The sequence below is a fragment of the Paraburkholderia sp. MM5482-R2 genome, from assembly GCF_050436125.1.
Taxonomy (GTDB): Bacteria; Pseudomonadota; Gammaproteobacteria; order Burkholderiales; family Burkholderiaceae; genus Paraburkholderia; species Paraburkholderia tuberum.
In genome coordinates this window covers 803,597-859,658 of the sequence record NZ_JBNDLP010000004.1, presented here as the reverse complement: position 1 = coordinate 859,658, position 56,062 = coordinate 803,597, and the positions used below count along the sequence as shown (strand labels likewise).

At 62.9% G+C, this 56,062-nt stretch carries 51 protein-coding genes and 2 pseudogenes (2 of these 53 cut by a window edge); 32 read left to right on the top strand and 21 right to left on the bottom strand.

What is annotated here, in order from left to right; all coding sequences use genetic code 11:
- Both OKW37_RS40015 and OKW37_RS40010 read right to left on the bottom strand, forming a co-directional pair.
- A pseudogene (locus OKW37_RS40015) lies at positions 1-39 on the bottom strand (S1C family serine protease) (it extends 868 nt beyond the left edge of the window).
- Positions 40-280: 241 nt separating this feature from the next.
- Positions 281-490 (bottom strand): hypothetical protein, encoded by a 210-nt coding sequence (locus OKW37_RS40010; protein ID WP_084754273.1) that lies wholly within the window; start codon positions 488-490, stop codon positions 281-283.
- 163 nt (positions 491-653) lie between these two features.
- On the opposite strand from OKW37_RS40010, the gene OKW37_RS40005 reads away from it, so the two are divergent.
- Positions 654-1,076, top strand: a complete 423-nt coding sequence (locus OKW37_RS40005; RefSeq protein ID WP_184068433.1) for an ACT domain-containing protein — start codon at positions 654-656, stop codon at positions 1,074-1,076.
- A gap of 251 nt (positions 1,077-1,327) precedes the next feature.
- On the top strand, positions 1,328-1,723 hold the full coding sequence (locus tag OKW37_RS40000; RefSeq protein WP_429510123.1) for a hypothetical protein: 396 nt from the start codon (positions 1,328-1,330) through the stop codon (positions 1,721-1,723).
- Positions 1,724-1,735: 12 nt separating this feature from the next.
- On the opposite strand, the gene OKW37_RS39995 is transcribed toward OKW37_RS40000, so the two are convergent.
- Complete coding sequence (locus tag OKW37_RS39995; RefSeq protein WP_429401756.1) at positions 1,736-4,489, bottom strand: UPF0182 family protein; 2,754 nt, start codon at positions 4,487-4,489, stop codon at positions 1,736-1,738.
- 296 nt (positions 4,490-4,785) lie between these two features.
- Between OKW37_RS39995 and OKW37_RS39990 the strand changes: the two genes are divergently transcribed.
- The gene (locus OKW37_RS39990) at positions 4,786-5,370 is read left to right on the top strand and encodes a glutathione binding-like protein (RefSeq protein WP_090811025.1); all 585 of its coding nucleotides are present in this window, start codon (positions 4,786-4,788) and stop codon (positions 5,368-5,370) included.
- A gap of 62 nt (positions 5,371-5,432) precedes the next feature.
- Here the strand turns inward: OKW37_RS39990 and OKW37_RS39985 are convergent, their stop codons facing one another.
- Together OKW37_RS39985 and OKW37_RS39980 are read right to left on the bottom strand one after the other, a co-directional pair.
- Entirely contained in the window at positions 5,433-6,365 is a 933-nt protein-coding gene (locus tag OKW37_RS39985; RefSeq protein WP_429401758.1) for a hypothetical protein, read from the bottom strand.
- Between the two features lie 228 nt (positions 6,366-6,593).
- Entirely contained in the window at positions 6,594-7,631 is a 1,038-nt protein-coding gene (locus OKW37_RS39980; RefSeq protein WP_429401760.1) for an AraC family transcriptional regulator, read from the bottom strand.
- A 488-nt stretch (positions 7,632-8,119) separates the two neighbouring features.
- Between OKW37_RS39980 and OKW37_RS39975 the strand changes: the two genes are divergently transcribed.
- Positions 8,120-8,284, top strand: coding sequence for a hypothetical protein (locus OKW37_RS39975; RefSeq protein ID WP_167368794.1), 165 nt, complete (start codon positions 8,120-8,122; stop codon positions 8,282-8,284).
- A gap of 236 nt (positions 8,285-8,520) precedes the next feature.
- A complete protein-coding gene (locus OKW37_RS39970) occupies positions 8,521-9,237 on the top strand; it encodes a transposase (protein WP_184068447.1) in 717 nt (238 codons plus the stop codon).
- Positions 9,238-9,308: 71 nt separating this feature from the next.
- On the opposite strand, the gene OKW37_RS39965 is transcribed toward OKW37_RS39970, so the two are convergent.
- The 4 genes from OKW37_RS39965 to OKW37_RS39950 all read right to left on the bottom strand — a co-directional run bounded on the left by OKW37_RS39965 (position 9,309) and on the right by OKW37_RS39950 (position 12,718).
- On the bottom strand, positions 9,309-10,532 hold the full coding sequence (locus tag OKW37_RS39965; RefSeq protein ID WP_429401763.1) for a polysaccharide pyruvyl transferase family protein: 1,224 nt from the start codon (positions 10,530-10,532) through the stop codon (positions 9,309-9,311).
- Complete coding sequence (locus OKW37_RS39960) at positions 10,507-11,532, bottom strand: lysylphosphatidylglycerol synthase domain-containing protein (RefSeq protein ID WP_429401765.1); 1,026 nt, start codon at positions 11,530-11,532, stop codon at positions 10,507-10,509. The genes OKW37_RS39965 and OKW37_RS39960 overlap by 26 nt, the downstream gene beginning before the upstream one ends.
- 337 nt (positions 11,533-11,869) lie before the next feature.
- On the bottom strand, positions 11,870-12,067 hold the full coding sequence (locus OKW37_RS39955; RefSeq protein WP_184068456.1) for a hypothetical protein: 198 nt from the start codon (positions 12,065-12,067) through the stop codon (positions 11,870-11,872).
- A 108-nt stretch (positions 12,068-12,175) separates the two neighbouring features.
- Positions 12,176-12,718, bottom strand: coding sequence for a phasin family protein (locus OKW37_RS39950; protein WP_429401767.1), 543 nt, complete (start codon positions 12,716-12,718; stop codon positions 12,176-12,178).
- Positions 12,719-13,122: 404 nt separating this feature from the next.
- Here OKW37_RS39950 and OKW37_RS39945 point away from each other — a divergent pair, with 404 nt between their 5' ends.
- On the top strand, positions 13,123-13,893 hold the full coding sequence (locus OKW37_RS39945; protein ID WP_429401769.1) for a DUF3047 domain-containing protein: 771 nt from the start codon (positions 13,123-13,125) through the stop codon (positions 13,891-13,893).
- 67 nt (positions 13,894-13,960) lie between these two features.
- Here the strand turns inward: OKW37_RS39945 and OKW37_RS39940 are convergent, their stop codons facing one another.
- Entirely contained in the window at positions 13,961-14,290 is a 330-nt protein-coding gene (locus OKW37_RS39940) for a hypothetical protein (protein ID WP_429401771.1), read from the bottom strand.
- On the opposite strand from OKW37_RS39940, the gene OKW37_RS39935 reads away from it, so the two are divergent.
- On the top strand, positions 14,289-14,756 hold the full coding sequence (locus OKW37_RS39935) for a hypothetical protein (RefSeq protein WP_429401773.1): 468 nt from the start codon (positions 14,289-14,291) through the stop codon (positions 14,754-14,756). The genes OKW37_RS39940 and OKW37_RS39935 overlap by 2 nt on opposite strands.
- A gap of 685 nt (positions 14,757-15,441) precedes the next feature.
- A complete protein-coding gene (locus OKW37_RS39930; protein WP_429401775.1) occupies positions 15,442-17,160 on the top strand; it encodes an alpha/beta hydrolase in 1,719 nt (572 codons plus the stop codon).
- A gap of 71 nt (positions 17,161-17,231) precedes the next feature.
- On the opposite strand, the gene OKW37_RS39925 is transcribed toward OKW37_RS39930, so the two are convergent.
- Positions 17,232-17,960 (bottom strand): FadR/GntR family transcriptional regulator, encoded by a 729-nt coding sequence (locus tag OKW37_RS39925; protein WP_429354377.1) that lies wholly within the window; start codon positions 17,958-17,960, stop codon positions 17,232-17,234.
- A 415-nt stretch (positions 17,961-18,375) separates the two neighbouring features.
- On the opposite strand from OKW37_RS39925, the gene OKW37_RS39920 reads away from it, so the two are divergent.
- From OKW37_RS39920 to OKW37_RS39905, 4 genes are read left to right on the top strand one after another with little or no spacing between them, the layout of a single operon-like run.
- Positions 18,376-19,503 (top strand): sugar ABC transporter substrate-binding protein, encoded by a 1,128-nt coding sequence (locus OKW37_RS39920; RefSeq protein WP_184024175.1) that lies wholly within the window; start codon positions 18,376-18,378, stop codon positions 19,501-19,503.
- Positions 19,504-19,538: 35 nt separating this feature from the next.
- Positions 19,539-21,089, top strand: a complete 1,551-nt coding sequence (locus OKW37_RS39915; protein WP_429401777.1) for a sugar ABC transporter ATP-binding protein — start codon at positions 19,539-19,541, stop codon at positions 21,087-21,089.
- Positions 21,086-22,066, top strand: a complete 981-nt coding sequence (locus tag OKW37_RS39910; RefSeq protein ID WP_184044775.1) for an ABC transporter permease — start codon at positions 21,086-21,088, stop codon at positions 22,064-22,066. The genes OKW37_RS39915 and OKW37_RS39910 overlap by 4 nt, the downstream gene beginning before the upstream one ends.
- Positions 22,063-23,049, top strand: coding sequence for an ABC transporter permease (locus OKW37_RS39905; RefSeq protein WP_184068473.1), 987 nt, complete (start codon positions 22,063-22,065; stop codon positions 23,047-23,049). Before OKW37_RS39910 ends, OKW37_RS39905 begins: the two co-directional genes overlap by 4 nt.
- 84 nt (positions 23,050-23,133) lie before the next feature.
- Here the strand turns inward: OKW37_RS39905 and OKW37_RS39900 are convergent, their stop codons facing one another.
- The gene (locus tag OKW37_RS39900; protein ID WP_018422453.1) at positions 23,134-23,358 is read right to left on the bottom strand and encodes a hypothetical protein; all 225 of its coding nucleotides are present in this window, start codon (positions 23,356-23,358) and stop codon (positions 23,134-23,136) included.
- 587 nt (positions 23,359-23,945) lie between these two features.
- Between OKW37_RS39900 and OKW37_RS39895 the strand changes: the two genes are divergently transcribed.
- A complete protein-coding gene (locus OKW37_RS39895) occupies positions 23,946-25,277 on the top strand; it encodes an NRAMP family divalent metal transporter (protein ID WP_429401780.1) in 1,332 nt (443 codons plus the stop codon).
- Positions 25,278-25,363: 86 nt separating this feature from the next.
- Here OKW37_RS39895 and OKW37_RS39890 read toward each other — a convergent pair.
- The 4 genes and pseudogenes from OKW37_RS39890 to OKW37_RS39875 form a co-directional block, all read right to left on the bottom strand.
- Positions 25,364-25,591: pseudogene (locus OKW37_RS39890) on the bottom strand (acetylornithine deacetylase); the annotation flags it as partial.
- On the bottom strand, positions 25,584-26,261 hold the full coding sequence (locus OKW37_RS39885; protein ID WP_429401782.1) for a DUF1028 domain-containing protein: 678 nt from the start codon (positions 26,259-26,261) through the stop codon (positions 25,584-25,586). The gene OKW37_RS39885 and the pseudogene OKW37_RS39890, both read right to left, overlap by 8 nt.
- 10 nt (positions 26,262-26,271) lie before the next feature.
- Positions 26,272-26,703: a RidA family protein gene (locus OKW37_RS39880; protein WP_184068482.1), complete on the bottom strand. Its 432-nt coding sequence runs from the start codon at positions 26,701-26,703 to the stop codon at positions 26,272-26,274.
- On the bottom strand, positions 26,703-28,061 hold the full coding sequence (locus OKW37_RS39875) for a flavin-containing monooxygenase (RefSeq protein ID WP_429401784.1): 1,359 nt from the start codon (positions 28,059-28,061) through the stop codon (positions 26,703-26,705). Before OKW37_RS39875 ends, OKW37_RS39880 begins: the two co-directional genes overlap by 1 nt.
- A gap of 178 nt (positions 28,062-28,239) precedes the next feature.
- Here OKW37_RS39875 and OKW37_RS39870 point away from each other — a divergent pair, with 178 nt between their 5' ends.
- From OKW37_RS39870 to OKW37_RS39840, 7 genes are all read left to right on the top strand, one after another.
- Positions 28,240-29,163 carry a LysR substrate-binding domain-containing protein gene (locus OKW37_RS39870; RefSeq protein ID WP_429401786.1) on the top strand — a complete coding sequence of 308 codons (924 nt, stop codon included), beginning with the start codon at positions 28,240-28,242 and terminating at the stop codon, positions 29,161-29,163.
- A gap of 124 nt (positions 29,164-29,287) precedes the next feature.
- Positions 29,288-30,439 carry an SRPBCC family protein gene (locus OKW37_RS39865; RefSeq protein ID WP_429401788.1) on the top strand — a complete coding sequence of 384 codons (1,152 nt, stop codon included), beginning with the start codon at positions 29,288-29,290 and terminating at the stop codon, positions 30,437-30,439.
- A gap of 43 nt (positions 30,440-30,482) precedes the next feature.
- The gene (locus OKW37_RS39860) at positions 30,483-31,688 is read left to right on the top strand and encodes an ABC transporter ATP-binding protein (RefSeq protein WP_429401790.1); all 1,206 of its coding nucleotides are present in this window, start codon (positions 30,483-30,485) and stop codon (positions 31,686-31,688) included.
- 2 nt (positions 31,689-31,690) lie between these two features.
- On the top strand, positions 31,691-32,746 hold the full coding sequence (locus OKW37_RS39855; protein ID WP_429401792.1) for an ABC transporter substrate-binding protein: 1,056 nt from the start codon (positions 31,691-31,693) through the stop codon (positions 32,744-32,746).
- Positions 32,747-32,785: 39 nt separating this feature from the next.
- A complete protein-coding gene (locus tag OKW37_RS39850) occupies positions 32,786-34,042 on the top strand; it encodes an ABC transporter permease (RefSeq protein WP_429401794.1) in 1,257 nt (418 codons plus the stop codon).
- Between the two features lie 66 nt (positions 34,043-34,108).
- Positions 34,109-34,936: an ABC transporter permease gene (locus OKW37_RS39845; RefSeq protein ID WP_429401796.1), complete on the top strand. Its 828-nt coding sequence runs from the start codon at positions 34,109-34,111 to the stop codon at positions 34,934-34,936.
- Positions 34,937-35,169: 233 nt separating this feature from the next.
- Complete coding sequence (locus OKW37_RS39840) at positions 35,170-35,619, top strand: SET domain-containing protein (RefSeq protein WP_090811862.1); 450 nt, start codon at positions 35,170-35,172, stop codon at positions 35,617-35,619.
- A gap of 158 nt (positions 35,620-35,777) precedes the next feature.
- Here OKW37_RS39840 and OKW37_RS39835 read toward each other — a convergent pair whose 3' ends face one another.
- Positions 35,778-36,554, bottom strand: a complete 777-nt coding sequence (locus OKW37_RS39835; RefSeq protein ID WP_429401798.1) for a maleate cis-trans isomerase family protein — start codon at positions 36,552-36,554, stop codon at positions 35,778-35,780.
- A 377-nt stretch (positions 36,555-36,931) separates the two neighbouring features.
- Here OKW37_RS39835 and OKW37_RS39830 point away from each other — a divergent pair, with 377 nt between their 5' ends.
- The 9 genes from OKW37_RS39830 to OKW37_RS39790 all read left to right on the top strand — a co-directional run bounded on the left by OKW37_RS39830 (position 36,932) and on the right by OKW37_RS39790 (position 47,527).
- Positions 36,932-38,068 carry a branched-chain amino acid ABC transporter substrate-binding protein gene (locus OKW37_RS39830; protein WP_244144732.1) on the top strand — a complete coding sequence of 379 codons (1,137 nt, stop codon included), beginning with the start codon at positions 36,932-36,934 and terminating at the stop codon, positions 38,066-38,068.
- Between the two features lie 25 nt (positions 38,069-38,093).
- The gene (locus tag OKW37_RS39825) at positions 38,094-38,993 is read left to right on the top strand and encodes a branched-chain amino acid ABC transporter permease (protein ID WP_018422469.1); all 900 of its coding nucleotides are present in this window, start codon (positions 38,094-38,096) and stop codon (positions 38,991-38,993) included.
- Between the two features lie 3 nt (positions 38,994-38,996).
- Positions 38,997-40,805 (top strand): ABC transporter permease subunit, encoded by a 1,809-nt coding sequence (locus OKW37_RS39820; RefSeq protein ID WP_429401800.1) that lies wholly within the window; start codon positions 38,997-38,999, stop codon positions 40,803-40,805.
- Entirely contained in the window at positions 40,793-41,524 is a 732-nt protein-coding gene (locus OKW37_RS39815) for an ABC transporter ATP-binding protein (protein WP_429401802.1), read from the top strand. Before OKW37_RS39820 ends, OKW37_RS39815 begins: the two co-directional genes overlap by 13 nt.
- A gap of 168 nt (positions 41,525-41,692) precedes the next feature.
- Positions 41,693-42,538 (top strand): urea carboxylase-associated family protein, encoded by an 846-nt coding sequence (locus OKW37_RS39810; protein ID WP_429401804.1) that lies wholly within the window; start codon positions 41,693-41,695, stop codon positions 42,536-42,538.
- Positions 42,539-42,645: 107 nt separating this feature from the next.
- Positions 42,646-43,890, top strand: coding sequence for a D-amino acid dehydrogenase (locus OKW37_RS39805; protein ID WP_429401806.1), 1,245 nt, complete (start codon positions 42,646-42,648; stop codon positions 43,888-43,890).
- Between the two features lie 486 nt (positions 43,891-44,376).
- The gene (locus OKW37_RS39800) at positions 44,377-45,903 is read left to right on the top strand and encodes a glycosyltransferase family 39 protein (RefSeq protein WP_429401808.1); all 1,527 of its coding nucleotides are present in this window, start codon (positions 44,377-44,379) and stop codon (positions 45,901-45,903) included.
- A 183-nt stretch (positions 45,904-46,086) separates the two neighbouring features.
- Entirely contained in the window at positions 46,087-46,443 is a 357-nt protein-coding gene (locus OKW37_RS39795; RefSeq protein ID WP_184024102.1) for an STAS/SEC14 domain-containing protein, read from the top strand.
- Positions 46,444-46,624: 181 nt separating this feature from the next.
- Positions 46,625-47,527, top strand: a complete 903-nt coding sequence (locus OKW37_RS39790) for an NAD-dependent epimerase/dehydratase family protein (protein WP_184024092.1) — start codon at positions 46,625-46,627, stop codon at positions 47,525-47,527.
- Positions 47,528-47,819: 292 nt separating this feature from the next.
- Here the strand turns inward: OKW37_RS39790 and flgM are convergent, their stop codons facing one another.
- Positions 47,820-48,131, bottom strand: coding sequence for a flagellar biosynthesis anti-sigma factor FlgM (gene flgM, locus OKW37_RS39785; protein WP_429401811.1), 312 nt, complete (start codon positions 48,129-48,131; stop codon positions 47,820-47,822).
- An 850-nt stretch (positions 48,132-48,981) separates the two neighbouring features.
- On the opposite strand from flgM, the gene OKW37_RS39780 reads away from it, so the two are divergent.
- Positions 48,982-49,449 (top strand): CBS domain-containing protein, encoded by a 468-nt coding sequence (locus OKW37_RS39780; RefSeq protein WP_184068525.1) that lies wholly within the window; start codon positions 48,982-48,984, stop codon positions 49,447-49,449.
- A gap of 31 nt (positions 49,450-49,480) precedes the next feature.
- A complete protein-coding gene (locus OKW37_RS39775; protein ID WP_429401813.1) occupies positions 49,481-51,496 on the top strand; it encodes an acyl CoA:acetate/3-ketoacid CoA transferase in 2,016 nt (671 codons plus the stop codon).
- A 74-nt stretch (positions 51,497-51,570) separates the two neighbouring features.
- Here the strand turns inward: OKW37_RS39775 and OKW37_RS39770 are convergent, their stop codons facing one another.
- Entirely contained in the window at positions 51,571-53,013 is a 1,443-nt protein-coding gene (locus tag OKW37_RS39770) for a hypothetical protein (protein ID WP_429510121.1), read from the bottom strand.
- A 28-nt stretch (positions 53,014-53,041) separates the two neighbouring features.
- The gene (locus OKW37_RS39765; protein WP_429510120.1) at positions 53,042-53,857 is read right to left on the bottom strand and encodes a filamentous hemagglutinin N-terminal domain-containing protein; all 816 of its coding nucleotides are present in this window, start codon (positions 53,855-53,857) and stop codon (positions 53,042-53,044) included.
- A 600-nt stretch (positions 53,858-54,457) separates the two neighbouring features.
- Between OKW37_RS39765 and OKW37_RS39760 the strand changes: the two genes are divergently transcribed.
- On the top strand, positions 54,458-55,681 hold the full coding sequence (locus tag OKW37_RS39760) for a YeeE/YedE family protein (RefSeq protein WP_429401817.1): 1,224 nt from the start codon (positions 54,458-54,460) through the stop codon (positions 55,679-55,681).
- A gap of 18 nt (positions 55,682-55,699) precedes the next feature.
- On the opposite strand, the gene OKW37_RS39755 is transcribed toward OKW37_RS39760, so the two are convergent.
- Positions 55,700-56,062, bottom strand: partial view of a DUF4410 domain-containing protein gene (locus OKW37_RS39755; protein ID WP_429401819.1) — the 3' portion only. It continues 561 nt past the right edge of the window; 363 of the gene's 924 nt are visible here — the last part of the coding sequence; the start codon falls outside the window, past its right edge — the gene reads right to left on this strand; its stop codon occupies positions 55,700-55,702.

Here is a 56,062-nt window from a genome sequence, read left to right as displayed (position 1 = left end):
TCGCGCGACGATGTCTGCCAGATTGTCCGAGAGATCCATCAAAGGATTTCCGCTCGAGGATGTGGTTTCCATTTCAAGCCCCCTGTCAATTGCGTGCGACCTGCCAGTGCTTCGCGTCGACGTTTGCTCGCCTGTCCAGCTAGCGTTATGACGACGGGTTCACAATGACAGAACGACGGGGGGCGCACACCACCCAAATGGGTAGCCGGGTGGATGCAGCGCGGACTTCACGATGCAACGAGTCTGGTCTGCGACCAGCACGTCCCTGATCACACTGCGGTTAGCGCCGCCCGCTACGGCCCCATACATAGCGAACCCACCGCTGCCAGCGGCTTTGCGGTGGAGCGGGCGCGTGGCGCGCAGTCTGCGCTTCGCAGTCGCGCTGGACGGACTTCTGAACCTGTTCGTGGATCTGCCTCAAACTCATGCCGCCTGGGCCTTTCAGTTTGTCGGGATCGGTAGCAGGATCGCCATCGGGATCGTCTGTCATGAGAGTCGCCTGTTTGTGATGAGGCGACTTGATCTTGATACAGATGCTCGGTAGCAGCAAGTTGGACGCGGCTCGCCGACCGGCGCGTACTCCGACAGTCCTTGCCCGCGTGCCGTTCGTGAAGTAGATTTTTCTAATGAGGTTGGAGCCGGGAGGGACGGCCATGGAACTGAGCGTGGAACGGGTCGAGGTTTGGGCAGCTACCATCGACGATAAACCGGGAGGCCTTGCGAAGGTCTTAAGCGTCTTGCGGGATGCTGGTGTCGACTTGCAGTTCGTCGTGGCACGTCGAACGCCAGAGGCAGCGGGTAAGGGAGTCGTGTTTGTCGCTCCGCTAGAGGGAGAAAGTGTGATCCGTGCCGCCACACAGGCGGGGTTCAGCGTCAGCCCGAGCCTTCACTCCGTCCGTGTAATGGGTCTGGACCAGTTGGGCATCATCGCGCAATTGACCCAGACGTTGGCGGATGGGGGGATCAACCTTCGCGGCGTTTCGGCCGCTGTACTTGGCTCGCAGTTCATTGCGTATCTCGCGGTCGACTCGTTGGACGATGCCGAAAAGGCGATTGACCTTCTACAAAGGGCGTGAAGTACCCGTACCGGACTGCAAACACCGGCCTGGCTCTTGCTGACGAGGCAAGGGGGCCACTCTGTCTGACACGACTGCCGTCGACCATCTCAAATCCGTTGCGACAAAGCCGAGCGGCCATTTGAATGGCGAACGAAGCGCCGGGCATGGCGGCGAATCCCGTTGCCGGTAGGAGGTCGACAGTGATGAAGACACCGACGACCCGAAGGCGGGTGCTTTGGGCGCTCTCGCTTTGCATTATCGCGACTTGCATGGCAGTTGGCGGGGCATTGCTGTTCGAGCTGTCGGTGGTCGGCCGTGCCGTGAGCGATTTCCGCCGGGACGCGGCCCTGGCGCAAGCGGGCATCGCACGTGGCGAGCCGGCTACGTCCGAGGAGCGCATCAACCCGCCCTATCTGAAGCGATACGGGTTGGACCGTAACCTGTACAAGGACATTCACGGAAACTTTTCGCCAACGGGTGCTGACTGGCGCCAATGGGGGCTGCGAACCAAGGTCGCAGCCACTGTGTTGTGGCTGGGTCACGATCCACCGGGAACGTGGTGGACCTACGTTCAGATCAAGTGCGTCGATCGGTTTCCTCAAGCTCACGCCGACAGCGAGCCGATCGTCGATGTTGCCGACGCTTGCCTCGGCGAGCCGCATTGATCGTCCCGTTGGTCACTTCCGGTCATCGGAACGGCCAGCGCCGAGTGCCTCGAGCAACGGCCGGAGGGCATCCAGTTCCGCGCCGAAGCCGCTCCAGTCTCCCGCCTTCAGTCTCTCGATGGCGCGGTCATAGTGGACAAGTGCCTCTCTCGCGCGAGCGTCCACGGTGCCTCGGGCTGGCGATGCCGCTCGTGCGGTCTCACTGAAAAGCGCCGCCAGCGCCTCATCCAGAGTGTTCTCCATCACCACACGGTCCCCATACGCGGCAATCACCCGCTTCAACTCCGGCAACTGACCGGACGCCGCGCGCAAATAGAGCGGCGAAACGTAGAGGATCGAGTTCTCGATCGGCACGACCACGAGATGACCGCGAATGACGCGTGAGCCCATCTGGTTCCACAACGAGATCTGCTGCGAGATCTCGGTATTCTGCTGAATCCGCGCTTCGATCTGAAACGGCCCATAGATCAGCTTGTCCTTGGGAAAGGTGTACACGATGAGCTTGCCGTACCCGGGCGCATCGCATCGCGCCGCCAGCCAGGCAATCATGTTCTCGCGCTGGCTCGGCACCATCGGCAGCATGAGGATGAACTCGGCGCGTGCGTCGCCGGGGAGTCGCATGATCGTGTAATACGGCGGCATCGTGCTGGCGGTGCTTCCGCCATCCATTCCGACCAGCTCCTGGGGAAACTGCCACAGATCCTCGCGGTTGTAGAAGATCTCCGGCGCATCCATGTGATAGGCGCGGTAGAGCTGCGCCTGGATCAGGAACAGATCTTCCGGATAGCGGATATGCTTTCGCAGCTCCGGTGGCATCACGTCCAAAGGCTTGAACAAACCGGGGAAGATGCGCTCGTATGTGCGCAGGAGCGGATCGGCGGGATCGCTGACGTAGAAATCGACCGTGCCGTTATACGCATCGACCACGACCTTGACGGCGTTTCGGATGTAATTGGCGCCGTCGCCGAAACCCGGCCGGGAGTAAGGAAACCACCGGCTGACGGTGTAGGCGTCCTGGATCCAGAACAGGCGCCCATTGCTTGCGACGACATAGGGGTCATGGTCGAGAGTCAGGAATGGCGCGATCGTACGCACGCGGTCCTGAATGTTGCGATGAAGCAGGATCCGGCTCTTGTCTGTGATATAGCCGCTCAGCAGGATGTTCGGATCGTCGAGCTGCCAGGCGAACAGACTCCGGCGTGCCACACTGCCGATGCTGACGCCATCGCGCCCGCTATACGTCGTGTAGGCGTTAGTCGGCCGTTGGGGAAAGTCGAACTCCGCTACGTTGCCGTTCACGATGACGTAGTCTTGGCGGCCTTCGCTGAAATAAAGACGTGGTTCGCGAATGGCCGGGCCGCCGCTGGAGACTGGCGGAATATCGTGCAGATAGAAAAACGGTAAGCCTTCGGTGGATTTCTCGGTGACTGGCGACATCACGACGCCGATGCCGTGAGTAAAGATAAGGTGCAGGTTCACCCAGGTTTGGGCGTTGGTCGGAAGCATCGCCGGTTCCAGTTCACGCGCCGACAGCATTACCTGTCTGTATCCGGCGTCAAGCTGATAGCGGTCGATGTCCACCGAAATAAATTTGTAATAAGTCCTGATCTCCTGCAACTGTGCATAGGTATCCATCAGCGGTTGCACATCCCATAGCCGGATGTTGTCGATGGTCGCCCGATTGGCCTGCAGCGAGTCGAGAGTCAGTCCCTGCTCGGCCTCAAACGGTTTAACCTCGATCTTGGCGAGGCCGTAAGCCTGTCGCGTTAGCGCGATAGCGTGCTCGATATAGGGTGTTTCCAGTTTCAGCTCGCTCGGTTTGACATAGAAGCGCTGAAACAGCGACGGATAGATCACAGCGAATACAAACGAACTGCCGAATACGAGCAGCGCGAGAACGACGGGTTGCAGATGGCTCCGCCGGCGCATGTTGATCCAAAGGGCAACGGATGAGGCCGCGGCAAGGCCGACAAGCATCCACAGGACCGGCAACTCGACGTGGACATCGGTATAGCTGGCGCCGACCACGACGCCGTTGTCGCCATAGAGCAGCAGAAAGCGGTCGAGCCACCACGACCAGGCCTTCACCGCAAAGAACAAACCGAGCAGTGCCGAACCATGAGTGAGGGGGGCGGCCGAGAGCGTGCGTGGTGGCCGCTCCAGCGCGATGTCACCGCGCACCCCGTAGACAACGCCTGCCACGATCGCGCTCCAGAAGATTAGCTGCAGCAGCCAGTTCTTGAGTGCGACATACGCGGGGAGCGAGAACAGATAAAAGCCGATATCCCTGTCAAAGATCGGATCGCGTTCGCCAACAGGGACCTGATAAATGAAGCGAAGCGCGAGGTCCCAGCTCGAGACTTCGCTAGCGGCAATAACCAACCCCAGGACGACCGCGGCGCAGGCAATACTGGAGCGCCAGGGAATGTGCGGCGCGATCAGTTCAGACAATTCAACGGCAACTTCCGTCGGACCCGATGGATCAGCTGTTTGCGCTCGCAAGATATCGATGCGCCTCGCGTAACGATGCGCCAAAATCCCAGACAGCCATATCGCGCACGCCGAGACTGCGAACACCGCGGCAAACAGCAGCGCTCTCGCGCAGAGGATGGTCCAGAAAACGCCACCATAGCCGATCGAAGAGAACCACAGCCAGTTGACCAGGATGCCGGTGATGCGTCCGACGACAAGCAGGCCAACGATGACGGCCGTCACCGTGATTGCATAATGTCTCAGGCGCACGCCGGACTTCACTTCCGACCGCATGGTCTCTCCTGTGCTGGCCGTCGCCCTGCCCTGCTGCGATTGCGATCCGGGTTCGGATGGCTACATTAATTCAAGCTATCTGAAGCCGCTTCACGAACCATGACGAAAGACCCTTGTGGACGTGGCGCGAGTCAAAACGGACAGTGCCCGGCGCAGCGATGCGGCAATTATGCCAAAGTTCATCCATCGCAATCGACGCTCGACGTCGAACTCTCGTTCCAGGTGTCGACGGGCGGCGGCACGCCCTTTGCTGCGTTGAAACGGTTCAGTTCGTCTCACGTAAAGGGGCCCCTATCATGAAGCTCTATTATTCGCCTGGTGCCTGCAGCCTCGCCGACCATATCGCAATGCATGAGGCCGATCTCACTTTCGAAAGGATTCGCGTCGACTTGAAGTCCAAGGAGACCGAGACTGGGGAGCAGTTCAATCGGATCAATCCAAAGAGTTACGTCCCAACCCTCGAAATGGATGATGGTCAACGGCTTACCGAGAATATCGCGATTCTTTCGTGGGTCGCACAGCGCAAGCCTGCCCTTGCGCCGAATAGCGAACCCGGCAGCCTGCGCCTGCTCGAGATGCTCGCGTTCATTTCGACGGAAATCCACAAACAGTTCAGCCGTGTTTTCAAGCCCACTTCGGATGCTGAAGCAACGGCAGCGCGCGAGAAGCTCGGTCAACGCTTCCAGTTGATCGCCACCATGTTCAAGGGCGAATACCTGTTCGGCAGCGAAGCGAGTGTGGCGGACGCCTATCTGTTCACGATGCTGCTCTGGGCCAAAAAGGTAGGCATCGAAGTGCCGGAGAAATTGCGAAACTTTGCCGAACTGATGCGCGCGCGTCCGGCCGTCCAGCTTGCCATGAAGCACGAGGGACTCGACTGATGAAACACCGATCCTCGCCGCGCGCACCTTTAGCTGGATGATTCGTGTGTGTTCGGGCTCGCTCAATGCAGTGTGGCGAGTGCGGCCCGGATACGCATCCCCTGCTCTTCGGAGACCAGCCGATCGAGCACTTCCGCGAAATGGGGGTGATGCATACCGGAATGGAGGTACTGCCACCGGTAGGCATGATGGAAATTCGCTTCGATCGACATGGCTTCTGCCTCGACGACGGCACGCCCGCAGTTCGCGATGAAATACCGCGAGTCCGCTGTCGCCTGCCCGCCCAAAATGCCATCGACCGCAATCATCAGGTCGATGAACTCGTTGACTGCGTTGTCGCGCGCCGCATCTGTCAGCGTAGCGTCGTGCCGCTTCCATTCCAGCTCATCGAGAATGGCGTGCTGACTTTCTTCCTTCCAGTGGTACAGAAATACATCCTTGAACAGCTCGGATAACTGATCGTCAGGATGAATGCTCTGGCGGTAGTGAATTTGCGAGAACAGTTCAATATGCAGCGTCATGGCCAGCACCGCCCAGGTGCTCTTGCCGAGGACCACGGCGGCAAGCGCATCGGGATCGACGTCGAAGCGATAACCCACTGGCAGCGTTTCGCCGATCATTTTTTCGATGCGGCGAAACAGCGCCTGGTGTTTAAGCTCTTCGTCGCTGAAACGCACGAGCGCTTCGAGCGCCACCTGATCGCCGAGCCAGTAGTCCCGGCTCACTTCCAGCACCTTGGCGTTAATGAAGCGCTCGACGAGCCCGAACACGTTCGCGTATGTGCGCCCCTGAATCTGGCTGACGAACCGCTTCTCAGCCTCCGAGAGCATGATGAAATCCGGCACCAGCGACAGCCCGTCCGGCAAATACTTCTGGGACATGTCGAAGGTACGGCCTCCAATCACGTCACGGTCGATGTCCCAACTGACCATCTTCGAAGCGCGAATGCATCGGGCGTAGCGATCGCGATCGGACAGCCGCAATATTGCGTTCATTGAAGTTCTCCCAATATGGACCGCGATGCGGTCTAGCGTTGAGTGTCGATTCACCGGGCAGAGCCAGTCGAAGGATCTGGCTTTCCGGCACGCTCAATTTACGATTGGGAGTCTTGAAGTTCTATGATCGAGTCGCCGGACGATATGACTGAAACGCCGTTTCGTCACGTTGGTCGCACAGGTCGACAATTGAGTGGGTAGAAACAGCACGGCGCGTCGCGGCAGGCATCACTGATCCTCCAGTGCGGCAACGCCACGCGTAGGTTGCGCGTGCTGCGCGGCCACGCCGTTCGACTTTCCCTTGCTCTTGCGCCAGCCGGCCGGCGGCATGCCGAATTCGCGTCTGAACGCGCGACTGAATGCGGCTTCCGACTCATAGCCAATCTGTTCCGCAACGGCGTTGAGCGGCTTGCTACCGATCAGAAGTTCGTGCGCCGCAATCTGCATGCGCCATCTCGCGAGGTATTGCATGGGCGGCTGCCCCAGAAGATCGGTAAAGCGTTGCGCCAACGCGGAACGCGACAGGCCCACTTTGCGCGCAAGTTCCTCGACGGTCCACGCATGCGCCGCCTGCGCATGAAGCAGCGACAGCGCGCGTCCAACGTAGCGGTCACGCACGCCGGCGAGCCACCCGGTCTGGTTATCAGGTAGCGCTTCAATACAGCTACGGATTGCTTCGACAAACAGCAGTTCCGATAGCCTGGCAAGCACAATCGTGCCGCCCGCGCGCGAGTCGGCCGCTTCCGCGGCAGCAAGTTTGAGAGACGACTCGAGCCATGCCGCACGCGGATCCTGGCGCATGTCGATCTTGAACAGTCGCGGCAGCGATGAGAGCAGCGGATTGCTCAAAGTATCGTCGCAGGCCAGAAAGCCGCACACGATGCGCGTCACAGCGCCCCCGCCGCCATAGGACAGCGTCATCACTTCACCGGGTGCTGTCGCCATCTGCCCGGCCAGTAGCGAGTCCGACGGCACAGGGGAGATATCGATCGCGCTGCCGATGATGTGCGTTTCACCCTGAGGCACCACGATCAGTTCGCCGGCATTGACGTGAATCGCCGAACCGGGATCGTCGGCCAGCGTCGCCCAGCAACTCCCCTCTATGATCAGATGATAAGAAACGACGCGCTCGGAAGGCGGCAAGTAAGCGCCGCAGAGCGATGCATCGGTGCGACCGATCAGACACCACGGCGCGGTGAGTGTCCCGTTCAGAAACACGGCGCCGCTCAGACGAACAGCGCGCAGAACCTCAGAGACTGCATCCATGGATAGCTCGCGTGAAATGCGATTTCCCGGGCGAGAAACCTGGCCGCCGTTCATTCTTCAGGATGGCCAAGGGCTCCATGTTATACCCGCAACCTCACTTGATGACAATTCCCTTACTGGCGTTTTGCGCGAGGCTTATGAAGCGCTTTGCGGGTCCGTTGAAGACTCGTGCCTGGCAAAAAGCGCACCGCGGAACGTGCGCTTCGCCAGGATGACAGGACGATCTTTGTGGACGCCCGCACTGCGCACGCGATGCATCGGCAAGAAGTGGACGATCGGTCAAGAAAGATCGACGCACGGGCAGGACGGCAATGGCTTGCCGCGGGCAGAGTTCATGACAGGAAGGAACATCACGGATCGGCGTCATCCGTACTTCGCCAACAAGCCTTCCCCGGACTCTGGAAACCTGGCGCGTCACCCAACTTGCACGAATCGGTTCAAGCACAGCAACTGACCGCTTCGCGCAAACACAGTAGCGTGAGACACCGATGAAACGCCTGATAAGCCGTGCGATGTACCACCCAATCATTGCGCTATCCGTTTTTTATCTGGCCGACGTTATGCATCACGTCGATTACAGCATCGCTGGTGCATTGCTGGTTCTGACCGCGAAAACGATCTCGCGGGTTTCAAGTCTGTTCGACAAGGGATAGAGCTGCGATGCGAAGCGTTCGTCGATCAACGTCCGAGCGCGGCGCTGCAATTCAGCATTGGCATAAGAGACACTGGTGCGATCGGCAAATCAACGAACAGAGGCCATAAAAAAGGCCTGTTCGTGATGCAAATGCACGAACATGATCGCTAGAATTTCCTCTAGCACCTTACACACGGTCCCGCGTCCGATATCTGTCGGACCGCTTTCTCACATCGGATCTCCGGTTAATTCAGCATGGCACGGCTTGCACGGCACTACGTCCCCGATCAACCGCAGCACGTTATCTTGCAGGGACTCGCGGGGCCCGCTTTCATGGACGAAGGAGACTACCTGTACTTCCTCGCCTGCGTGGCAGACGCAGCGCGCGTCGCCGATCTGGCGGTCCATGCGTGGGTGCTCATGCCTGATGCGGTACAGTTCCTCGTCACGCCTTCGTACGAGTCGAGCGTCGCCATGGCAATGCAAGCGGTTGGCCGTCGCTATGCCGAGACCTTCAACCGCCGCCATGGACGCCGCGGTGCGGTATGGCGCGGCGAGTACCGGTCGACAGTGATTGAGCCCGACCGGTATTTCCTGCTCGCGAGCCAGGTCATCGATCAGGCGCCGGTGCGCAATGGCCTGGCGGCCGAGCCGGGAAACTACCCGTGGTCGAGCTGCGCGCACCACATCGGGCTGCGTGTCGATAGGTTCATCAAGGACCATCCACTGTACCGGGCGCTCGGCAATACGCCGTTCGAGCGCCACCAAGCTTATCGCGATCTGGGCGCACAGCCTGTTGACGAACGCGAGATCAATAACCTGATGCAGTCGACGCTCAACGGCTGGGTGCTCGGCAGCCCCGCGTATTGCGAATGGGCGGCGCAGACAGCCAATCGGCGCTTGATGCCACTGCTGCTGCGCGACCGGCCGTCCACGGTTCGCACCACACGCTCGCTCGTACACGTGGGCTAAGCAAAGAACGATCGAGCTTCGCGAGATTACACGACCGCGCCGACACCGCTCGTCGCGCGAGGCCCTGCATTTCAAGCAGAACACATTGCCGCTCGCGTCTGCGAGAATCCCTCGCGATAGCGAGCGGCAAGGTGTGTGGCCGTGCGCCGCAGCAACGTCCGGTCGATCGTCAGGGCATGGAGCATTGCTTGCGAAAGTGCCTCGATCCCGACGCTGCCCGGCACGCACGCTGGCTCCCACGTCGCGGCAAACGCGGACTGTTTGGTCGTGTGGTTCGCGCGCGCCGGATGGAAGAAGTTCACCCGCGGCAAGCCGAACGCCAGCGCGACGATCCGTCCGTGCAGGCTGCTTCCCGCGTAGGCCGTGGCGTCCGCGATCAGTGCGCAGATGTCCCATATCTCCAGCGAACGGAAGAGTTGCGTACGTGAGACCTTCATCCGTGCCGCAATCCGCTCGTAGCAGGCCATATCGTCATGCCAGGGCGCCGCACCCGCTCGAAAGAACACAATACCAAGCCCGCTCTCGTTCGACACGCGATCGAGCTCGCGCGCAAGCACACCGAGCGTTCCGTCGTCGCCGAAATCCGCACTGAACTGCACGGCGACATACCCCTCGGGAAACGCCCTTTGCAAATCCGCCACGCCGCTTCGTTCCTTGCACGCGCGAATGTTCGCGCCGAACAGCTCCGTCACCATCACCGCCGGATCCGGCACGAGCCGCGCGAGAATGCCTGCTGCGGCGAGCCCGTTCTGGGTGTGGATGTCACGCACGCTGACGTCGTCGGCTTGCGCGAGCTTCGACAGGACTTCTGCTCGCATCCCGGGATCGAGTCGCTCCACATCGACGCCGCCGGCCGCTTGATAAGTGACGCTCGACGCACAGGGAAACATCGCGCGAGACGTCATGTAGGGGGCAAGCGCATCGAGACCCGTCAGCGCACGTGCCCACGCGCGTCGCTCGTCGTTGTGCATTTCCAGTCGCGCGATGATCTTCTGTGCCTGGTCCCACGGCAGCAGCATCACCGCCGCCTCCCAGTCGCCGCAAGTCAGGATCTCGCCGCCTGCGTGCACGATATGCACACGGTCCTTGCCGCGTTCGGCGGCCAGTTGCGCGAGCGCCTGAACAGCGTGGCCGCCGTGGACGCGCAGGTCGCGCTCCGCGAGCCCGGCGAAGATCACGTCGTCGCACGCAAGCAGTTTTGCGACGACGTGAGGGAACAGCAGGTCACCCAGATTGTGGCGATCGAAGGCGCCGAACACCACGACCGCATCATGTTTTCCTGTGTCTCGCATCATGATTCGGGCCCCGACCTCCCTCGGTACGAAGTCGCCGCTTGTCGCGCCACTCCTCCACCTGCCAGGCGATGAGTCCAGGCAGAAAGACGATGATGTCACGAATACGGCGCGCACCCGCGAGCGCGAGGCAAAGCTGCGGATGGAAACCAAGCACCGTGCCGATCAGCAGAAATCCACCTTCCTGAACGCCGAGTGCGCCAGGCACAAAGAACGCGACGCTGCTGAGCGCCTGGATGAGCGACTCGAGTACGACTGCCTGCAGGAAACCTGCTTTTGCCGACAGGAAATAGAGCGCGAGCCATAGCTCGAGCGCCGTCGCGATACATTGGAGTGATTGCCAGATGAGCAGGTAGCGGATGATGACGCCGGGCTGATGCCAGAGCTCACTGATCGATTGATCGATGCGCACCGACTCGCCGACGAGCGAGCGGAACTTGCCGCTCGTGATGCGATTGAAAAGTTTCGTGAGCCGCGCGAACGGACTCGCTCGCTGCACGAACGAAAACGCCAGGAGCAGAACCACCAGAATGGCGATGCCGCCCCCGAGCCTGGCTGCGAGGTGCAACGCCCGGGAGCCGGCATGGGCGATCAGATAGCCGATGGCCGCGATGGCGAACAGCATTTCGCTGATGAGCGTGAGTTGGAGGTCGACGACGAGGCTCGCCATGGCTGGGGCAGGCTCCATGCCCCATTTGCGCATCATGCGAAACGTCACGACTTCACCGCCCACTCGGGCAACGGGCAACATGCCGTTCACGGACTCCCGAATCCAGACGAGACGCAGTACGGCGAACAGCTTCGGGCGTGCCGCGCCGCGCATCAGCATTTGCCAATTCCTTGCGTTGGCGAGCATCGGCAGAATGTGGACCATCCCTGCAAGCGCGAGCCCGGCGCCGGCCGCGCGCATCAAACCGAGCACCTTCTGCGCGTCGGCGTGCCAGACGAGCCAGACCGCGATGGCCAGGCCAGCAAGTGCGGCAGCCCGGGCGAGATATTTCATAAGCTGGCGCGAGCGTAGTGTCAGTCGCTTTGAAGCGGCAGCAATAGACTTTTGCGTCCACTTCGGAGATCGAGGCGCAGCTGCGAACTCTCCCGATAACTTTTCACCGAGAATCTGGCAGATCGCACCTCGGGCCCCTATTCGAGCTATCGCATAACTCGTTCCCCGCGCGGGGAGAATGGTGGTGTGATTAGCGACCGTGACGAAGTCCCCGCTGCGCGCTGCGGTGCTCAGCGACAGTCACTGGCGAAGCTGTTCGTGCACACGATTGCCGAGCGGCGGCGCAGCCGGCCCACCCAACGTATGTAGGTCGTCAGATACGTTGTCTGCGCACCGGTCAGCGGACCCGTGCGAACGCTCGCAGCACGGCGTCGCCGCGCGGCGTCACGCGAGGTAACCGGAAGCCCGGCCCAGTTGGCTCATTCGCAATCAACTGCAGTTCGCGGAGCGCCCCAAGCTCTGCCCGATCCGAATCAATTCGTTCAGGCGCATCCTTCAACAGCAGCAACGTGGCCACTTCGTGCGGGCTCAACATGTCGTTTACCTCACGGCGGGAACGAAGGAACGGGTGACCAGATCCGGCCACGGCTGCATCGGCAGCACGCGAATACCGGACCCGGCAGGATTGGTGGAAGCTCGTCGCCTATCGGGTTGACGAGCGACGTGTGCGAGGCGGACCTCGTCGTTCCGCCGTGTCAGGCGTCGCCTTTTCGACGCGATCGAGAAAGGCGCGGACCATTTCCCCGACCTGTGCCTCGGCGACGGACACGCGGTCCGGCTGCACTTCCGGCGGCACGGCCGCGCGCATCATCGCGTCGACGCCCGTTGCGCAGGCCGGCGGGCCAGCGGGCCTGGTGTCCTCGTGGAGCTCACGCTCGTCGTCGTGATCGCCGCCGGCGTGGCACGGTCTGATTGTTTCAGACGCGATATCCATCCAGCCCCGGGTGTATCCGGCGAACTGCAGGGTAAGCCAAGGCATCACATCCGCTTGACGTCTGAGGAACTGTTCAGGCGTCTGGGCGCGCAATACGCTTTCCCAGTGCAGCGCGGCACCCGTGACCGCGGACCTGTATGTATCCACGTTCAGCCGTATCAGCGCGCAATAACCGGCGAGGAACTGGTTGGGCAGTTGCGACACGTCGGTCGGAACGGATAGGGTAAATGGCATCTGTTTTGGGCTGCTCACGGAATATCTCTCAGGTTCTCGCGGACACGGCGATCGCTGCCACTGCGATTCGTGAAGGTCGTTCCCATACCGGGCCGTTGGCCAGGCACACGGTCTGAAGCCGTCTTAGAGCAGCCATTCTAACTTTGTTAAGTCGAGTTACGATTTTTACGAGCCAGGGAGTTTCCCCAATATGTGGGAAATTGACGCCTGTGATGAGCGGCGGCGATCACGGTCATTGATAGCAAACCCCTCGCGCGCCGCACGACGCGACGGGAATACCGCGCGGCGCGTTGCGAGCCTCGTCATGCAGCCGCTACGACGCAGCAAACAGAACCTCAACCGCCGGCGTGAAAGCTCCGCTGAAACGTCGCCCGAGGAGCCCATTACAATGGACGCTATCCAACATACGAATGCGACCTGCCGTGCATCTTCCCACGCGCCGTCGAGCGCAAAAACGAACAGCCCCGTCAGCCTGGATCGCCGCATGCGTCGCGCTTCTTTTGTTGTCGCCACCCATCCTTGCCCAGGACGAAAAGCCCGGTATCGCCTTTTCCTTGATCGAGCCCGGCGCATCGCTGCCCGCGGGCTGGAAAAACCTGCCGGTCGTGCGCGGCAAGCCCATCACGCAATACACGCTCGTTCACGACGACCACACCACTGTGCTGCAGGCGGACGCGAACCGCTCTGCTTCCGCGCTGATGCACGACGGTGATATCGACCTCGCTCGCACTCCCGTCGTGGCATGGCGCTGGAAAGCGGATAGACCGATCGAAGGCGCCGATAACCGCGTGGCGTCGAAGGAAGACGCGCCAGCGCGGCTGGTGTTCATGTTTGCCGGAGACAAGAGCAAGCTGTCGCTTTTCGACCGGGCGAAGATGGGGCTGGCCAAGGAACTGAGTGGCGAAGATCTGCCCTATGCCACGTTGATGTACGTGTGGTCGACCACCGCCGCGCCGGGTACCGTCATTGCCAACCCTCACACGAACCGCGTACAGATGATCGTGGTCTCCGGTCTGCCTGGCGATGCGGGTCAGTGGCAAAGCCTGCGCCGCAATATCGTGCAAGACTATGAGCGGGTCTTTCACGAACCGCCAGGACGAATCACAGGCTACGGGCTGCTGACCGATACCGACAATACCGGTGCCACGACACGCGCCTGGTACGGAGACGTCCAGTTCCTTCCCGGGCCTTGATCACCGGGTGCCATCGAGTTGATCGAGCCCGTCGGCGCGGCGTGGCCGGCTGAGCGTCCCGCGCGCTTTACCCGTGCCGATGCGCGTCCGCAGGCCAATGTCGTTCATGCGTACCCCATCGTGGTTCCGCCGGCTGCATGCCCTCTTCCACGAACGCGTCGACGGACCACGTATCGACGAACTCGTTTCGCGCCTTGCGGCGTTTGGCGACCTGGAAGTCCCGTTCCACCACCTGAATCGCCTTGATGTTCAGCCGGTGCGCGAGCGCCGCGTCACGAAGATCGGGGGAATGGCCACGAGCGCAGCCGCGCTGCGGGCCGAGACGATGGTTGCCGCGCGGGAACGCGCGTTGCTCGATGTGCATCGCCAACACGGAATGCATAACGGAGACACCCATGGGCTGCGCGTTTTTCGCGGCCGAAGGCGCGACCAGCGGGGCGAGCGTCTATGTCCCGGTCGCGGACGAGATCGACTATCCCGCCGATCTGGAGGCCGCGCGCAACCGCCGGCAACGCAGACGTACGTGGCAAGCGTTCAGTTGTGGGAGAAAAGCGATGTCCATTCAGGAATATGCGCCGTATCGCGGCTGCAATATCGAGGTGAACGTTACGCTATCGAAGACGCATTGGCTCGGTGGCAAATATCGCCGTTATCGCGTGTCATGGACCGTGACGTTGCCCGGCAATCCGGAACAGGAACTGCTGAGCTTTCCGGAACAGTTCGATTTTCTGACCGAGCATGAAGCGTTCAAGTATGGAGAAAATCGGGCGCACACCTTTGTCGATTCGATGTTGTCGACGCCTTCTCAAAGGCGCAGGTTCCGAGACGCGGTCGCTCGGCCCGCAACGCGCCAGCAGGTTTAATGGCTCGCGCCGGCGCGCCCTTTCGGAGCGGTATGGCGCGTCGCCGCGTTTGCCTATGATCCCTTGAGCTTCGTGCGGCAGACAGAAGCGACCGGCGCTACCGGGTCTTCCTTGAAGTCTTGCGACAATCGCAACACCATCTCGCTATCTGGCCTGTTTGCCTTGCCGGTCAACTGCGCAGCGTCGGCAATGCTCCAGATATTCGGCTTGGTTTGCGACGGTCAATTCAACCAGCGGGTTTCGAACCGCTTGATCGTGCCACCGGGTAGCGACCAGCGCGACGGGCAAGCAGCGTGCGCGCAAGCTCCGTAAAGCCCTCGCTCGGGCGACGTCGCCACCGACAGTCCGGTTCATCGATGTTTGAACACGATGCGCGCAGAGCGACGATGTTGTTCGGGGGACAGAAAGGTAAATACAATGCGACGCATGGCCGGTTTATCGTTGACGTTTTTTCGACGTAGGAGAAACATCGCACGAGATCGGAGCAGCCCCGTCCGTCCCGCTGCCCCCATGTGTCGCGCTGCGCGCCGTAATCAGGAAAACATCGTCGTGGCTGATCATGCGGCGGCATCTTCCATTACTGCCCTCCTGGCGGAGTCTGAATCAAGGCTGGTCGCGTCATCAACTCCTTTGCGGGTGACCCGCGGAAACGAGGTGCGAGTTGTGCCAATCCGAGCGAGCACGCATGCGGGACTCCCATGAGCCGGTAGCCGCCGGGCTTCGAAGCACGTCCTGGACGCCGACGCTCAGCGGCTCGCTGCTCGCGCTCGTGTTCTGGTGGCAGTCACTGACGCCGACACTGATTCCGCGGTCGTGGGGAACGCAAACCGTGGTCGGCGCGTTCTGTCTGGCCATCGGCTATGGGATAGGCACATTGGTCGGCCGCGGCGTGCATCGGCTGCTGGAGCGATGGGGTCGCGTGCCCGGCAGCGAGATCCGACGGCGCAGCTGGATCGTTCTGACAGCGGCGTGGCTCATTGCACTATTCGTTGGCTCGAAGCTATGGCTCGGCTGGCAGAACGAACAGCGTAGTTTCATGGGGATGGCGCCGATCGCCTGGTTCGACGCCGTGCTGGTGATCGTCCTGTCGCCGTTGAGCGCGGTGTTGCTGGTAGTCATCGGGCGATTGACGGCGCGCGGTGTCGCCGCAGTCAAGCAGGTCATCCAGGGCCACGTGCCCCCGATCGTTTCGGTGCCGGCAACAGCGCTGCTCATCATCGTGATTGGCATGGCGCTCGGTCGCGGAGTGGCCTTTCCCGCCCTCACCACGGTCTCCAACTTCGTCCACGGGCGGGTGAACGAGAACACGACCAAAGGAATCGTGGCCCCGACGTCGCCGGCGGTGTCGGGCAGCAGCACGTCGTTCGTCGCATGGGACACCTTGGGCCGCATGGGGCGCGGCTTCGTGGCGACAGCGACAAACAAGCAAGAGCTCGCGAAGTTCCACGGGACTGATGCGAGACTGGTCGATCCGGTGAGGGTCTACGTGGGAGTGCGTTCCGCGGACTCCCTCGAGCAGCGTGCGCAGATTGCGGTCCGCGAGCTCGAGCGCGCGGGCGGGTTCGAGCGGAAAGTGCTGGTCGTGTGGATACCCACCGGCACGGGCTGGATAGTCCCCAAAGCCGCGGCTTCGCTGGAGCAACTGCACCGTGGCGACACAGCGATCGTGGCGATCCAATACTCTTTCCTGCCTAGCCGACTCGCCATTTTCATGGATGCGGGTCTCGCGAACGAGGCGGGTATCACGCTCTTCAACGCGGTTCGCGCCCGATGGTCGATGCTCCCGCCGAAACGACGGCCAAAGCTCGTTCTGTTCGGCAAGAGTCTTGGCGCCGCGGGGGTGGAAGCGCCTTTCGTCGGGAAAGACGCCTCTGCCTCGGTGGCCAACATGATGGCCCGAACGGATGGCGTGCTGATCGTCGGCGCCAAACAAAGCAACCCAATCCATTCGCAACTCACTCGTGAGCGCGATAGCGGGTCGCCCTTCTGGCAGCCGATCTTCAATGGGGGGCGTTCGGTGCGGTTCTTGAACCGCGATCCGCATCAGATGGCATTGGACACCGACTGGCCGGCCCCGCGAATCGTGTACCTTCAGCATCCGGCCGATCCGGCCGTGTTCTGGAGTGCCAGTGCGTTCTGGCGGCCGCCCGAATGGCTGGCTCGGCCACGTGGCTTCGACGTGCCTGACGCCATGCATTGGTTTCCCATCGTCTCGGGCGTGCAGGCGGTGGGCGATCTGATTCACCAACTCGGCGTGCCGGCGGGTTTTGGTCACAACTACTCGTCGGAGGACTACGTCAACGGTTGGGCCAGCGTGGTGCCTCCCGAGGGCTGGACGCACGCCGATACCGAACGACTGGCCCGGTTCCTCAACCACATTGCCGGCGATGAATCAGAGCCGTGACCGAGCGGAAGTCGAACGGACTGGGGCAGTGCCGTTGCAGCTTGCGGCGCGCACCGCAGAACATGGTTTGGCTAACGCCAGGCTCGTGTGAACTCGCCGACCACGCGCGCCAGATGCGCCTGCATCGCCGTGCGCGCGGCGGTCGCATCTCGCGCCATGATGGCCGCAAAGATGCGCTGATGGTCATCCTGTGAAGCCGCCCGCAATGCGGGAGTATGAAAGTGCTCCTCGATCTTTTTCCACAACGGGTCGGCACGGGAGTTGTCCCACATCGCTGTCACCACGAGCCGGAGCATTTCGTTTCCCGTCGCCCGCGCGATCGCCAGATGGAAATCACGGTCGGCGGCCTCGTTCGCAGCCTTGTCGTCCATGTTTTCGCGCATCGCGCGCAACGCGGCGAAGAGCCGGTCGAGGTCTGAATCTTTGCGCTCGGTAGCGGCTAAGGCCGCGATCCCGCTTTCGATGACCGCCCGCGCGCGCAGCGTCTCGATCGGGCCCAGTCCGCGCGGCAGTTTAAACATGGCGGAGCGCGCCTGCGGCGCTTCTGCCACATAGATACCCGAGCCGACACGGACCTCGACCACGCCCTGCACTTCCAGCGCGATGATCGCTTCCCTCACCTGCGTGCGGCTCACGCCAAAACGCTCGGCCAGCGTACGCTCGGAAGGCAGGCGCGCACGCGGCCCGACGTCGCCGGCGACGATCAGATCGTAGATCTGCTTCGCGAGCCCGACATAGGAACGGTCGGTCGCGTCCTCATCGGCGGCGCGGCCGGTTGGCATGTGCGAAAGATCGGCCATTCAGGATTCCCGAAAGCTTCGAAGCCGCCCAAGAATTGGCTCGAGTTCGCCAAAATGGTACACCAATTGCCGGCGTCAGCCTGCATCGGCCTGACGCCGCGCTTGCCGCCCATCGAACCGGTACAGCAGGAGTTTCAGACTACTCGAATCCTCCCGCGACGCCGTGGTAAACCACTATCGCGCGCGGATTGGTATGCCAGTACTGTCAGACGTGACTGCGTTCGCGCCGGCCCTTCGTTTTGCTTCGAGGCGGCGCCGTTGAAGAGGTCATCGCGCTGCTTCGGCGAGTCCGAGTCAGCCCCCGCTGCAGCACATTCCGCAAGATTCCCTGCTTCACGCACAGAATTCGGCGGCGATCCATGACCGCCATGTTCGCCGGCAATCGGCAAGTTCAATCCAACAAAAGGGAGACGACATGCTTTCAGGAATCCAGGTGCTTCGAGCGGCGGCGACCGCGGCATTCACGCTGTGTGCAAGCGCGGCTTTCGCGCAGGCATCGTTCGTTTCAGGACCGTCCAGCGATCCAACCTGCATGGTCCCCTGGAAGAGCGACACGAAGTTCATCAAGTATCCGAAGAAGAACGGGCCCTACCGGATCGCACTCGTGAACGGCTATATCGCGAACACCTGGCGTATCCAGATGATCAAGACAGCCAAGGCCTATACGGCGCAGCCGGCCGTCGCCGCCAAGCTCAAGGAATTCAAGGTCGTCTCGACCGGCGAGGATGTGCCGGCGCAAATCTCGGCCGTCAACAACTTCATCGATGCCGGCTATGACGCGGTCATCGTGGACGCGCAAAATCCCGCCTCATTCGGCCCCGCGATCCGCCGCGCGAAGAAGGCCGGCGTCGTGCTGATCGCGTTCGACAACATCCTCGACAGCGAAGACGCGATCAACGTCAACGTCGACCAGTACGGGCTCGGCGTGCTGTGGGCCAAGTGGCTCGCGAGCCATCTGTCGAACGGAGGCAAGGTGCTCGAGGTTCGCGGGGTGGCGGGCACGTCGGTCGACACGGACCGGCACAATGGTTTCCTGAAAACCTTGGACGACACCGGCAAGAAGTGGAACGTCGTCCAGGTCTACGGCAAGTGGGACGACGGGGTCGCGCAAAAGGCCACCGCCGACGCGATTGCCGTGCAGGGCCATTTCGATGGAATTTCGGCGCAAGGCGGCGACACGGGAGTCGTGCGCGCGATGATCGATGCGAAACATCCGTTCGTGCCTTTCGGCGGCGAGACGGAGAACGGCTTTCGCAAGTTCTGCGCGCAGTATGGGAGCCAGGGCCTGAAGTGTACGTCGGCGGGCACCGGTCCCGCGCAGGTGGCCGTGGCGATCAAGACGGCGCTCGCCGCGCTGGACGGCCAGACGATCCCGGTCTCGATCAAGCTGCCGCTCGACGTCACCGACGATTCGAAGCTGAAGGCGGGCGTCAACTATTTCCCGAACGACTCCGACAACTTTTTCGTCGGCAACTCGTTTCCGACTTGCGGCATCAATTTCTCTGCGCAGGAAATCATGAAGCAGAGCCAGGGCAACCAGTGATCGGATGATGGCCGGGATGTGACGGGAGACGAAGCATGCTGCAGGATGCAGAGCAGCCGTTCTTTCAGATGTCTGGCGTGTCGAAAAGCTACGGCGGCGCCGTCGCGCTGGATCACGCTGAGCTCACGGTGCGCAGGGGCCGCATTCACGCGATCCTCGGCGAGAACGGCGCGGGCAAGTCCACGTTGCTGAAGGTGATGTCCGGCGTCGTACAGCCGGACGAGGGCACGATGCACTTCGATGGCCGGCAGGTCTCGTTCGCGTCGCCGGCCGAGGCGAACGCGGCCGGCATCGTCTGCGTCTATCAGGAACTGTCGCTGATCCCCGACTTGAGCGTGGCGGACAACATCTTCGCTTCGCACCCGCCGCGACGTTTCGGCATGATCGACCGCCGGGCCCAGCGCCGCCAGGCCGAGGAGGCGCTCGCCCGGGCGGGCGCCGCCGACATCAATCCGCTTGCGAAGGTCCGTGACCTGCCGCTGTCGCGCCAGCAGATGGTCGAGCTCGCGAAGGGGCTGGCACACGCGCCGCGCATTCTGATCCTCGACGAAGCCACCTCGGCGCTGACCGCGGCCGACGTCGCGCGCGTGATCGAGGTGCTCAAGCGCCTGCGCGAAGAGGGGCTCGCGCTGCTGTTCATCTCGCACCGGATGCACGAGGTGAAGGCGCTCGCGGACGAATGCACGGTCTACCGGAACGGTCGTCATGTGATGAGCTTCGAGGCGGGCACGCGCTCCGACAACGAGGTCGTCGAAATGATGATCGGCCGCAAGTACCAGCATGCGTTTCCGGCCAAACCCGCCGGCGACCGCAGTGCCGCTCCGGTTCTCGCCTGCCGTGATCTCGCGTGGAACGACACGCTGCAAGGCATCAGCTTTTCATTGCAGCCCGGCGAAATCCTCGGACTGGGCGGCCTCGACGGACAAGGCCAGCGCGAACTGCTGCTGGCGCTGTTCGGCGTGTTGCGCGGGTGCGCCGGCAGGATCGAGATCGACGGCAAAGCCGTGTCGATCGGCAGTCCGTTGGCCGCGCGCGCCAACGGCATCGGTATGGCGCTGATACCGGAGGACCGCAAGACCGAAGGCCTGATGCTGCCGATGTCGGTACGCGAGAACCTGTCGTTTGCCGCGCTCGATCGCATGTCCACCGCCGGCGTAATCGATCGCGACCGCCAGCAGTCGCTCGTCGACCGGATGATGGAGCTGCTTGCGATCAAGTCGTTCAGCGTCGACGCGCCCGTGAGTTCGCTGTCGGGCGGCAACCAGCAGAAGGTGGTCATCGCGAAGTGGCTGATCCGGCAGCCGAGGATCCTGCTGCTCAGCGACCCGACGCGCGGTATCGACGTCGGCACCAAGCAGGAGCTCTATCAGCTGCTCAGGCGCCTCGCCGACGAAGGCGCCTCGATCTTGTTCTATTCGACCGACTACGACGAGCTGATCGGCTGCTGTGACCGCGTGCTCGTGCTGTACGAAGGCAGGATCAAGAAGGAACTCGTCGGCTCGGCGATCACCGAGCAGAACCTGATTGCCAGTGCACTGGACCTGCCCGTCGGACAGATTTCGCCTTCCACGGGAGTCGCGCTATGAGCGGGCTGCGTTACTGGTATGCGGAAAATCGCGGGGCCGTGTTCGCGTTCGGCCTGTTCGTGCTGATGTTCGCGATCTACCTGGTCAACTATCCGTCGGCGTTGTCGGCCAACGTGTTTCAGACGGCAGCGAACAAGGCGGTGCTGCTCGCGCTCGTCTCGATGGGCCAAGCGCTCGTCGTGCTGACGGCCGGCATCGACCTGTCGATCGGCATGACACTGGTGCTGACGAATTGCATCGGCTCGTGGATCGTCACGGGCGGCACGCTGCACAGCGCGCTCGGCATCGCCGGCGTGCTCGCGGCGGGCGCGCTGTGCGGCGCGCTGAATGCCGTGATCATCATTTTCGGCCGGCTGCAGCCGATCGTGACGACGATCGCGACGGGCGCCGTCTACTACGGCCTGGCGCTGCTGCTGCGCCCCGTGCCCGGCGGCTCGATCAACGAGGACCTCGCCGACGCACTGACCGGCAAGGTCGCCGGCGTCCTGCCGGCGAGCTTGCTGATTCTGCTCGCGGCGACGCTGATCGTCTGGATTCCTTTCAAACGCTCGGCGGTCGGGCGCGCGGCGTACGCGACCGGCTCGTCCGAACCTGCGGCTTTTCTGTCCGGCATGCCGATCCGCCGCGCGAAGTTCGCCAGCTATACGCTGGCCGGCCTGCTCACTGCGATCGGCGGCCTATTCCTGACGTTCTTCACCGACACCGGCGAAGCGAGCCTCGGCAGCGCCAACTCGTACACGCTGTTTTCGATCGCCGCGGTGGTGATAGGCGGCGTGTCGCTGCTCGGCGGCAAGGGCAGCGCGATTGGCGCGATCTTCGGCGCATTCGCGTTCCGCTCGATCGGCGACCTGCTGTTCGTGTTCAACGTCGATGCGCTGTGGCAGCCGCTATTCCAGGGTGTGATTCTTCTGCTCGCTGTCGCGATCGGCGCATGCGGGCTGTTCAGGGTACGCAACCGTCTGGAGTGGTTTCAATGAGCCACGTTTCAGCGACCAGCCGGACCACGTTCGTGTCGAGGCTCGCGCGCAGAATCGACAAACCGATCGTGATCGCGTTCGCGTGCATCGTCGCGCTGCTGCTCGTCGGCGGGATGTATTCGCGCAACTTCACGTCGCCGGAGTACATCCTGCTGCAACTGAAGGTCGGCGCGTTCCTCGGCATCATCGCGACCGGCCTGATGATGGTGATCCTGCTCGGCCACATCGACCTGTCGCTGCCGTGGACCATCACCGTCGGCGCAATGATGGCGTGCGCGGTAGCGGGGCACGGCGAACTCGGACGGATCCTCGCGATACCGGTTGGGATTGGTTGCGGCGTGCTGATCGGCGTCGTCAACGGCATCCTCGTTGCGCTGCTGCGCATTCCGTCGATGATCGCCACGCTCGCGACCAATGCGGTCGCACAGGGCATCATGATCGTCTATACCGGCGGATCGTCGCCGCAGGATTCCGCGCCACAGGTGATGCGATGGCTCGCGGCGGGCTGGCTCGTACCGGGCGTGCCGAATGCCGTCGCGCTATGGCTCGTGATCGGCGGCGCCACGGTGTTCCTGTTGTCGCGTACGACCTTCGGCCGCACGTTGTACGCGATCGGCAATACCGAACGCGCGGCGTATCTGTCCGGCATCAATACGCGGCTCGTGACCGTGGCCGCATTCGCCGTGTGCAGCGCCTTCGCGGCGTTCGGCGGCGTATTGCTCGCCGGTTATGCGTCGAAGGCAGCGCAGTCGATGGGCGATGCCTACCTGTTGCCGGCGATCGCGGCAGTCGTGCTCGGCGGCACATCGATTCTGGGTGGACGAGGTTCATACCTCGGCACCGTGGCTGGCGCGATCCTCATCACGCTGCTGCAGTCGATCCTTTCAGTCGCGCAGATGCCCGAGGCGGGACGTCAGATCATTTACGGCGCGGTGATAGCGGCAATGTTGCTGCTGTATGGGCGCAGCAAGCGGGAAGCGTAGGTTTGAGTCGATCCGCTGGCGCGTCCTCCCGGCCCACCAACGGCAACGGCTCCGAGCCTCTCGACTACCCTGCCAAGCGCAAGCTCATCCATGAGCATCCACCCACGCGCGCGCCCAATCCAGGCCTGCATGGTGGGCTTCCTCCTCGCTATCGAATAGTCCCAGAATGCCTGATGCTTCGATCAGCTTTCCGCCTCGCGTAATGGTTCCGCTCGCCGCATAGCGCTCCGGTTGCAGGATGCCTTCGCCTTCCTGCTGAAGGATGGCATGCCCCCACAACGTGTACCCGTCGTAGTCGATCGTTTCCATTAGCGCACGACCCTGATGGATGCGGCGCGAGTCGTCACTCGAAGCATGTTCGCGCGTGCCTCTGGTGGATTCCAGACCTCAGCGTAGTCCGATGCGTGCGCGCCCGTGCAAGGCGTCATGATCAGAACCGTGAATCCTGTCTTTTTCAAGATTTCTCCTTTCCAGCGATTTTCTTCAGCGGCTCGTCGCTACTCTCACTTTGTCCGGCACATCCGGCATCCCTGCCGAAGCAGGTCGGGAATTCAGGCAAACGCAGCGAGTCAGCTGCGGTGCAGTATGGCCGAGTGTGTCATTCACCGCCTTGAATCCGTTTCGATTGCCGCAGCGCGGAAAAGACGCCTGGGCATTGAGACCTCACTTGCGGGGAGCTATCGCGGAGACTGGTCGTTCGCTCGCCGCGGTCGACGAGCGTTTCGCGCTGGTCGGCGCGGGTTGAAGATGTGACATTGTATCGTCAGCCTGAGGGAGTCCTGATAGTCGCCCCCGATAGCGTCACATCCGCTGTATATGTAAGCCGCGAAACGAGTCGACGAAGGAACGTTTCGTGCGAGCGCTACAGCATCCCTGGTTTCCCGACGGTCAGGCGAATGCACTCTTCCCCCGACAGGGGCACCGCGCCCCGCGCCGCACAAGGTAGTACGCACGCTGCCTCGTCGCAGGCCGCCCGCTCGTGGGCCGCCGATCTGCGGCCGGGGCTGGCAAGTCTCGGCTGCGATAACGATCCCAGCGGGATCGCCACATATTCACTCGCGGGCGCGTGGTACGGCTACGACCTGCTGTGGACCTGCGTGCTGTCGTATCCGTCGATGGTCGCGTTGCAGCTGGTCTCGACGCGTGTCGCCGCCGTCACTGGACATGGCCTGACCGCGAACATGCGCGCGCACTATTCGCCGGTGTTCTTCTATTTGGCGGTGGCGCGGTTCGTGATTGCGAACACGCTGAATATCGCCGTCAATGTGATGGCGATGGCCGCGGTCGTGCAACGCTTCACTCATGGGCCGCTTTGGTTGCTTGCCCTCGCATGCGGTTGCACCTCGATTGCGTTGCAGTGGTTCATTCCCTATGCGCGCTATGCGCAGGTGCTCAAATGGTTGATGCTGCCGATGCTCGCGTATGCCGGCGTGCTGCTGATCGTCGATGTGCCGTGGCACACGGTCGTGCTGCGCTCGCTCGTGCCGCATGTCGAGTGGAAAGAAGATTTCGTCACGATGCTGATGGCCGTGCTCGGTACGACGATGAGTCCCTATCTGCTTTTTTCGCAGGCCGAGCAGGAAGCACAGGAAGAACATCGACAGCACGAACAGCACGCGGCGCGAGGCGATCGACGTTCGTCAGAGCAGCTTCGCCGGGCGCGCATGCAGACCTTGACGCGCACCGCGCTATCGAGCGTGGCCGCATTGTGCATCATGATTGCGGCTGCGGCGACGCTGCATGGTGCACAGACGCGGCCCGGCGAGCCCATGGAGCTTTCCAGGGTGCTCGAACCGCTAGTGGATGGCTACGCCGGCACACTGCTTGGGCTTGCACTGATAGGCTCAGCGCTGCTCGCCCTGCCTTCGCTTGGGGGTTCCGCTGCGCAAGCGGTCGCGAGTTCGTTCGACTGGCCCCACGGCCAACGGCGTGATCGGCGCATTGCTGTTCTGCTCGTTGCGCTCGCGGGGCTCGGGACGCTGCTTGGCGTTGCGCTCGGCCTATGGCACGTCGACCCTGTCAAGGCGCTGTACTGGAGCGCCATCGTCAACGGTATGACGATTACGCCCGTGCTGGTGCTTCTGGTGCTGCTGAGTGCGAAACGAGAAGCGGTCGGCGAAATCGTCGCGCACTGGTCGTTACGCGCGCTCTGCTGGCTCGCGACCCTGATCACCGGTGTGGTCGTGGTCGCGCACTTCGTGCTCGAAGTGGCGGAGCGCGTGTCCTGATGAACCCCTCACGCCCGATTTGCACCGCAGACGTGCAGGCTACCTCACGCTTTTGAGATGTTCAGCGAGGCGAGCGAACATCGCGTCACACCATCGGTATGCCCGGACAGCCCGATGCCACCACGCTCTCGCGGACCGATCGTGGCGAACAGGTTCGCCTTGGTACGCTCGGCGTTATGGAACAGCTCGCTGTCCACACCTGGATCCGCGAGGTATTGCTGCACGAAGCCGATCAGTTCCAGATTGGAGTCGCGGCTGACAGTCGCAAAACCGATCAGCCGTTCGAGCAGCGCACGGCTCGACAACTCACTCATCGCCGGGCACTCCGTAGCTCGGCGCCGCGGTTGGATTCAACGCGCGTGCGATGTAGTCCCGCATCTGCGGCCGATACGCTTGCCAAAGCGCGGCAAGCTTGCCGATCGGATCGTCGTCGGCCCAATCGACACGCAGATCGACGCTCGGCCAGACGTGTGTATCGACGATCTTCAGAGCCGCCGAATGCACGGGCCCTGCTTCTCCGCCAGCTTCGACGGCCGCATGCATCGCGTGCAGCAGGCGATCGGCGAGCGCGCCTTGTGCGCTCTCGAACGCTTTCACCATCGCGTCGATCACCGGCTTGCCGGCGAGCAGATTGCCCGCTGCCACACACTGATTTCCCGCGACGGCGTGATGCACGCCGAGTGCTTCCTTGCCGGTGAACATCGCGGTTCGCCCCTCACTGTCGACCACCGTCACCTGCCGGTATTCGCTCCATTCGCTCGCGCCTAGCGCCCGTTCGAGCGCCGTATCCGCCGCGATACGCCCACTTTCCAGCAGATCGAGAATCTGCGGCCCGAGCGCGGGCTGCGTCACGTTCTGCGTCGCCACCACACCGACGCCCGCGCGCGCCCACGGACACCTCGCACCCACCGCAATGCTCGACGAACTGATCGCGATACCGAGCTGACCGGTCTTGCCACAACGTCCGACGATCGAGAATGTCATGGGTAGCTCCTCACGCCTGAGATGGTTTCCAGTTGTCCGGAATCACGGCGATCACGTCGATTTCCATCAGCCATTGCGGCTGGCCGAGCGCGCTGACGCACAGCCCCGTCGAAATCGGATACACGCCCTTCAGCCACTTGCCGACTTCCTGGTACACCGGCTCGCGATAACGAGGATCAGTGATGTAAGTCGTCGTCTTGACGATATGCGACAGGTCGCTGCCGGCTTCCTCGAGAAGTTGCTTGACGTTCTTCATCGCCTGCTCGGCCTGCGCGCCCGGATCGCCGAGACCGACCAGGTTGCCGTCGAAATCCGTACCGACCTGGCCGCGCACATAGACCGTATTGCCCGCGCGAACCGCCTGGCAAAGATCGTTATCGAGCGACTGGTTCGGGTACGTATCCTTCGTATTGAACATGCGGATGCGGGTATGCGTAGGCATCAGTTCACTCCCACTTCTTTGGTGTTCGGCGCGTGCGATTCGTCGCACGCGGTATCGGTTGGATTCGCGCCGTGCACGCCGCGCGCGTCCTGCCGACGCTGCGACGCGTCGCGATACGCGAGGTATTTGCGCTGCGTGACGATGTGATCGGCGATGTGCTTTGCGTCGTGCCAGACGCCCCAGATAAACGACGACGCGCGCCGCGACAACCACGGCAAGCCGAGGAAATACACGCCCGGTTCCTTCGATACACCGCGCTGATGCTGCGGCTTGCCCTTATCGTCGAATGCGTTCACGTGCAGCCAGCTGAAATCGACGGCATAGCCGGTGGCCCAAATGATCGTGCTCACACCCGCCTTCTTCAGATCCAGTTCCGGGAGCGGATGCGTCACGCACTCCGGGTCGGGTGGAATCAGGCGTGCGTCGGGGTCTTGCGGCAGGTCCACGCCGTTGCGCTCGACGTAGTCGTCGGCCGCGTCCAGTAGCGACATCAGGTTTTCGTCGCCACGCTTCAGATTGGCGGCGAGGTCCTGTTCGAAGGTCGCAACGCCATTCGCGAACGATTTCGTCGTGCCGACCAGCGTCATGCCCTGATGAGCGAGCCTGCGAAAATCGATGGTCTGGCCGCCGTACGCGCCGCTGACGGCAATGGTCACATGCTCGCGTCCCGGCACGGCGACTTCCTTGTCCCATTCGCCGAGTACACCCAGCCACCAGCAGAAATCGCGACCGCGATAGGCGCGCGGCGGACGGTCATGCGCACCGACGGACAGATAAACCTTGCGGCCCGCGCGTTGCAGTTCGTCCGCGATCTGCACGCCGGACGAACCCGCGCCAACCACGAGCACCGCCCCTTCGGGCAGCTGCGCCGGGTTCCGATAGTGGGCCGAATGAAGCTGCGTGAGCTCGACGTCCTGTGGCGCGATGGGGGGAATGACGGGCCGCTGGAACGGCCCCGTCGCAACGACCACGCGACGGGCTTCGATCGTGCCATTGGACGTTGCGACCGTAAATCCTGCCCGGCCCTTCAGACGCTCGACGCTCGTGACTTCGACGCCCGTGCGGATCGGCGCATCGAACTTGCGCGCATAGGCCTCGAAGTAATCGGCGACCTGATCCTTGGCGGCGAACCCATCAGGATCGAGTCCTTCGAACTCCATGTTAGGGAAGCGGTCGTGCCAGGCGGGACCATTGGCGACCAGTGAATCCCAGCGGCAGGTACGCCAGCGTTCGGCAATGCGGTCGCGCTCCAGCACGAGATGGGGTACGCCGAGTTTGCTCAGGTGTTCGCTCATTGCCACGCCAGCCTGACCCGCGCCTATGACCAGCGTGTCGATCGACAATTGTTCAGCCGACATGGCCTTCTCCTTCTGAAAAGCGCTCTGGATTCAGGTCACACTCTCTCTTCGGTCGGACAGAATGTACGCCGCGCGGCGGGCAACAAAAACTATATTTTAAAAATGCTTTGCATCGTTTTTCGCTATGCAATCGACAATTGGCGAGCGACAATCGGTTCGACCGAACACGGAGCAACTGATGGACGGCAACTCGATACGCTACTCGTTGCGTCAGCTCAGGTATTTTGTCGTCACGGCCGAGACGCTTTCGTTCACCGCCGCGGCAAGGCGCCTGCACATTTCGCAGCCGTCTATCTCGACGTCGCTCGCGGATCTGGAGGAATCGTTCGGCGTCCAACTGTTCATCCGCCATCACGCCAGCGGGCTGTCGCTCACGCAACCGGGCCGCGATCTGCTCGGCCACGCTCGCAATCTGCTTCAGAACGCCGAAGAATTGCAGCTGACCGCGAAGGAAATCGACGGCGGCATGTCGGGCTCCATCTCGCTGGGCTGCATGGTGTCGCTGGCCCCGCCGCTGATGCCAGGCATCATCAGCCGCTTCGTGCAGGACTATCCGGCGGTCACCTTCCGTACGACGGAAGCGCATCAGGACACGCTTTTGAGCGGCCTGCGCGACGGCTCGCTCGATATCGCGCTGACCTACAGCCTCGATATCGCCGATGGAATCGCGTTTACCCCGCTGCTTTCGCTGCCACCGTATGTCATCCTGCCTAAAACACACAGGCTTGCACGGGCCCGCAAGGTGTCGCTGGCCGATCTGCTGCCCGAGCCCTATGTGATGCTGGACCTTCCGCATAGCCGCGAGTACTTCTCCGCGCTGTTCGACGCAGTCGGCAGCCGCCCGACCGCGGCTTTCCGGTCGTCACAGCCTGAAGTGGTGCGTGGCATGGTTGCCAACGGCTTGGGTTACAGCATACTCAACTTCCCGCTGAAGTCGACCCGAACAGTGGACGGCGAAGACTTCGTGATTAAACATTTCAAGGAAAGCGTCAATGCGACGACGCTTGGCATCGCACTATCGGGCGCCGTCAAGCCGCGCGAGGTTGTGAAGCGCTTCTCGGCATTCTGTGAAACGTATATTCGGCGCCTCCACATCGGTTAGCGGCCCGGAAAGCCTCTCGGCATAGGCTTGAGCTATGCACTGCATGCAAAAACAATATTTTACCTAGCAATTTGGATTGTTAGATTGGTGCTCATCGGATGCACACACTGATGGGGGGCCCCCTATGTCAGCCATTCTTCAGTCGACGGACACTGAGCTCGACATCGTTCGCGCCCTGCGCGAGAACTGCGAGCGTCCGTTCGGGGATGCACACGCAATGCCGCCGGCCGTCTACACGTCGGAGGCGTTTCTCGCGCTCGAACGGCGCGACGTGTTTCGCCACGAGTGGTTGTGCGTGGGCCGCGCGAGCGCGCTCGCACAGAGCGGCGACTATCTGACCGCGCAAATCGACGACCAGCCGGTGTTCGTGCTGCGCGATGCGAGCGGTGCGTTGCGCGCATTCTCGAATGTTTGCCTGCACCGGATGTCGGTATTGCTTGAAGGGCGCGGCAACGTGCGCCGGATCGTGTGCCCCTATCACGCATGGAACTACACGCTCGATGGTTCGCTCGCGGGCGCGCCGTTGATGGATCGGCAGCCGGGCTTTTGCAAGGAACAATACAAGCTGCCTGCCGTGCGCTGCGAGACGTGGCAAGGCTGGATCTACGTAACGCTCAACGCGCACGCGCCTTCGGTGGAATCGCATTTGTCCGGGCTGACGAAGCTGATCGAGCCGTACGGCATGAGCAACTACGTCGAGACCTTCGACGAAGAGCACGTGTGGGACACCAACTGGAAGATCCTCGCGGAAAATTTCATGGAGAGCTATCACTTGCCGATGCTGCATCGCGCAACGGTCGGGCCGCACTCGAAGCTCGAAGAAATGGAATGTCCGCCGGGCTTGCCCGCGTTCAACTATCACTGGATCACCAAGGAAGCGTCGCTGCCGATCGGCAACGCGCATCCCAGCAATACACGTCTGCAAGGACACTGGCGCCGTACCACCGCACTGCTGGCGATCTACCCGACACACCTGATCACGCTGACGCCCGGTTACTTCTGGTATCTGATCCTGCAGCCGCGGGGCGTCGGCCGCGTGCATATCCGCTTCGGCGGCGGCCTCGCACCGGATTTCGTCGACGATCCGCGGGCCGCCGATTACATGGCTACGCTGAAGACGCTGCTCGACGAAGTCAACGCCGAGGACCGGCGCGGCGTCGAGGCCGTGTTTCGCGGCGTGCACGCGCCACTCGCGAAGCCTGGCCATCTGAGCCCTCTGGAACGGCCGAATTACGACTTCGCCCGCTATCTGGCGGGACGCCTGGGCGCGAAGTGATTTGCCGCCCCACGCGGACCGCCAACACTCTGCCGAGTTACCCATGTCAAGCCAACCATTTATTTCGTTCGACGGCGTCAGCAAGTCATACGACGGCGTGCATAGCGTCGTCGAGGGACTCGATCTCGATGTCGCGCACGGTGAATTCGTTTCGCTGCTCGGTCCGTCCGGTTCCGGCAAGACCACGACACTGATGATGCTCGCGGGATTCGAAGCGCCGACGCGCGGCGAGATCCGCCTCGGCGGCAAGCGTCTGGACGACAAGCCGCCGCATCGGCGCGATATCGGCATGGTGTTTCAGAACTATGCGCTGTTCCCGCACATGACGATTGCCGAGAACGTCGCGTTTCCGCTGTCGGTGCGCAAGATAAGCCGTAGCGAACAGAAAACGCGCGTGACGCGCGTGCTGGACATGGTGGAGTTATCGCATCTGGCGGGGCGGCGTCCGTCGCAACTGTCCGGTGGCCAGCAGCAGCGCGTTGCGCTTGCCCGCGCGCTGGTTTTCGAGCCGAGCGTGGTGCTGATGGACGAGCCGCTTGGCGCGCTCGACAAGCGCCTGCGTGAAACCATGCAATACGAAATCATGCGGCTGCATCGCGAACTGTCGCTGACGATCGTCTACGTGACCCACGACCAGAACGAAGCGTTGACGATGTCGGACCGCGTCGCCGTGTTTTCCGATGGACGCATCCAGCAGGCCGCCGCACCGACCGAACTCTACGAAAACGCGGCGAATGCGTTCGTTGCCAATTTCGTCGGCGAGAACAATGGACTGACCGGTCGCGTCGATTCCGACGGCGGGGAATGGGCTGCGATGCAACTGGCCGATGGCAGCACCGTGCGCGGACGCCCAGGCGCGGGGCTCGCGTCGGGCGACACGGCGGTGCTGGCGCTGCGTCCCGAGCGCGCGCACATCGCGGCGACGCCGGACGCCGTGCAGGAAGCGACCCGGCAGAACATGAACGTCGTGCACGCGCTCGTCGAGGAACTCGTCTACTGCGGCGATCATCATCGCGTGCATCTGAAGCTCGGCCATGGCGAAAGCATGGTCGTCAAGCTGCCGAACACACAGCACCATGACCTGCCCGCGCTCGGCCGTCAGACCGCTGTGACCTGGCGACGCGACGACTGCAAGGTGCTGCCAGCAATGGCGGCCGCGCCGCAATCCGCCGCCACGTCCGGCGGCGCCGACTATTCCACTGTTGCCGTTCCCTCGTCCGCCTCGCCACTTATCGCAGGAGCCAACTAGAAATGAAGACCACACTCTCGTTATTCCGGACCACATTCGCGGCGTGCGCGCTCGGGGTGTTTGCCACGGCCACGGTTCACGCGGCCGAAACGATTTCCGTCGTCACCTTTGGCGGTGCGTATGAAGCTGCCGCGAAAAAGGCATGGTTCGAACCGTTCACTGCGAAAACCGGCGACCAGTTCTCCACCGAGTCCTACGATGGCGGCCTCGCCAAACTGCAAGCGATGGAACAGTCGAAGAACCCGACCTGGGATCTGATCGACCTCGAAACCAACGACGCAATCACCGCGTGCGACGAAGGCCTCATCGCCAAGTTCGACAAGAAGTTGCTCGGCAACACCAGTGACTTCCTGCCGGGCTCGATCAGTGATTGCGCCGTCGCGGCGATGGTATGGTCCACCGTCTATGCGTATGACACCAGCAAGCTGAAATCTGCGCCGACCACCATCAACGATTTCTTCGACCTCAGCAAGTACCCCGGCAAGCGCGGCATGCGCAAGTCGCCGAAGGTCGCGATGGAATGGGCCTTAATCGCCGATGGCGTTGCACCCAAGGACGTGTACAAGACCCTCTCCACGCCGGCTGGCGTCGATCGCGCGTTCAAGAAGCTCGACACCATCAAGCCGAGCATCGTCTGGTGGGAGGCGGGTGCGCAGGCGCCGCAACTGCTCGCCGACGGCGCGGTCGTGATGACGCAGGCGTACAACGGCCGCATCGACGACGCCGTGCACAAGGACAAGAAGCCCTTCAAGATCGTCTGGGATGCACAGGTGTACGACTACGAATGGTGGGCCGTGGTCAACGGCGCGAAGCATGCCGACGCGGCGCGGAAGTTCATCGTCGCATCCTCGACGCCGCAGGCCTATGCGGACCTGTCGAAGTACATCGCGTACGCGCCGCCGCGCAAGGACGCCATTCCGCTGATCGACAAGGCGCGTCTGAACGATCTGCCGACAGCGCCGGAGAACTTCAAACGCCCGCTGCAAATCAACGCGACGTTCTGGGCCGACAACGCGGATGCGATCAACAAGCGGTTCCAGAACTGGCTGGCGCAGTAGCGCCAGATCGAACGAACGTCACCCGGGAGATCGAGCACGATGAACACGCAGCTGCCATCCACCGCCCCTTTTGGCCGCGGCCCGCAGGCCGCGAACCGCGAGTCGTTTCGCGCCGCGCGCCGCAAGGCCGCGATGCGCGCGTTGCTGCTGGCTTTGCCGTTGCTCATCTTTCTGCTGGTGACGTTCGTCGCGCCGATCGCGAGCCTGCTCGCGCGCAGCGTGCGAAACCCTGAAGTGCGCACCGGCATGCCGCAATTGAGCACGGCGCTGGCCGGATGGGACGGTGCGGGCGTACCCGGCGAACCGGCCTTTGCCGCACTCGCGCACGACCTGAAGGACGCCAGCGAATCCGGCCAGCTCGGCAATATCGCGCGACGCATGAACTTCTCTCAACCAGAGTTCCGCAGCCTGCTGTTCAAGACGGCGCGTGCCACACGTTCGCAAACGCCCGCGCAATGGAAGCCCGCCCTGATCGATCTGGATGAACGCTGGAACACACCGGAAACCTGGCGGCTCCTCAAGCGTGCGTCGATCTCGCCCACGCCCGACTATTTGCTGAACGCCGTCGATGCGCAAGTCGCGCCCGATGGCTCGGTGACGTCCGTCGCGGCGGACAGCGCCACCTTCCGCGCGGCCTTCGGACGCACGGTCACGATCAGTGCGACGGTCACGCTGCTGTGCCTGGTGCTGGGTTATCCCGTGGCGTATCTGCTCGCGACATTGCCGGAGGACCAGAGCAACCGGCTGATCCTCTTTGTGATCGTACCGTTCTGGACCTCGCTGCTGGTGCGGACCACCGCGTGGTATGTGCTGCTGCAACCAGGTGGTGTAATCAACGGCGCGTTGCTCCGCTTTGGGCTCATCAATCATCCGTTACCGCTTATTTTCAATCGCACGGGTGTGTTGATCGGCATGACGCACATCCTGCTGCCATACATGATCCTCGCGATCTTTTCGGTGATGAAAGGTGTCCCGCCCGTGTACATGCGCGCGGCGAAATCCCTCGGCGCGCATCCGGCTGTGGCCTTCGTGCGAGTGTATATTCCGCAAACGCTGCCGGGTGTCGGCGCGGGATGTTTTCTCGTGTTCGTGCTCGCGCTCGGTTATTACATCACCCCCGCCCTGCTAGGCGGCGCCGGCGACGAAATGATCAGCCAGCTGATCGCGTCGCAGACCAACGATCAGCTCAACTGGGGACTCGCGGGTGCGTTGTCGTGCTATCTGATCGCATTCACGGCGGTGTTCTATTTCATCTTCAACCGGCTGGTCGGTATCGACCGCTTGCGCTTCGGCTAACGCGCCGCGCAACCGACGCTAATGGGTTGTCGCTCCTTCGTATGGTTGATCAACAGGCAGACTCAGATGAAAGACGGACGAACCCGGCTACTCTCGGAACGCATCGCGGGCGCGGGACTACGCGTGCATTGCGCGCTCATTTTCTTTTTCCTCGTCGCGCCGATCCTCGCGATCGTGCCGCTGTCGTTCAACTCCGGCTCATTCTTCTCGTACCCGATGCAGGGCTTCTCGCTGCGCTGGTACGCGCAGGCGCTGGGTTCGCCGGACTGGCAACGCGCGTTGGCGAACAGCATCGGCATCGGCGCGGCGTCGACGCTGATCGCGACGGTGCTCGGCACGCTCGCCGCGCTCGGCTTGAGCCGCACGCAGTTTCCTTACCGCTCGATCATCATGCCGATCATCGTGTCGCCGATGATCGTGCCTATCGTTGTCGTCGCGGCAGGGTTTTATCTGGTCTTTTCGCCGCTCGGCCTGGTCAATTCGTATCTCGGCGTCGTGCTTGCGCATGCCGCGCTCGGTACGCCCTTCGTGGTGATCACCGTGACGGCTTCGCTTCTTTCGTTCGATCAAAGCCTGCTTCGGGCTGCGTCGGGGCTGGGCGCGCAGCCGTGGGTCGCGTTTCGTCGCGTCACGCTCCCGCTGATCACGCCCGCCGTCGCAACGGGCAGTGTGTTCGCATTCGCGACGTCGTTCGACGAAGTGATCGTCATTCTGTTCATTGGCGGCCCCGAGCAGCGCACCGTGCCGCGGCAGATGTGGAGTGGGATCCGTGACCAGATCGACCCGTCGATCCTTGCCGTGGCCACACTGCTGATGGCGTTCGCCATCGCCCTGTTCGCCTGCATGAACTGGTTGCGCAAGCGCGCAGCGGCGGCCAGCCGCTCGTTTGGCTGAGCCGGCCGTTGTGCCAGCGTGATGCCGTGGACATGCGACTTGACGACCTCCCTGTAACCGTCGACCGTTGCCAGCCTCGTTGCGGCAAAGCCGGAACCCTTGGCGCGGTCCGTCCTTGGCTGTTAGTTGCGCTTTTAAAAAGAAAAATATTGAGCGCCTGACTGTGTGGCGATATGCTTCGCATCGCCGCTCAACCACATGCAACGACCGAGGGTCGCGAAGGAAACGACAACATGCGATTGCGACGCATCACCGCACGACGCTCACCAGTGCATGGCATGGGACTGTTTGCCCTGCAGCCGATCGCCCCGGGCGAACGGGTGATCGAGTACAAGGGGGAAGTGACCAGCTGGCGGCGCGCCGCCGCCCGTCAGCGAGCCGACGCGGGCCACACGTTCGTGTTTGGGCTGTCCAGCGGACGAGTGATCGACGGCAGCCGCGGCGGCAACAGCGCCCGCTTTCTGAACCATGCGTGCGCCCCCAACTGCGAGGCCATCGAGACGGGCGACCGGGTGTTCATTCATGCGCTCGCCACGATCGCACCCGGGGAGGAGCTTTTCATCAATTACGGTCTGTCAGTGGACGGCGCGGTCACCGACGACATTCGCGCCCAGTACGCGTGTCATTGCGGCGCGCCGGCATGTCGTCGAACCATGCTGGGAAATGACGGACAGTCGTCGTAGTCCTGCCGCCGCGCAGACGCTTCGATGAGCGATTCCTGCGGCGGTTCATCCGACGCGCCTGCCGCGTCTGTGGTGCGCGTCGATAGCTGGAACATGGCCTCGGCGTCGATCGCCGCATGGTCGCCCCGTCGCGCTGCGTCGCGTTTCAAGGTACAACGTCACAGCGCAAACAGCCGCCCAAGCTGAGGCTCGCAATCTCCCACGCCGGCGAGCCGCAACGCGTGCCACGCCATCGCGTAGTTGCTCGATATCACCGGCTTGCCGATCGCCGCCTCTAGCTCCGGAATCAACCCGGCGATGCGCAAGCTCGTGCACGATACGAAAATCGCCTCCACGTCACGATTGCGCGCAAGTCGCTCAACACCAGTTCGCAATGACACCGCGTCGATCCGCGCCACTTCGTTATCGTTCGCATGCTCGAACGACGCCATGCGCGTAATGCCGTGACCACGCGACTCGATATAGTCGCGCATGTATTCGTTGATCGAACGCACATAGGGAGTAAGCAGGGCCGTACGTTGGACGCCTAGGGCGCGAAGCGCCGCCAGCGCCGCGGTGATCGGCGTAGTGCACGCGGCGTCCGCACGCGCTTCGCGAATCCGCGCGAACACCTTTTCCTCCCCAATCACCATCGACGCGGACGTGCAGCCAAACGCCACCACATCGATACGCTCGGCCGGACGGATCAGCGCGACCGCCGGTGCAATACGGTCCTCCATTTCCGCTAGCCGTTCGGGCGTGATGTCCGCCGAGTTATACACACGGCTTTCGTAGAACGCCACGCCGTCCTGCGTCAGCAAGCCCCGCCACTCATGCTCGATCGTATGATCGGTGGCGAGCACCACGAGCCCAATCGCGGCACGACGGCCGATGCCGTCGTCCAGCGTGAAATCGAGCTTCGTGTACACGTCGTCATGCGGTGCAATCGCACTCATTTCGGAGTCGTCCTGTCATGTCGCGTTCGCCGCTCGCGAGTCTCTGTCGTCACTGCCTCTTAAAGGTAGGGGATTGCCGGCGCCTTTGTGTAATGGTTTATACGCAAATACCCTATACCGTCCAACGCACACCGGCTTCTATCATGAAAGAAGCGCTTTAGTGTCAGCGCTCCGGTGAAACCAGCAGTCACGCCGTTGACCTGGTGGGTATGAATCACACGCAATCGCCCCATTTCCGTCCGCTTTCCGATGTCACCGGTATACCCGTGTGGCGGATCGTCCGATCCCTCTCACAATAAGGAGTCTCTAACATGTTTGCTCAGACGATTGGCTGGTCCGGTGCAAAGCGGGGCTCGCGGCAAACGGCCTTTGCGGGCATGGCGGCCGCCGTGGCCCTGCTTGTCGGCATGGCTCCCGGTTCGGCGCTAAGCCAGGGCGCCACCATCAAGATCGGCGTGCCCGTTCCGCTGTCGGGCAGCAGTGCCAATGCCGGCACGGATATTGTCAATGGCGCGAAGCTCGCCGCCGCCAGAATCAACGCGGCCGGTGGCGTGCTCGGCAAGCAGATCGAGCTGGTGCCCGAGGACGACGCCTGTGATGCGCAGACCGCGGTGCAGGCGGCGCAGAAACTCGTCGATGCGGGCGTTGTCGCGGTAGCGGGCGGATATTGCTCAAGCGCGGCGCTGCCGGAATCGACAACCTTTCATCGCGCCGGGATTCCCTACGTGCTGGATGCGTCGACGAATCCGCAACTGACCGAGATGGGGTACGACAACGTGTTCCGCACGATCGGCCGTGACGACCAGCAGGGCCCATTCGCGGCAAGCTTCATGAAAGACGTTCTGCACGCGAAGCGCGTGGCGGTGATCGACGACAACACGACCTATTCCAAAGGCCTCGCCCAGAACACCGTGCAAGCCCTGAAGAAGGACGGTGTCGATGTCGTGTACGCCAATTCGATCACGCCCGGACAGATGGACTATTCACCGACGCTCACGCGGGTCTCCTCACTGAAGCCTGACGTGATCTACTACACAGGCTATTTCTCCGAAGCCGGCCTGCTGGTCAAGGAGGCGCGGCAACTGGGTCTGAAAATGACCTTCATGGGCGGCGACGCCACCAATGACCCCACCCTGATGAAGACGGCCGGTCCCGCCGCCGACGGCATGATCATCACGACGGCACCGCTCGCGCAGTTCCTGAGCGGCGCGCACGCCTACGTCGACGACTATATGAAGGCTTACGGGCAAGCGCCGGGACCGTACTCGGTCTATGAATACGACGCTGTCGGAGTCACGGCCAAAGCCATCGCGGACGCAAAATCGGCCCAGCCTGCCGCGATCACCGCGGCTCTGCACAAGATCTCGAACTACCCGGGCGCGACCGGAACGATCTCCTTCAATGCGAAGGGGGACCGCAGTAAAGCGGTGTACATCACCATCATCGTGCACAACGACAAGTTCGAGCCCTACCAGCGGCAGGAAGCGAACGGGCATTGGGTGGCGATGAAGTAGGCGTCATTGCGCGCGCCGCCCCGTCATGAGCGACTTCTTCCAGTTCGTCATCGAAGGGCTGACGACCGGCTCGTTCTATGCCCTCGTCGCCCTCGGCTACACGATGGTCTACGGCATCATCCGGCTGATCAACTTCGCTCATGGCGATCTGTTCATGGTCGGCGCGTTCATCGGCTGGACCGGTCTGATGGTGCTGGCGTCCGCGCATCTGCCGCTCGCGCTGGCGCTCCTGATCGCCCTCGTCGCCGCGATGACGGTCACCGGCGCGCTGGGCCTCCTGATCGAGCGGCTCGCGTATCAGCCGTTGCTGCGCGCGCCACGGCTGTCGATTCTGATCACGGCGCTAGGCGTCTCGCTGGCGCTGCAAAATGGGGTGCTGCTGATCTACGGCGCGGGCTTTCGCACCTATCCGCACGTGCTGAGCCAGGCCGGCTTCGAACTCCACGGCGTGCAGATCACCTTCGCGCAGATCGGCATCATCGTGACGAGCCTGGCCCTGATGCTGGCACTGTATTTCTTCGTTCACCACACTTTCCTCGGCACCGCGATGCGCGCGCTGGCAATCGATCAGGACGCCGCGCGTCTGATGGGCATCGACGTCGAACGCCTGATCCAGCTCACCTTTCTGCTCGGGTCGGTGCTGGCCGCCGTGGCGGGCGTCATGGAAGGTCTTTACTACACGCAGATCAATTTCTTCATGGGCTTCGTGCTAGGCCTGCGCGCGTTCACCGCCGCCGTGCTTGGCGGCATCGGCAACATCCCGGGCGCGATGGCGGGCGGCATCCTGATTGGCCTGCTCGAAGCCTTCGGCGCGGGCTATGTCTCTTCGCAATGGACCGACGTGTTCGTCTTCGGCGTGCTGATCGCCGTGCTCGTGATCAAGCCGACCGGGCTGTTCGGCGAACGCGTTGTCGAGAGAATGTAGTCCATGAGCGCCAGTCAGGCTTCCGCGCGTTGGGCCAAGCCTCTCGGCGGTGCGCTGCTGGCCGCCGCCGTGGCGCTGCCCGCTGTCGTCAGCAACTATGTCGTCGATGTCGGCCTGACCATCGTCACCTATTCGATCCTGGGTCTTGGGCTGAACATCGTAGTCGGTTATGCCGGGTTGCTCGATCTGGGCTACGCGGCCTTCTTCGCGATCGGCGCGTACACGACGGCGTTGCTGGAAACCCTGCTGCACTTCTCGTTCTGGGAGACGCTGCCATTCAGTCTGGCGTTCGCCGGGGTATCGGGCATCGTCATCGGCTATCCCACCCTGCGCCTGCGCAGCGACTATCTGGCGATCGTCACGCTGGGGTTCGGCGAAATCACGCGTATCGTCGCCACCAATCTCGACATCACAGGCGGCCCGAACGGCATCTTCGGCATCGCGAGCCCGAGCCTGTTCGGTTTCGAGATCAGTTCGCCGCTAGCGCTCTACGAACTGGGCATGGCGTTCCTCGTGCTGGTGCTCGTGTTCGCCATCCGGCTCGGCCAGTCGCGGCTGGGCCGCGCCTGGACCAGCATCCGCGAGGACGAGGCAGCTGCCGAGGCCGTCGGCGTGCCGACGCTGCGCGTCAAGCTGCTCGCCTATGTGATGGGCGCGCTGATCGGCGGGCTGGGCGGCAGCCTGTTCGCCGCCCGCTTCGGCACCATCGATCCGACCGGCTTCACCTATCTGCAGTCCGTCACGATCCTGATTGTCGTCGTGCTCGGCGGCCGGGGCAGCATTCCCGGTGTGCTCCTCGGCGCCATCATCGTCGCCGGCCTGCCGGAGATTCTGCGTTTTCTCAATCTCTGGCGCATCTTCGCTTTCGCGATCGGGCTCGTGATCCTGATGCTGCTAAGGCCACAGGGGTTGTGGCCAGCGCCGTTGCGCCGCGTCGCGCCGGCGCGCAAGGGCGCTGACGCCGATCGCCTCGCTGTGCCCGATCACGCCGTCACCGATGAGGTCCTGCTGGAGGTGCGCGACATGCAGCGCCGCTTCGGTGGCGTGCTGGCGGTCGGCGGTGTCAGCTTCATGGTGCGAAGCGGCGAGATCGTGAGCCTGATCGGTCCGAACGGCGCCGGCAAGACCACCGTGTTCAACTGCCTGACCGGCGTCATCCGCCCGACTGGCGGCCAGATCGTCTGGTGCGGGGAACGGCTTGCCGGCGGCGCGCCTCATCGCATCGTCCATCAAGGCATGGCGCGCACCTTCCAGGGCATCCGCCTGTTCGGCCACATGACGGCCTTCGAAAACGTCCTGACCGGCATGGACCATCGGCTTCGGACACCGCTCGCAGCCGAGCTTCTGGCGTTGCCGTCCGCGCGCGCCGAGGCGGCGGACCATTCCACCGAAGGCCTGCGCTGGCTTGCCTTCGTCGGTCTTGCCGGCAGGGCGGGCGAGCGCGCCGCCGATCTGCCCTACGGCGACCAACGCAGGCTGGAGATCGCCCGTGCGCTCGCCAGCAGCCCTCGCCTGCTGCTGCTCGATGAGCCGGCCGCAGGCATGAACCCGACCGAGAAACGCGCGCTGATGGAACTGATCCGGCGGATCCGGGATCATGGCGTGACGGTGCTGCTGATCGAGCACGACATGATGCTGGTGATGGGCGTGTCGGACCGGATCATCGTGATGGACCACGGCGTCATCATCGCCGAGGGCCAGCCCGCCGCGATCCAGGCGGACCCGCGGGTGATCGATGCCTATCTCGGCACAGCCGGAAAGGACGAGGCGAGCGACGATACTGCCGGGGAGAAATCGCTGTGGGACTCCTAGAAATCCGCGATCTGCGTGTGAGCTATGGGACTGTCGAAGTGCTGCACGGCATCTCGCTGGACGTCGCGGAGGGCGAGATCGTCGCGTTGCTCGGCAGCAACGGCGCGGGAAAAACGACCACGCTGCGGGCGATTTCCGGATTGATCCGGCCGCGCGCGGGCGACATTGCGATGGCTGGCCAGCACCTGACGGGCTTGCGCGCACACCAGATCGTGGCGCTGGGTCTGGGTCATGTGCCAGAGGGGCGGCGCATTTTCGGGGCGCTGACGGTGGAGGAAAATCTGCATCTCGGCGGCTATCTGATCCGGCGCGACAGTGCGGCATTGCAACAGCGAAGGGATCAGCTCTATGCGGCTTTCCCCCGGCTCGGCGAGCGACGCGGCCAGCTGGCAGGCACGCTCAGCGGCGGCGAACAGCAGATGCTGGCGATTGCCCGAGCCCTGATGCTGCGCCCGCGTATCGTGGTGCTGGACGAACCGTCGATGGGACTCGCGCCGAAGCTGGTCCGCGCGATCTTCGGCATGATCGCCGACATCTGCCGCGAAGGCACCTCGATTCTCCTCGTCGAGCAGAACGCCCGCCAGGCGCTGCGGATCGCTCATCGGGCTTACGTGCTGGAAAGCGGGCACATTGCGCTCGCGGGGTCCGCCCGCGAGCTGGCTCAGGATAGCCGGGTCCGCGCTGCCTATCTGGGCGGCAGTGCCAGCTCGGCAGAGTAACCCGCCAACTGGGCAATCGACCTTGGCTGAAACGGGTCAGACGTTATGGAGGCAAAACATGTCAGAGATCGATAAGGAAAAGGTCGTTGCAGTGCTGCGTCGCCCGAGCGATGACGACACCGCCTCGTCGCGGCACGGCGCCGGCCTGAGTTCGACGGAGAATGCATCATGCTGAATTATCCTGCTGCCTATCAGTCCACCAAAGGCTCAGCGCTCGACGTCGACAAGACGTTCTATCAGCGCATCGCCTCACAGCACGACACCCGCACGCTGGTCGAATCGATCGTCGTGCCGATCCGCTCGGGGCAAGCGTGGACCGTGCCGGCCGGCCACGTGTTTCGCATTGTCACGATCGAAGGCCCGCAGGTTGCCGACCTGAACATGTGGAACCGGCACAACCCGCGCGAGCGCATGTGGGCATCGCGCACGCGCCAGTTGCAGCAGGCGCACGTGAGCACGTTCGACCGTCTGTGGTCGACGCTGCCATTCCTGCGTCCGATGGTGACCATCACGGATGACAGTCTCGCAGGCTACGGCGCCGACGAGCACGGCGGCCGTGTCCACGATCTGCTCGGCACGCGCTGCGACCCCTACGTCAACCGCATGCTGACCGGCGAGGATTTTCATTTTCACTGCCACTCCAACCTGACGCGCGCCATCGCCCCGTATGGATTGACTGAGTACGACGTCCACGACGTGCTCAACGTGTTCCAGTGCACCGGCCTGAATCTCGAAGACAAATACTTCATGAAGGCGTGTCCGGCAAAGAAAGGCGATTACCTCGAATTCTTCGCGGAGATCGACTTGCTGTGCGCGCTGTCGACCTGTCCGGGCGGCGATCTGTCAGTGCCGATGTGGGGACCCGACGCGCGCGATCCGCTGGAAGTCTGCCGGCCGCTTGGCGTCGAGGTCTGGCAACTCGCGCCACGGATGCTGGATGGGTGGACGCCGCCGGCTGTGGCTGCCTACAAAGGGCAGCACGGAATGGTGCTGAATCAGCCGCAATGGAAGTGAGACTGGTGCCTCCTGTCCAGCAGGAATCGATGGTGGCGCAGCACAAAAGCCGGAGCGAGACCGCGCCGCCTTGAATGCCCGCCGGCCCCCTTGTATCTGAGGACATCATGAAAGTTGTCGTGCTCGGTGGCGGGGTAGTCGGTGTGACAACCGCGTACCAGTTGCAGAAGGATGGCCATGAGGTCGTGATCGTCGAGCGGCAGCCTTTAGTCGCATCGGAAACCAGTTGGGGCAACGCGGGCATGATCGCGCCCGGGCACTCCTTTGTCTGGTCCTCGCCCAAAGCGCCGATGATTCTTCTCAAATCGCTGGTGCTGAAAGATCAGGCGTTGCGCTTCAAGTTCTCGGCAGATCCCAGGCTTTACAGCTGGTCGTGGCGTTTCCTGATGGAATGCACCTCAGAGAAGGCACGCCGCAATACCCTGCTCAAGCATCGGCTTGCCGCGTACTCGCAACGCGTGCTACAGAATGTGATCGCTGAGGACGCCATCGAATACGATCGAAATGACCGCGGAATTCTGTATTTTCATCGGACGCAGGAAGCGCAGGATCGCGGAGTCGAACACATGAAGCTGCTGGAATCCGATGGGCAAGTCATCAGGGTTCTCAGCCGCGATCAGGTCGTCGCTCTCGACCCGTCGCTGGCTTCGGCAAAAGACAGGATAGCGGGTGCCATTTACTGCCCGACCGATGAGACCGGAGACCCTGCGAAGTTCACCCGCGCCCTAGCGGAAAAGATTGTCGCGCGTGGCGGTACGCTTCTGACGGACACCACCATCGACGGCTTCGAAACCGCTGGGCAGGACGTGGTGGGCATAAGAACGAGTCGAGGCCTTGTAAAAGCCGACGCGTATGTGCTCGCCCTTGGCCCCTATAGTCCGGTTCTTGGCCGACAGATCGGCATCGATCTTCCGATCTATCCGATCAAGGGATACTCCCTCACGATTCCGATCGATGGCCGGCCCATGCCACCCTCCATTGCAGTGGTCGACGAGCACAACCTGGTCGCAATCTCGCGCTTCGGCGACCGCATCCGGGTCACCGCAACGGCGGAGTTTGCCGGCTACGACACGAGCCATAAGCCTTCTGATTTTGCGTTTATGAAGAGCGTGACACAAGAACTCTACCCGGCCGGCGCCAACTACGATCGCGCCGAAATGTGGGCCGGTCTCAGGCCGATGACGCCGACGAACCTGCCGTTTCTTGGGCGCAGGAAGTATCGCAATCTTTATCTGAATACCGGTCACGGTCATATCGGCTGGACCATGTCACACGGATCGGCTCGAATCACGGCCGACCTGATCGCGGGACGAACCCCGGCGATTCCGATGGTGGGGCTGCTTTGCGACTGATGGCGACGCGTTTTTTGCAGCCAAAACATGGGGCCCCAGCCGAACGATGCCAGCAAACTATTGCATCGACCGGTCGAATCCGCCGCGCATGACCCGTCGGTACACGTCGCGCTCAAAGAATTGCGACTTCGAGACGCGTTATCGCGCGTCACGCGCAGTTTTTCGCCATCAGATCCACTGGAACGCTGGCGACGGTTGCGCGGCTCGTGTCGGGGTTGCTACGATCCACGCCCAGCTCAGAGCTTCCTCAAGCGCATCTGCAATTGCGGCCGAGTTGAGCGCCGCGTCAAGAGAATCGAATCTTCGGCTTGACCACACGGGTCAATTTTCGCCGCGAACGTCCTTCATCAAGGCCTTTTTGATTTGATCGGGCGCCATGGGTTGCCGGGCAGTCTGTCAGGATCGCTCTCTCCCTACGTAAGCTCATATTACAATGCCGGGCCAAAAACGCTGCCCGGTAGGGCGGCACTCAGACCAAAAGGTTCAATGTCGACCCAGCTTTCGAATCCCACGTCGCTCGCCTCAGCCTCCGATAAACCTGCCGCCGCGCGCATCGCATCACTCGGCTGGCTGCTCCCCTTCCACGCGCTGGTCTGGACGCTGGCCGCCTGGCTCGCGCGCGGCAATCTCGACATCCAGGGCGACATGGTCGAGACCTATGTCTGGGGCATCGAGTGGCAGGCCGGTTACGCGAAGCACCCGCCGCTTTCGTCGTGGGTCGCAGCGGCCTGGTTCAGCGTGTTCCCGCACACCGATCTCGCGTATTTCGCGCTGTCGGCGGTGAACGTGCTGGTCGGCCTGGCCGGGATCGTCGCGCTCGCCGGGCGCTTCGTGCCGCGCCAGATCGCGATCATCGCCGGGCTTGCGATGGCGGTCTCGCCGCTTTACTCGAATCTCGCCATCAAATTCAATCCGAACTCGATCCTGCTGTCGGTCTGGCCGTGGACCGCCTACTTTTTCGTCCGCTATGTGCAGCCGGGCAGCCGCCTCTCGCGCAGCGGCGCGGCGCTCGGTCTCGGGGCGTGCGCCGCGCTTGCCGTGCTGGGCAAGTACTTCACGATCGTGCTGCTGCTCGGGCTGTTGCTGGCATTGCTCGCGCGCCCGGCATGGCGTGCGCGCCTCGTCAGCGTCGATTCGCTGCTCGCGGTGGCGGCGGGAGTCGCCGTGCTGGCCCCGCACGTACACTGGATGATGGTTAATCATTTCCCGACGCTCGAGTATGCCGCGCAACGCACCGGCGGCACGCTTCTCGCCGCGGTCGGGCGCTTTGGCATCTACACGCTCGCGCAGATCGGCTATCTCGCGCTCAGTTTCGTTTTCGTGCTGTTGATGGTGCGCACGCGCGGGGCTGCGCGGCTCATGGCGCTGAGTGTAGTTCGGAGCGCGTCGTACCCGGATCTCTGGTGGCTCGCGCTGGGGCCACTGTTCGCGGTGGGCCTGCTGTCCGTGATCGGCAAGACGCAGATGGCCTCGGTCTGGGGCATGGCGCAGTGGTTTGCAATGGTGCCGCTCTGGCTTGCAGTGCTCGTGCAAGCCCGCTTCGAGTTCGCGCCGCAGCGTGCCATACGCGTCATGGCGGTGTACTGGGCGCTGGTGCTCGCGGTATCGGCAGTGGTCGGCTACACAGGGGCGCGGCGCAATTCCGACGACGCGGCCGAGCCGCGCGCGGAACTCGCGGCAGCCGCGCAGGCGCTGTGGCACGAACGCACCAGCCAGCCGCTGTCGATCGTGGCGGGCTCGACGCATGAAGCCGCTTCGATGGTGTTCTATGACGGCGGCCGCGCCCGCTTCTGGGATCTCGACTGGCCGGCGGCAACGCCCTGGCTCACATCCGCCGATTTCGCGCGCCAGGGCTCGCTGATTGTGTGCCGTGGCGACGACTCGGGCTGCATCGCGACGGCATCGTCGCTAAGCCATGCAGCGCCGATTGCGCTCGAGGTGAGCAAGACCGCATGGGGACGGGAGTTGCCCGCGCGTCCCTACCAACTGTTCGTGATCGTGCCGCAGTCGTGAGCCACGCGCCCATCACGGCGTACCGCGGCCGGCCGGTGGCGCCGATGGCCTCGACTGCCTCTCAGGGGAAGATCGGCTCGTAACCTAACCGAGCGAGTGGAAAGAGGTACCATGAGTACGCCGTCGAACGCCAGGCTCATCCTTGCCTGAGCGTGTAACGTCTCGCTGGCTAGAGGTCCTGCCATGATCCTGTATCACACCGTCCCCGATTCGTCGGTCATCGAAATATCCGTCGAAGGCAAAATCACCGACCACGAACTGCGCGAAGCCATCGAGCGCATGCGTGGTGATCTTGAACTGAACGGTAAGACCCGCGTGCTCGAACGCATCGAGCATTTCAGCGGCATCGAGCCGAAGGCGCTATGGACCGACCTGACGCTCGGCGTCTCCGTCGCCCGCAAGGTCACGCGCGCCGCCGTGGTGGCCGACGCGGGCTGGATTCGCGCCTCGATGCATTTGGCCCGGTTCTTCACGAAGGCTGAAATCAAGGCGTTCCACGTCAACGAGCTGGAACAGGCGCGAGCCTGGATCAACGCCTGAACGTCGTCTCCAGCCGGCCGCATCGGGCGGAGGCCGGCCAGTTGGAGCCGCACGACTCAACATCAGAACTGTTACTGCCGAATCAAGGATACGGAGCGCAACGATCCTATGATGGAATGAGGCCGCGCGACACGCGCGGAAAAGCGCTAAAACATGTAGGAAAACAGGAGAAGAGGAGCACATGACGAAGCGAGTGATCGTGACCGGCGGCAGCGGCCTGGCCGGAAAATGGGTGGTCCAGAACCTGGTCGAGCACGGCTACGAGGTGATGAATCTCGATCGCGTGCCGATGGCGGCGCGCACGGCGCGGACGTTGATTACGGACATCACCGATGCGGGCCAGGTATTCAATGCGCTGGCATCGAGCACCGCGCCGGGAGAATTCGCCGACGACCTCGAACCAAAGCCGATCGACGCGATTGTGCATTTTGCGGCGATCCCTCGCATCATGATCACGCCCGACAACGAGGTCTACCGGATCAACGTGATGGGCACGTACAACATCCTCGACGCAGCGTCGAAGCTTGGCATCCGCAAGGTGATCGTGGCATCGAGCGAAACCACATACGGTATGGTGTTCGCGCACCGGGATCGCAGTCCAGAGTACTTCCCGCTCGACGAGGAATACCCGGTGAACCCGATGGACAGCTACGCGACGTCGAAGGTTATCAACGAAGTGACGGCGAAGGCGTTCCACGCGCGCACGGGCTCTGACATTTACTGCTTTCGTATTGGCAACGTGCTCGAACCCAACGACTACGCGAAGTTTCCGGCGTGGCTCAAGGATCCAGCACTGCGCAAGAGGATTGCGTGGAGCTATATCGACGGGCGCGATCTCGCGAGCGCGTGCCGGCTTGCCATCGAAAAGGACGGCCTCGGCTTTCAGGTCATGAATGTCGCGGCCGACGACGTGTCGTCCGACGTACCTACCGCGGAACTGCTCCGACGCTACTACCCCGGCGTGCCGCTCAAAAAGCAACTCGGCGAGTTCGAGACCCTGCTCAGCAACGAGAAGCTCAAGCGCCTTCTTGGGTGGAACCAGCAACACTACTGGCGCGACGAAGCGAAAAAGGTCGTCCAGTAAGCATGGCGGGCCGGCCCCCGGCCGGCCAATCACGCCGTGCGAGTCTTCATGGACTGCCTTGCAACGACGCAGACCGGCGCAATGGCGTCGTTCCCGCAGTCGGGTGGTGGGTCTTCGGAAGAATTTTCGAACAAGCCCGCAGCGAAAATTCTCCCCGCGATGCACTGCATTGCAGGCGTGCCGCCACCTCGAACGCGGACCGACAATGAAGCCAATCGCTCGCCTTCACGGCTGTCAGCGCTGGCGCCTGCGTCGCTTATCCGCCGTCGGTATTGCTACGTTCAGCCGCCGGTCAGCGAGTAGTCGTTTGCAGCAGGTCGCGCGCGGTGCTTAGCATGCCGTCGGCGATCTTTCCGGAATCGACCTTGTAGCTGCCGTCACGCAGTGCGCCCTTGATCGACTCGACCTTCGCCGTGTCGCTATCCGAATCGCTGGACGTGTGCATCGCGGACATTGACGAGAGATTAACCGTCGAATTCTGCGCGCCGGCTGCGCTGACCCGGTGCGCGGACTCGACGGCATCCTTCGCATCGCTGTTGATCGTTGCGCGTTGCGGACCGTTCTGCGAAGCCGCGAGCGGAAAATTGCTGGATTCAATCTTCATGGTGTGTGTTCCCCACTGGTTGAGTCCTTTAACGGTTCAGCGTTTGAAATCTTCACCCTGATGTGGGAAGCGGAACCGTATCCACGTTTCGCCGTGAGCCGCTAAGCCTTGCCGGGCGGGCACTCTAGCCGCCTGCAGCAAATTGCAACAAAGTGTGAGCAATACCACACAACGGCTATAAGCTGATCGAAGCGTCGACCCGCTCCGAATCAAAGGCGCAGGTATGCTTGAGAACACGACGCCGCACCCCATTTTGCTTGCTGTGAACAAACGTACCCGCCGCCCCTTGCAGCCTCGATGGCCCTTTCCGCCAAGTCGCGATGTCGCTGGTCGCGCCTTTGGCGATCTCGTCGCGCTTCAATATTGCGGCGCGGACGTGTGGCTCTGGCGATGCCGATGCGGCGGCCATGTGACTTCCGCCCTGAAGACGGTAGAGAGCGGTGCAGTACGTGATTGCGGCTGCCGTGAGCAGCGTCGCGTGTGGCGGTCGCGACCGGGCTCACCTGCGCTGAAGAGCGGCGAGGTTTTCGGCCAGCTGACGACCGAGCGGTACGCTGGCGATGGATTGTGGGTTTGCCGGTGCGACTGCGGTGGTGAGGCGACAGTTAGCGCCGGACGGTTGCGAATGGGCAAGGCGCGCTCGTGCGGCAGGTGCCTCGTCGCTTCGACTCACCGAGTGGCGTAGCGCCGGAACGGAAAATGTTCGTTCGACTCAGGTCAAGCGATCTACACTGCAATTCAACGAATAAGAAAAGATCGCCAGCCTTGGCTGGGTCTGGACGATCGTATTCCGATTTCGCTTTAATCAAGCGTAGTCCGTACATGCTCCCCTTTCTGTCTGGAGGCGGTCATGAAAAAGGAGAGAAAGACAGCACGGCAAATTTTGTCCGGGAACCCTCGGGAGGTTATCTCAGTGGGCCCCGACGACACGGTGCTGAACGCGTTGCAGTTGATGGCCGACAAGGACGTGACGACGGTGCTGGTGCTGCAGGCCAGCAATCTGGTTGGCGTGCTGTCTCAGCGCGACTACGCCCGCAAGGTCGAGGTGCTTGGCCGCAACGCCGCGAACACCAGGGTTGGCGACATCATGACCACCCAGGTGCTTTATGTGACGCCCGAGCATACCTGCGATCAATGCCTCGCGTCGATGCATACCCGGCGGATCCGGCACCTGCCTGTGATCGAATCCGGGCGCGTCATCGGCGTGCTTTCCGACAGTGACGTGCTGGAGGAACTCCTGCAGGAGGACGAGCATTTCATCAGGATTCTCGAGGACGACATGCTCCATCTGACCATTGATACCGGTGGCGCCTATTAGAAAGTCGCGCTCGAATCAGGCGAGGTGAAACGTGAGCACGCAATCAACCGCGGGGGCGCTTTCACCGGCCATCCTTTCCCGTTCGTCCGGCAAAGTGGCGTCGGCGCGCGATGCCGTGCGCCTGATCCGCGACGGCGATACGGTCGCGACGGGTGGCTTCGTCGGCATCGGCTTCGCCGAAGACATCGCCATTGCCATCGAGGAACTCTGTACGGCGCATGACGAGGATACGTTAGTCGCCCTCCCAAAGCCCGCCAACCTCACGCTAGTCTATGCGGCCGGCCAGGGAGACGGCAAGGAACGCGGACTGAACCACCTGGCGACGCCGGGACTCGTCAAGCGCGTCATCGGCGGACACTGGGGCCTCGTGCCGAAGCTACAGCAGCTTGCGGTGGATAACCAGATCGAGGCGTATAACCTGCCGCAGGGCGTGATCAGCCACCTGTTTCGCGACATTGCGGCCGGAAAGCCAGGCCATCTCTCCCGGGTCGGCCTCGGCACCTTCGTCGATCCGCGCTTCGGTGGTGGCAAACTGAACGAGCGCACCACCGAGAATCTGGTCGAGTTGATGCGGATAGGCGACGAGGAATATCTGTTCTACAAGGCCTTCCCGATCAACGTCGCGATCGTGCGCGGCACCACTGCCGACCCGGAAGGCAATGTGACGATGGAGCGCGAAGCCCTGACACTGGAGGCTCTCGCGATCGCCATGGCCGCGCACAACTGCCGCGGCCTCGTGATCGTCCAGGTGGAGCGCATCGCCGAAAGCGGCTCGCTCAATCCGCGACAGGTCAAGATCCCCGGCGTGCTGGTCGATTGCGTCGTGCTGGCGCCGCCCGAGAACCACCAGCAGACCTTTGCCACACCATACAGTCCGGCGTACGCCGGCGAAATCCGGGTCCCCGCGAGCAGTGTGGCGCCGATGCCGATGAGTGAGCGCAAGGTGGTCGCGCGACGCGCGGCAATGGAACTCCAGCCAAACAGCGTGGTGAATCTCGGGATCGGCATGCCCGAAGGCATCGCCAGCGTCGCCAACGAGGAAAGGATCCTCGACCTGATGACGCTGACCACCGAGCCCGGCGTCATCGGCGGCATTCCTGCGGGAGGCTTGAACTTCGGCGCGGCGACCAATGCGCAGGCGATCATCGATCAGCCCGCCCAGTTCGATTTCTATGACGGCGGCGGGCTCGACGTCGCCTTTCTTGGCCTCGCCCAGGCCGATCGCATGGGAAACCTCAATGTGTCGAGATTCGGGCCGCGCCTGCCCGGCGCCGGAGGCTTCATCAACATTAGCCAGAATGCCAGGAAAGTCGTGTTCGTCGGCACTTTCATGGCGGGCCACAGCCAGATTTCGGTCGTCGACGGCAAGCTGCGGATCCACCGTGACGGCACGGCCAGGAAATTCATCGAGGAAGTCGAGCATCGCACGTTCTCTGGCCCGTATGCGGCGGCAATGGGAAAGCCGGTCCTCTACATCACCGAGCGTTGCGTGTTCGAGCTGGGCGCCGAGGGCATGGAACTCATCGAGATTGCACCGGGCGTCGATCTGGAGCGCGATATTCTGGCCAGGATGGACTTCGCACCGATCCTGCGTTCGCCGACGCAGATGGACGAGCGGATTTTCCTGCCTGAACCGATGGGCCTGCGCTCGAATGTTTTGCGACTGCCGCTGGAAGCGCGCTTCATCTACGACGACGACAAGAACATCATGTTTCTCAATTTCGCGCGCCTCGAGGTGAAGCGTCCCGACGACATCGCGGCGATCCGGACTCAGGTATGGCGCGTCTGCGAACCACTGGACCACAAGGTTTATGCCGTGGTGAACTACGAGGGTTTCGTGTTGGACCCCGCGCTGGAGGACGCGTACGTCGAAATGGTCGAGGATATGGTGCAGCGCTACTATCTCGGCGTAACGCGCTTCACTACCAGCGCTTTCATGCGCGCCAAGCTGGGCGGCGCCCTTACGCGGCGCGGGCTGTCACCTTATGTCTATGAGACGGAGGCGGAAGCGCAGGCCTACCTGCGCGAACAGTCGTCAAACCGCTGAATCCGGCTTGCATCGTGATCGCGGCACCGAAGGCCGAGTGTGCGCCCGCGCCGGGTTCTGTCGGACCCTCGATGTCAGTGCCCTGCCAGCCAGCGCAACTGAGGCCCCGGATATCCCGCGACCCACGTGCCGTTCGCGGTGAAATCCCACGTCGGACCGAAGCTCGCCGGCTCGAGCAACTGGGTGTCCGTGAGTCCGCTCGAACTGGCCACCGCCGTGCCCGAACCGACACCCGCCGCCGCCCCCGACGATTGGCTGTTCCAGAACACGTTCGCCGCGATCCGGCCGCTGTTGGTGCCCGCGATACCGCCCTCCGTCGAGTTCGCGCCCGCCGTGAGTCTGGACGCGGCATAGGACTCGCGGATGAAGCCCGTATTGATGCCGACAAGTCCGCCGACAGTCGCGCCGCCGTTCAGGAATTCGTAGGCATACGATCGGCCGATGACGCCATGGTTCGTGCCGACGAGTCCGCCGACCGTGCTTTGCGCACCGGCCGATGCGGGGGCGATCGCGAAAGACTGATCGATGCGGCCATCGTTGAGCCCGACCAGCCCACCGATCTGGCCCACGCCGATGATGTTCACGCCCGCCCACGAGCGCTCGATGCGCCCAAAGTTCTCGCCGACCAGACCGCCGGCCACTGTGCTCGTGTTGCCCGGGGCACCGATGGCGCCCGTTGCGCCGACGTTCACCATGTATCCGTAGTTGATGCCGGCCAGCAAGCCGACCGTTTCTCCCGAGGACGTCGCGGTGCCTTCCGCGAGCGTGAAATTGCGCACGACGCCGCTCTTGCCGATCACGCCGAAGAGTCCGGTATCGGCCGTGCTTGAGAGACGCAGATCCGCGGGGAGATGCCCCATGCCGTCGAACTGACCGGTGAACGGATTCGCGGCGGTGCCGATGCCTCCGAACTCCGGCGCACCCGCGAATTCCAGCCCCCTGCTGCCCAACGCATAGTTGCCGGAGAGGTTGTTATTCACCGCGCTCAGGTCCGTCATGGAGTTGACGAGCTGATAGGCCGTGAACTGCGTGACGAGCCCAGTAAACGGCGCGGGGTGCCACGATACGTTGCTGTACACCGTGCCGGGCGTGTAGCTGCCGTTCATGTCGTACAGGCCGGTGACGATGCCCATGCTTCGCGACCAGTCGACCGTGCCCTGGTTGGTCAGACTGCCGCCGTTGTCGAAACCATAGGTGTCGGCGGACAGCGTGAGCGAGCCTGTGCCCCTATTGGCGATGGTCGCCTGCGGTGCGATCGTCAGCGAGTGCGCCGCGTCGAGCGTCAGGGAGGAGGCTCCGTGCCAGCGCACGCTCGCTTCGATCGCGATGTCTCCCTCGCCGGTCGCCCCGAGCTTGCCGTCCGCGCCGTTCGCGAGCACGGAGATGGACGCGCCGTTGCTCAGACTTGCGCCGAGCGTGTTGGCGGTCGGGACGTCCGCGGTGAAGTCTCCCGTGGTGATGTTCCATGCTTTCGCCCGCACATCCGCGCCGCCGACCTTGACGTCCTTGCCGGACATGTCGAGCGTGCCGCCGCTGCCGTCCGCGTTACGCGCGCTGATTTGCGCCCCGCGCGCATCGACGTTGCCGGAGTTGACGACGACCCCGTTGACGGTGGTGTTCGCGACGAGCCAGACGTGGCCGTCGCGCGTCGCGGTGCCGGTGGGCGCGCAGGGCGCCCGAATGACCCGCGAGCGCGAAGATATTGCCGTCGGCCGCCTGCACGTCGATGATCGCCGCCCGTACCGTGCCTGAGTTCGTCACCGTGCCGCCGCTTCCCATGTCCACGAAGACTTGTTGAAAGTTGCCGTCGAAGAGCCGGACCTGACGGCCTGCGACGAGTTCGGCATTGCCGTTCGGCGCATCGATCGTCCCTGCGTTCGTGACCTTGCTGGCCGATATCAGGAACACGTCCCCACCCGACGAACTGATCTTGCCGAGATTGACTACATCCGCCGTGGAACTGCCTGTGTAAGCCGAGCCACCGAACACGGGCGGGTTGAGAAAGACATCGTTGGGGACGTCGAGCGTCGACGCGACGAAACGCCCTCCCGTCGACACCACGCCGCCTGGCCCGATGAGCACACCATGCGGATTGACGAGGTAGATGCTGCCGGTGCCCTTCAGCGTGCCGTAGATCGCCGACACGTCGTTACCCGTCACGCGATTGAGTGTCGCGCCCGTGCCGTTGTTGATCGACACCGTGCGGGACGATCCGATCGAAAAACTGTTCCATTCGATGATGCCGCGCGAGCCCGCTTGCGTGATGCTCATGCCGGCATCGTTCTGAGTGATGCTTCCCGAGCCGGCGACGAAATGCCCGCCTTGCGGCAGGGTACCCGCCGCGTACGCGACGTGCGTCATGGAAAGTCCGGTCAGCGAAATGACGATGGCAAATGAAATCCGCACGCTTGCATGACGGCGTTGCGATGGACGTTGCCGCAGCAGAGATGGCCTTCGAGTGCTCATACATCCCCCTTCCACGCTCGCGCGAAACGGCTGCCAACGACCCGTGGAGCCGACCGGAAACGCGTGAGTCGCCGCGTATGAAGATTAGCAGTTCGCCTCGTCGCCACTTAACGACCGTGGCCGATTTGGTCGATATTTCGGCCCGAAATGTTGTTGCGCGACCGGGACGGGATTACCGTCGCGTTCCATCTTGATAACGATTTCAATGCAAGTTTGAAATACCTTTATTACGGGAGGTTATTAAGTCACTGGTTTCAAGCGCGGTCGACCATCGTCAAGCGCCCGTGCGGCGGGCCTTGCAGCCTGGCGGCACCGCGCGCGCCCGGATTCGCGATCGAGCAGCGCGAACCTTGCTGTGCAACAGCCGCAACGCGACATTTCGGTATACTCGCGAGCTTTCCCAAAAACGATTATTCGCGGCCCTCCTCCCGCGCAGCGACCGCCGTTTCATAGGCGTGCCGCCCTCGCGCGACAAGCGTGCCCGCCCCGCTCACCATGTCCGATCTCTCCACGCCGTTCAGCGCGCCCCGCCGTCTCGTCAACATCAATCCGAAGCCGCTCGCCGTCGCGCTCGCGCTGGTCGTGCTCGGCGCGATCTATCTCGCGCAGACCGTCAGCGTGAAACAGGCCGCGCTGTACGTCCTCGGCGCGCTGCTCGGCGTCACGCTCTATCACGCCGCGTTCGGCTTCACGTCCGCATGGCGCGTGTTCATCGCCGACGGCCGCGGCGCCGGCCTGCGCGCGCAGATGCTGATGCTCGCGATCGGCGTGCTGCTGTTCTTCCCGGCGCTTTCCGCCGGCACGCTATTCGGTCATCCGGTCGTCGGCGAAGTATCGCCCGTCGGCACGTCGGTCCTGATCGGCGCGTTCATGTTCGGCATCGGCATGCAGCTCGGCGGCGGCTGCGCCTCCGGCACGCTGTATACGGTCGGCGGCGGCAGCACACGGATGGTGGTCACGCTGATCGCGTTCATCATCGGCTCGGTGATCGGCACCGCGCACATGCCGTTCTGGTCCGCGCTGCCGCATCTGCCGCCGATCTCGCTCGTGCAGACGCTCGGCGTCGGCCCGGCGATCGCGCTGAACCTCGTGGTGTTCGCGGCCATCGCCGCGCTGAGCGTGCTGATCGAAAAGCGCCGTCACGGCCGTCTCGTCAGCGGCGTGGAGCGCGCCCCGAACGCATCGCCGTGGCTGCACGGCCCGTGGCCGCTCCTCACCGGCGGCGTCGTGCTCGCGATCCTCAACTTCGTGACGCTCGCGCTGTCGGGCCATCCGTGGGGCATCACGTCGGCGTTCGCGCTGTGGGGCGCGAAGGCGTTCTCCGCGATGGGCGTCGACGTCGCGAGCTGGCATGTGTGGAGCACCGGCCCGAACGCGGCCGCCCTTGCCGCGCCGATCAGCCACGACGTGAAGTCGGTCATGGACATCGGCATCGTGATCGGCGCGATGGTTGCCGCTTCGCTGGCCGGCCGCTATGCGCCGGTGTGGCGTCTGCCGCTGCGCTCGCTGATCGCGGCAATCATCGGCGGACTGATTCTCGGCTACGGCGCGCGCCTCGCGTACGGCTGCAATATCGGCGCGTACTTCAGCGGCATCGTGTCGGGCAGCCTGCACGGCTGGCTGTGGCTCGTCTCGGCATTTTTGGGCAACGTGGTCGGCACGAAGCTGCGTCCGGTGTTCGGCCTCGCGGTCGAGCGCGTCAAGCAGACGGGCTGCTGAGCGGGCGGCTTCGGCCGCCTATCGGGCGGGGGCGGCGCTGCCGGCCTCACTTGCACCCGTCTGAAGCCGTCGCGCGAGTTCGTCAGCGATCTGCTCCGCGCTTTTCCTGACCGCCGTCTTTTCATCGCGGCCGGACAGCACGACCTTCGCGGCGATCACGTACGGGTTGAGCTTGATCACGGCGCCCGGCATATCCCTGCTCGCCCCCTCTTCAACAGTTTCATAGAGCGGCGGTAACTCCGGCGTAGCCAGGTTATCGCAGGAAACCGCGACCTGAAACTGGCTTTGGCCCGCGCCCATACCCACCATCGCGCGACGCAGCCGATTACCGTCATCGACACTGAGAAAAACGCCGCGCACCTGCCAGCCGCCGTGGGGCAG

What these genes read in the sequence shown, in the direction of transcription:
- OKW37_RS39995 (WP_429401756.1), bottom strand. Translation starts at nt 4,489, where the DNA reads ATGCGGTCGGAAGTGAAGTCCGGCGTGCGCCTGAGACATTATGCAATC.
- OKW37_RS39875 (WP_429401784.1), bottom strand. Translation starts at nt 28,061, where the DNA reads ATGTCGGCTGAACAATTGTCGATCGACACGCTGGTCATAGGCGCGGGT.
- OKW37_RS40010 (WP_084754273.1), bottom strand. Translation starts at nt 490, where the DNA reads ATGACAGACGATCCCGATGGCGATCCTGCTACCGATCCCGACAAACTG.
- OKW37_RS39970 (WP_184068447.1), top strand. Translation starts at nt 8,521, where the DNA reads ATGGCACGGCTTGCACGGCACTACGTCCCCGATCAACCGCAGCACGTT.
- OKW37_RS39955 (WP_184068456.1), bottom strand. Translation starts at nt 12,067, where the DNA reads ATGTTGAGCCCGCACGAAGTGGCCACGTTGCTGCTGTTGAAGGATGCG.
- OKW37_RS39940 (WP_429401771.1), bottom strand. Translation starts at nt 14,290, where the DNA reads ATGGGTGTCTCCGTTATGCATTCCGTGTTGGCGATGCACATCGAGCAA.
- OKW37_RS39830 (WP_244144732.1), top strand. Translation starts at nt 36,932, where the DNA reads ATGGCGGCCGCCGTGGCCCTGCTTGTCGGCATGGCTCCCGGTTCGGCG.
- OKW37_RS39925 (WP_429354377.1), bottom strand. Translation starts at nt 17,960, where the DNA reads ATGGCCGATCTTTCGCACATGCCAACCGGCCGCGCCGCCGATGAGGAC.
- OKW37_RS39905 (WP_184068473.1), top strand. Translation starts at nt 22,063, where the DNA reads ATGAGCCACGTTTCAGCGACCAGCCGGACCACGTTCGTGTCGAGGCTC.
- OKW37_RS39915 (WP_429401777.1), top strand. Translation starts at nt 19,539, where the DNA reads ATGCTGCAGGATGCAGAGCAGCCGTTCTTTCAGATGTCTGGCGTGTCG.
- OKW37_RS39980 (WP_429401760.1), bottom strand. Translation starts at nt 7,631, where the DNA reads ATGGATGCAGTCTCTGAGGTTCTGCGCGCTGTTCGTCTGAGCGGCGCC.
- OKW37_RS40005 (WP_184068433.1), top strand. Translation starts at nt 654, where the DNA reads ATGGAACTGAGCGTGGAACGGGTCGAGGTTTGGGCAGCTACCATCGAC.
- OKW37_RS39850 (WP_429401794.1), top strand. Translation starts at nt 32,786, where the DNA reads ATGAACACGCAGCTGCCATCCACCGCCCCTTTTGGCCGCGGCCCGCAG.
- OKW37_RS39930 (WP_429401775.1), top strand. Translation starts at nt 15,442, where the DNA reads ATGCGGGACTCCCATGAGCCGGTAGCCGCCGGGCTTCGAAGCACGTCC.
- OKW37_RS39985 (WP_429401758.1), bottom strand. Translation starts at nt 6,365, where the DNA reads ATGAACGCAATATTGCGGCTGTCCGATCGCGATCGCTACGCCCGATGC.
- OKW37_RS39790 (WP_184024092.1), top strand. Translation starts at nt 46,625, where the DNA reads ATGACGAAGCGAGTGATCGTGACCGGCGGCAGCGGCCTGGCCGGAAAA.
- flgM (WP_429401811.1), bottom strand. Translation starts at nt 48,131, where the DNA reads ATGAAGATTGAATCCAGCAATTTTCCGCTCGCGGCTTCGCAGAACGGT.
- OKW37_RS39935 (WP_429401773.1), top strand. Translation starts at nt 14,289, where the DNA reads ATGGGCTGCGCGTTTTTCGCGGCCGAAGGCGCGACCAGCGGGGCGAGC.
- OKW37_RS39805 (WP_429401806.1), top strand. Translation starts at nt 42,646, where the DNA reads ATGAAAGTTGTCGTGCTCGGTGGCGGGGTAGTCGGTGTGACAACCGCG.
- OKW37_RS39860 (WP_429401790.1), top strand. Translation starts at nt 30,483, where the DNA reads ATGTCAAGCCAACCATTTATTTCGTTCGACGGCGTCAGCAAGTCATAC.
- OKW37_RS39765 (WP_429510120.1), bottom strand. Translation starts at nt 53,857, where the DNA reads ATGACGCACGTCGCGTACGCGGCGGGTACCCTGCCGCAAGGCGGGCAT.
- OKW37_RS39835 (WP_429401798.1), bottom strand. Translation starts at nt 36,554, where the DNA reads ATGAGTGCGATTGCACCGCATGACGACGTGTACACGAAGCTCGATTTC.
- OKW37_RS39855 (WP_429401792.1), top strand. Translation starts at nt 31,691, where the DNA reads ATGAAGACCACACTCTCGTTATTCCGGACCACATTCGCGGCGTGCGCG.
- OKW37_RS39895 (WP_429401780.1), top strand. Translation starts at nt 23,946, where the DNA reads ATGCACTCTTCCCCCGACAGGGGCACCGCGCCCCGCGCCGCACAAGGT.
- OKW37_RS39990 (WP_090811025.1), top strand. Translation starts at nt 4,786, where the DNA reads ATGAAGCTCTATTATTCGCCTGGTGCCTGCAGCCTCGCCGACCATATC.
- OKW37_RS39880 (WP_184068482.1), bottom strand. Translation starts at nt 26,703, where the DNA reads ATGCCTACGCATACCCGCATCCGCATGTTCAATACGAAGGATACGTAC.
- OKW37_RS39900 (WP_018422453.1), bottom strand. Translation starts at nt 23,358, where the DNA reads ATGGAAACGATCGACTACGACGGGTACACGTTGTGGGGGCATGCCATC.
- OKW37_RS39920 (WP_184024175.1), top strand. Translation starts at nt 18,376, where the DNA reads ATGCTTTCAGGAATCCAGGTGCTTCGAGCGGCGGCGACCGCGGCATTC.
- OKW37_RS39885 (WP_429401782.1), bottom strand. Translation starts at nt 26,261, where the DNA reads ATGACATTCTCGATCGTCGGACGTTGTGGCAAGACCGGTCAGCTCGGT.
- OKW37_RS39965 (WP_429401763.1), bottom strand. Translation starts at nt 10,532, where the DNA reads ATGATGCGAGACACAGGAAAACATGATGCGGTCGTGGTGTTCGGCGCC.
- OKW37_RS39845 (WP_429401796.1), top strand. Translation starts at nt 34,109, where the DNA reads ATGAAAGACGGACGAACCCGGCTACTCTCGGAACGCATCGCGGGCGCG.
- OKW37_RS39825 (WP_018422469.1), top strand. Translation starts at nt 38,094, where the DNA reads ATGAGCGACTTCTTCCAGTTCGTCATCGAAGGGCTGACGACCGGCTCG.
- OKW37_RS39780 (WP_184068525.1), top strand. Translation starts at nt 48,982, where the DNA reads ATGAAAAAGGAGAGAAAGACAGCACGGCAAATTTTGTCCGGGAACCCT.
- OKW37_RS39800 (WP_429401808.1), top strand. Translation starts at nt 44,377, where the DNA reads ATGTCGACCCAGCTTTCGAATCCCACGTCGCTCGCCTCAGCCTCCGAT.
- OKW37_RS39820 (WP_429401800.1), top strand. Translation starts at nt 38,997, where the DNA reads ATGAGCGCCAGTCAGGCTTCCGCGCGTTGGGCCAAGCCTCTCGGCGGT.
- OKW37_RS39810 (WP_429401804.1), top strand. Translation starts at nt 41,693, where the DNA reads ATGCTGAATTATCCTGCTGCCTATCAGTCCACCAAAGGCTCAGCGCTC.
- OKW37_RS39865 (WP_429401788.1), top strand. Translation starts at nt 29,288, where the DNA reads ATGTCAGCCATTCTTCAGTCGACGGACACTGAGCTCGACATCGTTCGC.
- OKW37_RS39770 (WP_429510121.1), bottom strand. Translation starts at nt 53,013, where the DNA reads ATGTCCGGCAAGGACGTCAAGGTCGGCGGCGCGGATGTGCGGGCGAAA.
- OKW37_RS39840 (WP_090811862.1), top strand. Translation starts at nt 35,170, where the DNA reads ATGCGATTGCGACGCATCACCGCACGACGCTCACCAGTGCATGGCATG.
- OKW37_RS39910 (WP_184044775.1), top strand. Translation starts at nt 21,086, where the DNA reads ATGAGCGGGCTGCGTTACTGGTATGCGGAAAATCGCGGGGCCGTGTTC.
- OKW37_RS40000 (WP_429510123.1), top strand. Translation starts at nt 1,328, where the DNA reads ATGGCAGTTGGCGGGGCATTGCTGTTCGAGCTGTCGGTGGTCGGCCGT.
- OKW37_RS39760 (WP_429401817.1), top strand. Translation starts at nt 54,458, where the DNA reads ATGTCCGATCTCTCCACGCCGTTCAGCGCGCCCCGCCGTCTCGTCAAC.
- OKW37_RS39960 (WP_429401765.1), bottom strand. Translation starts at nt 11,532, where the DNA reads ATGAAATATCTCGCCCGGGCTGCCGCACTTGCTGGCCTGGCCATCGCG.
- OKW37_RS39870 (WP_429401786.1), top strand. Translation starts at nt 28,240, where the DNA reads ATGGACGGCAACTCGATACGCTACTCGTTGCGTCAGCTCAGGTATTTT.
- OKW37_RS39975 (WP_167368794.1), top strand. Translation starts at nt 8,120, where the DNA reads ATGAAACGCCTGATAAGCCGTGCGATGTACCACCCAATCATTGCGCTA.
- OKW37_RS39795 (WP_184024102.1), top strand. Translation starts at nt 46,087, where the DNA reads ATGATCCTGTATCACACCGTCCCCGATTCGTCGGTCATCGAAATATCC.